Source organism: Pseudomonas sp., from assembly GCF_048265905.1.
Taxonomy (GTDB): Bacteria; Pseudomonadota; Gammaproteobacteria; order Pseudomonadales; family Pseudomonadaceae; genus Aquipseudomonas.
The window spans coordinates 170,266-227,474 of record NZ_JBLXAP010000001.1 but is presented as its reverse complement, the minus strand read 5'-3'; the positions used below and the strand labels follow the sequence as shown (position 1 = coordinate 227,474).

At 54.8% G+C, this 57,209-nt stretch carries 52 protein-coding genes (1 of these 52 running past the window's edge); 17 read left to right on the top strand and 35 right to left on the bottom strand.

All coding sequences use genetic code 11. The features are described 5' to 3' along the window. A protein-coding gene (locus tag ACN0UH_RS01070; protein WP_417660316.1) for an AAA family ATPase crosses the window boundary here: on the bottom strand, positions 1–566 show its 5' portion. Its footprint begins 415 nt before the window's first position; only the first 566 of its 981 coding nucleotides appear in the window; its start codon is at positions 564–566; its stop codon lies off the left edge, out of view. A 271-nt stretch (positions 567–837) separates the two neighbouring features. Between ACN0UH_RS01070 and ACN0UH_RS01065 the strand changes: the two genes are divergently transcribed. Continuing rightward, positions 838–1,080 (top strand): hypothetical protein, encoded by a 243-nt coding sequence (locus ACN0UH_RS01065; protein ID WP_417660315.1) that lies wholly within the window; start codon positions 838–840, stop codon positions 1,078–1,080. 7 nt (positions 1,081–1,087) lie between these two features. Here the strand turns inward: ACN0UH_RS01065 and ACN0UH_RS01060 are convergent, their stop codons facing one another. The 3 genes from ACN0UH_RS01060 to ACN0UH_RS01050 form a co-directional block, all read right to left on the bottom strand. Further along, positions 1,088–1,477, bottom strand: a complete 390-nt coding sequence (locus ACN0UH_RS01060; protein ID WP_417660314.1) for a DUF3461 family protein — start codon at positions 1,475–1,477, stop codon at positions 1,088–1,090. A gap of 380 nt (positions 1,478–1,857) precedes the next feature. Beyond that, positions 1,858–3,180, bottom strand: coding sequence for an MFS transporter (locus tag ACN0UH_RS01055; RefSeq protein ID WP_417660313.1), 1,323 nt, complete (start codon positions 3,178–3,180; stop codon positions 1,858–1,860). 84 nt (positions 3,181–3,264) lie between these two features. Further along, positions 3,265–4,929, bottom strand: coding sequence for a GMC family oxidoreductase (locus ACN0UH_RS01050; RefSeq protein ID WP_417660312.1), 1,665 nt, complete (start codon positions 4,927–4,929; stop codon positions 3,265–3,267). A gap of 179 nt (positions 4,930–5,108) precedes the next feature. Here ACN0UH_RS01050 and ACN0UH_RS01045 point away from each other — a divergent pair, with 179 nt between their 5' ends. Next, positions 5,109–5,930 (top strand): IclR family transcriptional regulator, encoded by an 822-nt coding sequence (locus tag ACN0UH_RS01045; protein ID WP_417660311.1) that lies wholly within the window; start codon positions 5,109–5,111, stop codon positions 5,928–5,930. Between the two features lie 47 nt (positions 5,931–5,977). Here the strand turns inward: ACN0UH_RS01045 and ACN0UH_RS01040 are convergent, their stop codons facing one another. Continuing rightward, positions 5,978–6,775, bottom strand: coding sequence for a thiazole synthase (locus ACN0UH_RS01040; RefSeq protein WP_417660310.1), 798 nt, complete (start codon positions 6,773–6,775; stop codon positions 5,978–5,980). A 35-nt stretch (positions 6,776–6,810) separates the two neighbouring features. Then, complete coding sequence (thiS, locus tag ACN0UH_RS01035) at positions 6,811–7,014, bottom strand: sulfur carrier protein ThiS (protein WP_417660309.1); 204 nt, start codon at positions 7,012–7,014, stop codon at positions 6,811–6,813. Positions 7,015–7,317: 303 nt separating this feature from the next. Here thiS and ACN0UH_RS01030 point away from each other — a divergent pair, with 303 nt between their 5' ends. From ACN0UH_RS01030 to ACN0UH_RS01005, 6 genes are all read left to right on the top strand, one after another. Continuing rightward, on the top strand, positions 7,318–8,697 hold the full coding sequence (locus tag ACN0UH_RS01030; protein ID WP_417660308.1) for an aspartate aminotransferase family protein: 1,380 nt from the start codon (positions 7,318–7,320) through the stop codon (positions 8,695–8,697). A gap of 253 nt (positions 8,698–8,950) precedes the next feature. Further along, entirely contained in the window at positions 8,951–10,444 is a 1,494-nt protein-coding gene (locus tag ACN0UH_RS01025) for a PLP-dependent aminotransferase family protein (RefSeq protein WP_417660307.1), read from the top strand. A gap of 326 nt (positions 10,445–10,770) precedes the next feature. Next, positions 10,771–10,941, top strand: coding sequence for a hypothetical protein (locus tag ACN0UH_RS01020; protein WP_417660306.1), 171 nt, complete (start codon positions 10,771–10,773; stop codon positions 10,939–10,941). Between the two features lie 57 nt (positions 10,942–10,998). After that, the gene (gene xsc / locus ACN0UH_RS01015) at positions 10,999–12,759 is read left to right on the top strand and encodes a sulfoacetaldehyde acetyltransferase (RefSeq protein ID WP_417660305.1); all 1,761 of its coding nucleotides are present in this window, start codon (positions 10,999–11,001) and stop codon (positions 12,757–12,759) included. Between the two features lie 131 nt (positions 12,760–12,890). Then, entirely contained in the window at positions 12,891–13,841 is a 951-nt protein-coding gene (locus ACN0UH_RS01010; RefSeq protein ID WP_417660304.1) for a bifunctional enoyl-CoA hydratase/phosphate acetyltransferase, read from the top strand. A gap of 23 nt (positions 13,842–13,864) precedes the next feature. Then, the gene (locus tag ACN0UH_RS01005; protein ID WP_087517869.1) at positions 13,865–14,164 is read left to right on the top strand and encodes a DUF6506 family protein; all 300 of its coding nucleotides are present in this window, start codon (positions 13,865–13,867) and stop codon (positions 14,162–14,164) included. 10 nt (positions 14,165–14,174) lie between these two features. Here ACN0UH_RS01005 and ACN0UH_RS01000 read toward each other — a convergent pair whose 3' ends face one another. Then, complete coding sequence (locus ACN0UH_RS01000) at positions 14,175–14,819, bottom strand: hypothetical protein (RefSeq protein ID WP_417660303.1); 645 nt, start codon at positions 14,817–14,819, stop codon at positions 14,175–14,177. A 231-nt stretch (positions 14,820–15,050) separates the two neighbouring features. Between ACN0UH_RS01000 and ACN0UH_RS00995 the strand changes: the two genes are divergently transcribed. Then, the gene (locus ACN0UH_RS00995; RefSeq protein ID WP_417660302.1) at positions 15,051–16,118 is read left to right on the top strand and encodes a YeiH family protein; all 1,068 of its coding nucleotides are present in this window, start codon (positions 15,051–15,053) and stop codon (positions 16,116–16,118) included. A 49-nt stretch (positions 16,119–16,167) separates the two neighbouring features. Continuing rightward, a complete protein-coding gene (locus ACN0UH_RS00990) occupies positions 16,168–16,947 on the top strand; it encodes a TSUP family transporter (protein WP_417660301.1) in 780 nt (259 codons plus the stop codon). Positions 16,948–16,998: 51 nt separating this feature from the next. Here ACN0UH_RS00990 and ACN0UH_RS00985 read toward each other — a convergent pair whose 3' ends face one another. Both ACN0UH_RS00985 and ACN0UH_RS00980 read right to left on the bottom strand, forming a co-directional pair. After that, positions 16,999–17,259, bottom strand: a complete 261-nt coding sequence (locus tag ACN0UH_RS00985; RefSeq protein ID WP_417660300.1) for a YebG family protein — start codon at positions 17,257–17,259, stop codon at positions 16,999–17,001. Positions 17,260–17,393: 134 nt separating this feature from the next. Further along, positions 17,394–18,395: an MBL fold metallo-hydrolase gene (locus ACN0UH_RS00980; RefSeq protein ID WP_417660299.1), complete on the bottom strand. Its 1,002-nt coding sequence runs from the start codon at positions 18,393–18,395 to the stop codon at positions 17,394–17,396. A 239-nt stretch (positions 18,396–18,634) separates the two neighbouring features. Between ACN0UH_RS00980 and ACN0UH_RS00975 the strand changes: the two genes are divergently transcribed. After that, a complete protein-coding gene (locus ACN0UH_RS00975; RefSeq protein ID WP_417660298.1) occupies positions 18,635–19,105 on the top strand; it encodes a phosphate-starvation-inducible protein PsiE in 471 nt (156 codons plus the stop codon). Between the two features lie 23 nt (positions 19,106–19,128). Here ACN0UH_RS00975 and ACN0UH_RS00970 read toward each other — a convergent pair whose 3' ends face one another. Continuing rightward, positions 19,129–21,762, bottom strand: a complete 2,634-nt coding sequence (locus tag ACN0UH_RS00970; RefSeq protein ID WP_417660297.1) for a DEAD/DEAH box helicase — start codon at positions 21,760–21,762, stop codon at positions 19,129–19,131. A gap of 228 nt (positions 21,763–21,990) precedes the next feature. Next, positions 21,991–22,866 (bottom strand): helix-turn-helix domain-containing protein, encoded by an 876-nt coding sequence (locus ACN0UH_RS00965; RefSeq protein ID WP_417660296.1) that lies wholly within the window; start codon positions 22,864–22,866, stop codon positions 21,991–21,993. 204 nt (positions 22,867–23,070) lie between these two features. Here ACN0UH_RS00965 and ACN0UH_RS00960 point away from each other — a divergent pair, with 204 nt between their 5' ends. Further along, positions 23,071–23,970, top strand: a complete 900-nt coding sequence (locus ACN0UH_RS00960) for a DMT family transporter (RefSeq protein WP_417660295.1) — start codon at positions 23,071–23,073, stop codon at positions 23,968–23,970. A gap of 64 nt (positions 23,971–24,034) precedes the next feature. Here the strand turns inward: ACN0UH_RS00960 and ACN0UH_RS00955 are convergent, their stop codons facing one another. The 16 genes from ACN0UH_RS00955 to yaaA all read right to left on the bottom strand — a co-directional run bounded on the left by ACN0UH_RS00955 (position 24,035) and on the right by yaaA (position 43,604). Continuing rightward, positions 24,035–24,400: a hypothetical protein gene (locus tag ACN0UH_RS00955; protein ID WP_417660294.1), complete on the bottom strand. Its 366-nt coding sequence runs from the start codon at positions 24,398–24,400 to the stop codon at positions 24,035–24,037. Further along, positions 24,400–25,233, bottom strand: a complete 834-nt coding sequence (locus tag ACN0UH_RS00950) for an SDR family oxidoreductase (RefSeq protein ID WP_417660293.1) — start codon at positions 25,231–25,233, stop codon at positions 24,400–24,402. Before ACN0UH_RS00950 ends, ACN0UH_RS00955 begins: the two co-directional genes overlap by 1 nt. Positions 25,234–25,366: 133 nt before the next feature. After that, positions 25,367–25,831 (bottom strand): multidrug transporter, encoded by a 465-nt coding sequence (locus ACN0UH_RS00945; protein WP_417660292.1) that lies wholly within the window; start codon positions 25,829–25,831, stop codon positions 25,367–25,369. 159 nt (positions 25,832–25,990) lie between these two features. Further along, a complete protein-coding gene (locus ACN0UH_RS00940) occupies positions 25,991–27,430 on the bottom strand; it encodes a mannose-1-phosphate guanylyltransferase/mannose-6-phosphate isomerase (RefSeq protein WP_417660291.1) in 1,440 nt (479 codons plus the stop codon). A gap of 164 nt (positions 27,431–27,594) precedes the next feature. Next, positions 27,595–28,242, bottom strand: a complete 648-nt coding sequence (locus ACN0UH_RS00935) for an alginate O-acetyltransferase AlgF (RefSeq protein WP_417660290.1) — start codon at positions 28,240–28,242, stop codon at positions 27,595–27,597. 116 nt (positions 28,243–28,358) lie between these two features. Next, positions 28,359–29,501 carry an alginate O-acetyltransferase gene (locus tag ACN0UH_RS00930; protein ID WP_417660289.1) on the bottom strand — a complete coding sequence of 381 codons (1,143 nt, stop codon included), beginning with the start codon at positions 29,499–29,501 and terminating at the stop codon, positions 28,359–28,361. 12 nt (positions 29,502–29,513) lie between these two features. Next, a complete protein-coding gene (locus tag ACN0UH_RS00925) occupies positions 29,514–31,013 on the bottom strand; it encodes an MBOAT family O-acyltransferase (RefSeq protein ID WP_417660288.1) in 1,500 nt (499 codons plus the stop codon). Between the two features lie 94 nt (positions 31,014–31,107). Next, positions 31,108–32,205 (bottom strand): mannuronate-specific alginate lyase, encoded by a 1,098-nt coding sequence (locus tag ACN0UH_RS00920; RefSeq protein WP_417660287.1) that lies wholly within the window; start codon positions 32,203–32,205, stop codon positions 31,108–31,110. Positions 32,206–32,219: 14 nt separating this feature from the next. Further along, positions 32,220–33,644: an alginate O-acetyltransferase gene (locus ACN0UH_RS00915; RefSeq protein ID WP_417660286.1), complete on the bottom strand. Its 1,425-nt coding sequence runs from the start codon at positions 33,642–33,644 to the stop codon at positions 32,220–32,222. Positions 33,645–33,655: 11 nt separating this feature from the next. Next, positions 33,656–35,266, bottom strand: a complete 1,611-nt coding sequence (gene algG, locus ACN0UH_RS00910) for a mannuronan 5-epimerase AlgG (RefSeq protein ID WP_417660285.1) — start codon at positions 35,264–35,266, stop codon at positions 33,656–33,658. 9 nt (positions 35,267–35,275) lie between these two features. Continuing rightward, a complete protein-coding gene (locus ACN0UH_RS00905) occupies positions 35,276–36,751 on the bottom strand; it encodes an alginate export family protein (RefSeq protein WP_417660284.1) in 1,476 nt (491 codons plus the stop codon). Continuing rightward, positions 36,748–38,091, bottom strand: a complete 1,344-nt coding sequence (gene algK / locus ACN0UH_RS00900) for an alginate biosynthesis TPR repeat lipoprotein AlgK (protein WP_417660693.1) — start codon at positions 38,089–38,091, stop codon at positions 36,748–36,750. The genes ACN0UH_RS00905 and algK overlap by 4 nt, the downstream gene beginning before the upstream one ends. 40 nt (positions 38,092–38,131) lie before the next feature. Next, complete coding sequence (locus tag ACN0UH_RS00895) at positions 38,132–39,295, bottom strand: PilZ domain-containing protein (RefSeq protein WP_417660283.1); 1,164 nt, start codon at positions 39,293–39,295, stop codon at positions 38,132–38,134. A gap of 26 nt (positions 39,296–39,321) precedes the next feature. Continuing rightward, complete coding sequence (alg8, locus tag ACN0UH_RS00890) at positions 39,322–40,803, bottom strand: mannuronan synthase (RefSeq protein ID WP_417660282.1); 1,482 nt, start codon at positions 40,801–40,803, stop codon at positions 39,322–39,324. A gap of 87 nt (positions 40,804–40,890) precedes the next feature. Then, positions 40,891–42,201 (bottom strand): GDP-mannose 6-dehydrogenase, encoded by a 1,311-nt coding sequence (gene algD, locus ACN0UH_RS00885; protein ID WP_417660281.1) that lies wholly within the window; start codon positions 42,199–42,201, stop codon positions 40,891–40,893. Positions 42,202–42,824: 623 nt separating this feature from the next. After that, positions 42,825–43,604 (bottom strand): peroxide stress protein YaaA, encoded by a 780-nt coding sequence (gene yaaA, locus ACN0UH_RS00880; RefSeq protein WP_417660280.1) that lies wholly within the window; start codon positions 43,602–43,604, stop codon positions 42,825–42,827. Between the two features lie 550 nt (positions 43,605–44,154). On the opposite strand from yaaA, the gene ACN0UH_RS00875 reads away from it, so the two are divergent. The 4 genes from ACN0UH_RS00875 to moaE all read left to right on the top strand — a co-directional run bounded on the left by ACN0UH_RS00875 (position 44,155) and on the right by moaE (position 46,882). Beyond that, on the top strand, positions 44,155–45,546 hold the full coding sequence (locus ACN0UH_RS00875; RefSeq protein WP_339510901.1) for a PhoH family protein: 1,392 nt from the start codon (positions 44,155–44,157) through the stop codon (positions 45,544–45,546). Between the two features lie 141 nt (positions 45,547–45,687). Beyond that, positions 45,688–46,179: a cyclic pyranopterin monophosphate synthase MoaC gene (moaC, locus tag ACN0UH_RS00870; protein ID WP_417660279.1), complete on the top strand. Its 492-nt coding sequence runs from the start codon at positions 45,688–45,690 to the stop codon at positions 46,177–46,179. Then, complete coding sequence (locus ACN0UH_RS00865; RefSeq protein WP_417660278.1) at positions 46,176–46,424, top strand: MoaD/ThiS family protein; 249 nt, start codon at positions 46,176–46,178, stop codon at positions 46,422–46,424. The genes moaC and ACN0UH_RS00865 overlap by 4 nt, the downstream gene beginning before the upstream one ends. Positions 46,425–46,426: 2 nt before the next feature. Next, the gene (gene moaE, locus ACN0UH_RS00860; protein WP_417660277.1) at positions 46,427–46,882 is read left to right on the top strand and encodes a molybdopterin synthase catalytic subunit MoaE; all 456 of its coding nucleotides are present in this window, start codon (positions 46,427–46,429) and stop codon (positions 46,880–46,882) included. A 224-nt stretch (positions 46,883–47,106) separates the two neighbouring features. Here the strand turns inward: moaE and ACN0UH_RS00855 are convergent, their stop codons facing one another. From ACN0UH_RS00855 to ACN0UH_RS00845, 3 genes are read right to left on the bottom strand one after another with little or no spacing between them, the layout of a single operon-like run. Then, complete coding sequence (locus ACN0UH_RS00855) at positions 47,107–47,799, bottom strand: GNAT family N-acetyltransferase (protein WP_417660276.1); 693 nt, start codon at positions 47,797–47,799, stop codon at positions 47,107–47,109. A gap of 13 nt (positions 47,800–47,812) precedes the next feature. Further along, positions 47,813–48,256, bottom strand: a complete 444-nt coding sequence (locus tag ACN0UH_RS00850; RefSeq protein WP_417660275.1) for a GNAT family N-acetyltransferase — start codon at positions 48,254–48,256, stop codon at positions 47,813–47,815. Between the two features lie 16 nt (positions 48,257–48,272). Then, complete coding sequence (locus ACN0UH_RS00845) at positions 48,273–48,905, bottom strand: FMN-binding negative transcriptional regulator (protein WP_417660274.1); 633 nt, start codon at positions 48,903–48,905, stop codon at positions 48,273–48,275. A gap of 100 nt (positions 48,906–49,005) precedes the next feature. On the opposite strand from ACN0UH_RS00845, the gene ACN0UH_RS00840 reads away from it, so the two are divergent. Continuing rightward, positions 49,006–50,472 (top strand): PLP-dependent aminotransferase family protein, encoded by a 1,467-nt coding sequence (locus tag ACN0UH_RS00840; RefSeq protein ID WP_417660273.1) that lies wholly within the window; start codon positions 49,006–49,008, stop codon positions 50,470–50,472. Positions 50,473–50,557: 85 nt separating this feature from the next. On the opposite strand, the gene ppnN is transcribed toward ACN0UH_RS00840, so the two are convergent. From ppnN to ACN0UH_RS00815, 5 genes are all read right to left on the bottom strand, one after another. Further along, positions 50,558–51,931, bottom strand: coding sequence for a nucleotide 5'-monophosphate nucleosidase PpnN (gene ppnN, locus ACN0UH_RS00835; protein WP_417660272.1), 1,374 nt, complete (start codon positions 51,929–51,931; stop codon positions 50,558–50,560). Positions 51,932–52,214: 283 nt separating this feature from the next. Next, positions 52,215–53,255: a DUF2157 domain-containing protein gene (locus ACN0UH_RS00830; protein ID WP_417660271.1), complete on the bottom strand. Its 1,041-nt coding sequence runs from the start codon at positions 53,253–53,255 to the stop codon at positions 52,215–52,217. Between the two features lie 153 nt (positions 53,256–53,408). Then, positions 53,409–54,863, bottom strand: coding sequence for an ATP-dependent RNA helicase RhlB (gene rhlB / locus ACN0UH_RS00825; RefSeq protein ID WP_417660270.1), 1,455 nt, complete (start codon positions 54,861–54,863; stop codon positions 53,409–53,411). A gap of 130 nt (positions 54,864–54,993) precedes the next feature. Beyond that, entirely contained in the window at positions 54,994–55,932 is a 939-nt protein-coding gene (locus ACN0UH_RS00820; protein WP_417660269.1) for a GGDEF domain-containing protein, read from the bottom strand. 360 nt (positions 55,933–56,292) lie between these two features. After that, positions 56,293–56,952: an alpha/beta hydrolase gene (locus ACN0UH_RS00815; protein ID WP_417660268.1), complete on the bottom strand. Its 660-nt coding sequence runs from the start codon at positions 56,950–56,952 to the stop codon at positions 56,293–56,295. Between the last annotated feature and the right edge of the window lie 257 nt (positions 56,953–57,209).

Sequence of the window (57,209 nt, the reverse complement as noted above, 5' to 3'; positions counted from 1 at the left end):
TTGCCCAAGCCAACGGTGTTGGATGTGGCAAACAGACGGAACTGTGGATGTGGCGTGATCAGTCGATTTTGATCGAGCAGGTTGAGTTTGCCGTCGCGTTCAAGGATTCGCTGAATAACGAACATCACGTCAGGGCGTCCGGCATCGTATTCATCGAAAATCAGCGCCGCAGGACGGCGCAGCGTCCACGGTAATATGCCTTCCTGAAATTCGGTGACCTGTTTGCCCTCACGCAGCACGATTGCGTCTTTGCCAATCAGGTCGAGGCGACTGATGTGACCATCCAGGTTGACCCGCACACAGGGCCAGTTGAGTCGTGCGGCGATCTGCTCAATGTGGGTGGATTTCCCCGTGCCGTGCAAGCCTTGCAGCATCACACGACGGTTGCGGGTGAAACCGGCAAGCACCGCTTGGGTTACTTCTGGGTTAAAGCGGTAAGCGCTATCGATCTCTGGTACTTGATCATCCTGCTTGAGCAACACTGGGACGCGCATGTTGCTGTCGATACCAAATAGTTCGCGGGCTGACACCAGGCGGCTGGCAGATTCAAGAGTCAGGTCAGTCATGCGTGGTGCCTCGATAACAGGAGAATTACCTGATTCTAGGGGCGCGGAAGTTGCAGCGAAGGGGCCAGTTCGCGATGGGTTATGCGGCCAATGTTTGACCAACAAACTTGCCAGATAAGGTATAGGCCAATCATGACGCGGGCATTGGTCGCTATTACCTGGAGCCAATACTGGCTATGAACTGGCTCTATTGTCCGAGGCCGAACCCGCTAAGGATGGGGCCAAGCGGGTGCAATGGCTTTTACCCGACGACTCTAAAGAGGTTTATCCGATGTCCACAGATACTCTGACGCTGCCAATCAACAGCCAACTGCTCGACCTGTTTAAGCGCTATGAGGCGCATACCCAGGTCACTCCAGAGCAGTACATCGAGGCGCTACTCAGCAAAACGCAGCCGACATTGCAGGCGGTGGTTGAGGCTTTGGATGAGTCGGGTGGCGACTCAGATGCGTTGGCTCAGCTCTTTGCCAGCAAAATGGCGCAGATGGCTAAAGCTGAGCCAGTCCAGGCTTGAAGTAGCTTCAGGCCAAGTATTCGATTTTCTGGCGAATCTCAGCGAGCTTGCCTTCCATAACATTCTCCAGGTGTTGCAAGTCTTGCAGCACTTCTTCTTTCGGCGACAGCTGCGGCACTTCGACGGCCGTAAGCTGTTTGAGCTCAGCCAGTGCGCTGCGCAACACCGGGCTGCTTGCAGCTAATTCAGCGAAGGCTTGACTGTGTCGACTCTGGCCAGGAATGGCCCGGCGTGGATGAGCGAAGGTGAACTTCTGGCTGTGCGAGCGCAGAGAGTTGGCTGGGCGATGGAAGTAGATTTTCAATACATCGCGGTCGCGTTCGTGACGCAAACTAAAGCGCTTGATCATTCCAGCAGCGTCAATGCCCATCTCTTTCAGGGTCGGATAGTCGTTCATGGCAGTTGCTCTCAAGTTGTCTGTAAGGTTCGGCTCCATATAAAGCGCACAGCAAACAATCCAACTGGCTTATTCAGCAGTTGAACGGTTTTGGCGCATTGTTATTGTTTTCAGCGATTCCCGGGCAGCAGGCTTGGCGCAAGGTGCAGAGTAACGTCGGGAAGGGAGGCCACTCTCGTTGGGAGAGTTGTATACAGTTTAGTTGGCGGCTGCTGTTAGCCAAGAGCCAGGATTGCAGCGTTAATGGTGCCAGTGTGCAGATTTGTCAGGCGCTGGGGAGTTGAATCTTGCGCGCTGCGCACAATCAGTTACCACAAATCAAAGCCCCGCAAACGGTAAGCCGGATGCGGGGCAGACAGCAATGGTTCTACGTTAGCCCTTTAGCGGCTGGTTGCGGGCTCTGCTGCCATCACAGGCTCAGTCGATGCCTGTTTCTTGCGGTTGCCAATCCACCACGCGGAGTAAGCACTTACCGCTCCGGCGAACAGTACATACAGGCATGTCGTCCAGGGTTGTCCGTCGCTGCTGCGCATCAGCGCGGTGGCGATCATCGGGGTCAAGCCACTGGCGAAGATCCCGGAGAATTGATAGACGAACGAGATTCCGGTGTAGCGCACCTTGGCGTCAAACAGCTCACAGAACAGAGCCGCTTCTGGCCCGTAAACCGCTGCGTAGAAAATGCCCAGTGGCACCACAATGGCCAACCAGATGATGAACATATTGCCGTCGCTGGTCATCATCAACCAAAACGCTGGAAAGGCTGAAATCGCGGTGATCAGTGAGCCCCAGAAATAGACTCGCGTGCGGCCGATTCGGTCGGACAATGCGCCAAACATGGGGATGCTAAAACACATCACGACGGCGGCTACCATGACTCCAATCAACGCCTCAGAGCGTGGTAGGTTTAGCGTTTGCGTGAGGTAACTGAGCGAGAACACCCCGAATACGTTGAAGAATACGCCGTCGATATAGCGTGCGCCCATGCCAGCCAGCACGTTTTTCGGGTAGCGCTTCATCATGTCGACAAATGGAATGGCCGCTTCGGCGTTTGCAGCCTTGACCTTGGCGAACTCCGGGCTCTCCATGACATTGAGACGAATCCAGGTGCCGACAAATACCAGGCCTGCGCTAAGCAAGAAGGCAATTCTCCAGCCCCATTCAAGGAATTGCGTTTCCGTCAGGAAATACGACAGCAGCCCGACGACACCCGAGGCCAGGCACAGGCCGATGGCCAGGCCAATTTGCGGCAAACTGGCGTAGAAGCCGCGTTTGTTCTTGGGGGCATATTCAAAGGCCATCAACACTGCACCGCCCCATTCGCCACCCAGGCCGATGCCCTGGAAGATGCGCAACAGCAGCAAGGTGAGCGGTGCCCAAATGCCAATGCTGTCGTAGGTGGGTACCAGACCGATCAGAAAGGTGGCTACGCCCATGATCATCATGGTCATGACCAGCATGCTTTTCCGACCGATCTTGTCACCGAAGTGACCGAAAATCACGCCGCCAATTGGCCGGCTCAAAAAGCCAACAGCAAAGGTGCCGTAGGCCAGCATGGTTGAAATAAGCGGATCATCGCTGGGGAAGTACAGATGGTTGAACACGATGCCGGCAACGACGCCGTAGAGAAAGAAGTCGTACCACTCAATGGTGGCGCCGATGACACTTGCGATTACGACTTTGCGCACGGGATTGGGCGTGGACATGTCAGTATTCCTATGTGTTTGGCTGGGCAATAAAGCCTGCTTGCGGTGACCTGACGCAGCGCTAGCTTCACTGCTGTAGGTTGCTCAGAGCGCGGGGGAAAGCGCTTCCGAGGGCTGCGTTGCAAGAACATTGGGTTCAACAAGCGTGGGCTTGACGGCATCTTCGAGAATCATCGTCGAGGCTTTCTCGGCGATCATCACCACCGGCACATTGGTGTTACCGGAAACCAGGGTCGGCATGATCGAGCAATCGACCACCCGCAAGCCCTTGATGCCATGAACACGCAAACGTGAGTCAACCACTGCTAAGGAGTCTGAACCCATTTTGCAAGTGCCTGACGGGTGAAAGATGGTGGCGCCGTACTGGCGACAGAACTGCAGAATCTGTTCGTCACTCTGTTGCTCGACACCCGGCAGGTGCTCACGCTTGATCAGGTCTTTGAGTGGCCCTGTTGCCGCCAGCTTGCGTGTGTAGCGCACACCGGCAATTGCTGTTTGCCGGTCCAGCTCCGTGGACAGGTAATTGGGCTGCATTGAAGGTGGCTGGTTCGGGTCGTTGGAGACGATCCGCACGTAACCACGGCTCTCTGGCCTTAACTGGCAAACCGACATGGTGAACCCCGAAAACGGGTGCACCTTGCCGCCTGCGGAATCGGCGCTGAGCGTGCCAAAATGGTACTGGATGTCGGGCGTTTTACTTTGTTCGAGCACCTTGGTGAATAAGCCGCCCTGATTGATACCAATGGCCAGCGGCCCGCTGCGAGTTAGCAGCCATTGCAAGCCCATGCGCAATTTGCGCCAAGGCGAGCGCAGCTCATCGTTGGTGGTGATGGGCCGGGTGCATTGGTAGATCATGCGGATCTGCAAATGATCCTGCAGGTTTTCACCGACCCCAGGCAACTCGTGAACCAAGGGGATCGAAAACTTCTTCAGCAACTCGCCTGGACCCACGCCTGAAAGCTGCAACAACTGCGGCGACTGCAACGCACCAGCGCTGAGTATCACTTCGCGCTTGGCGTTGAGGGTTTGCAACTGTCCGTCTTTCTCGAACACCACACCTGTTGCTCGCTTACCGTCGAATACTATTCTCTGCGCCTTGGCCAGCGAGATGATCGTCAGGTTGCTGCGCTTTCGCGCTGGGTGCAGATAGGCTACGGCGGTGCTGCAACGCAGGCCGTTGCGGGTAGTCAGTTGGTAATAACCGACACCTTCTTGATCGCCTGTATTAAAGTCATTAGTGCGCGGTACGCCCAGCTCTTTGGCGGCTTCAATGAAACCTTCGGTGAGAGGATGACGCGCCTTGATGCTTGAGGCAGATAACGGTCCTTCGGTGCCATGAGTTGCCCCTGGGCCGAGGTCGTTGTTTTCAGCGCGGCGGAAGTAGGGCAGTACATCCTTCCAGCTCCAGCCTTCGTTACCGGATTCGGCCCATGCATCGTAATCAGCCTGCTGGCCGCGAATGTAGATGAGTCCGTTGATTGAGCTGCAACCGCCCCATACTCGCCCGCGTGGCCAGTAAATGCGGCGGTTGTTCATGCCCGGGTCTGGGTCGGTGTAGAAGCCCCAGTTATAGACAGGGTGGAACATGGTCTTGGCGTAGCCAATGGGAATGTGGATCCACGGATAGCGATCCGGTGGGCCCGCTTCCAGCAAGCAGACGCTGTAGCGCCCGTTCTCGCTGAGCCGGTTCGCTAGCACGCAGCCAGCAGAGCCAGCACCCACTACGACGAAGTCATAGGTGAGCGACATTCGAAATCCTCTTTGTTTTTATTAGTGTGAAACCGAACTTCAAAATTAAATTAGAACAAAATGGTTCATTATTGTTGGGCCAGAAATATGTTTCGGTTGAGTCCAATGCCTTGATTTGACTGGTCTATGGCGTAATTTGTTTTATAATCATGTAGTTAATTTAGGGATGAAATTTTCAGATGGTTAATAAATTGGAACAAAACGTATCGAAATCAAATGTTCTCTTGGCCGATATTGATCCAGCTGCAAATCCAGACCGGAGCTTGCGAGCATTGTTACTGCTGGAAACCATTGCCTTGGCTGACGCGCCCATGTCATTGGCGCAGTTAAGTCACCGTCTGGCCACGCCCAAAGCTACTTTGCTGCGCATGGTTCAAGCATTGGAGCGGTTGGGTTTTCTATTGCGTGAGGTGGATGAAAAGACCTACTTGCTCGGCCCGCGCTCGACGCAGATGGGCCTGCGCTTGTTGCGTAATGATGTGGTCATGCAGCGTCATCGGCTGATCCTGGAATCGCTGGTCAGAACCTTGGGCGAGACCTGCAACCTCACGGCGCTGGACGGAACCCAGGTGATCTATATAGATCGGGTTGAAACTCAGGAGCCGTTGCGTCTGCATGTTGAGCCCGGCACGCATGTGCCCTTGCATTGCACGGCGAGCGGTAAGTTGTTTCTGGCTGAAATGCCAGTCGATGCGCGCCAACAGCTACTGCAGCGCTTGCCGTTAACTGCGCAAACCCCGCGTACCATCACGGATATGGGTTTATTGCAGGCGGAACTTGAGCGTATTAACAGCCGAGGCGTGGGTATCGACAGCGAGGAGTTTGTCGCGGGGATGGTGGCGGTGGCAGTACCGATCCGTGACCGCGATGGTCGCTGTGTGGCTGCCCTGGCGTGTCATGCGCCAACTGCACGCAAGAGCCTGAATGACTTGATTGAAGGCATCGTGCACATGCAGATGGCCGCCGAGCAGTTGGCGGTCATGTTCAACACCGACGCCTAAATACTGTTTAGCACAAGGCCAGTGGGGGTTAGCAAAAGGCCTGCGGGTTAAATAAACAACCCGCTCAACGGGGAAGAGGCATTGCCGTCCAGCCGGCGCGGCATGCGGCCAGCTCGATAAGCCTCGCGTCCGGCGCAAACCGCTTGGCGCATGGCTGAAGCCATACGGATCGGTTCTCGTGCGTGAGCAATAGCGGTATTCATCAACACCCCGTCGCAGCCTAGCTCCATGGCAATCGCAGCATCTGAGGCGGTACCGACACCGGCATCGACAATCACTGGTACCTTGGCGTTTTCGACGATCAGGCGAATGTTATATGGGTTGCGAATGCCCAGGCCCGAGCCGATAGGCGCACCCAGTGGCATGACTGCCACGCAACCGAGTTCCTCTAACCGTCGGGCTATCAGCGGGTCATCACTGGTGTAAACCATCACTTTGAAACCCAGCTCAACCAGTTGCCGTGCAGCCGCCAGCGTTTCAGTAATGTCGGGGTAGAGTGTCTGGCTATCGCCGAGCACTTCTAGCTTGACCAGATCATGTCCGTCGAGCAGTTCACGCGCCAGCAGGCAGGTGCGCACTGCATCCTTGGCGGTGTAACAACCGGCGGTATTGGGTAGCAAGGTGAACCGCTCCGGAGCAATTGTATCGAGCAGATTGGGCTCTTGTGCATTCTGGCCGATGTTGCTGCGGCGCACGGCAAAAGTGACGATCTGCGCGGAGCTTGCGGTCACCGCTGCGTGAGTCTCTGCGAGGTCAGCATAATGGCCAGTGCCGACCAGTAAGCGCGATTTGAATGGTTGCCCGGCGATGATTAGTGGATCATCCAATGGCATAGCAAGCGTCATATCAACTCCCAAACACAGTAATAAATAGCGCCTGATCAGCCGCCACCGATGGCATGCACGATTTCCAGGCGATCCCCGCTTTGCAGGTGCAGCTGCGAAAACTGACTGCGTGGAATCACCTGCATGTTGAGCTCAATCGCTAAGCGCCTGTTTTCCAGACCTCGGCGCGCAAGCAACTCGCTTAGGTTCAAGTCGGTAGGCAGTTGCTGGGTCTCACCGTTAATCGTGACTTCAATCATTAGAGCTCCAAAGCGGATAAATAAGCTCGGGGTAGCCGTATGTTTGCCCTGTTCTACATGCGCCTGAAGAGCCAATGGGGCCAGCCATATTGGTCCAGTCTGTACGGTGGAAGTGCCCTGTAGTCGGGCTGGCACCTCAGTTGGGTAATAACTGGTTCTATCTGCGCTGACGCCATGCTCTTAGTTTCGTCATCAGAGGCTGACTCAGGTCTTTGCTCACCACAGCCTATTGTTGGATGACTGCGGCGCCTGCATCTCCAGGCCGACCGCTCACAATTACAAAGTTCCACGCAGGAGGTTGGCATGAACAACATGACGAACGAATTTGATGCAGCTGAAGTGCTTGCCAGTGACCGCAGTCACGTCTGGCATCACCTCACCCAGCACAAGCCACTGGAACAGAATGATCCGATGGTGATTGTCGAAGGCAAAGGCATGCGCGTTTGGGACATCAAGGGCAACGAATACCTGGATGCAGTGTCCGGTGGTGTATGGACAGTTAACGTCGGGTATGGCCGTGAAAGCATTGCCGATGCGGTGCGAGATCAGTTGGTCAAGCTCAACTACTTTGCCGGTACTGCCGGTAGTGTTCCCGGCGCTCTGTTCGCCAAAAAACTGATCGAGAAAATGCCCGGCCTAAGCCGTGTCTATTATTCCAACTCCGGCTCTGAGGCTAACGAAAAGGCCTATAAAATCGTTCGTCAGATTGCCCACAAGAAATACGGTGGCAAGAAGCACAAGATTCTCTTCCGCGAGCGTGATTATCACGGCACCACCATTACCGCCCTGAGCTCTACCGGCCAGTTTGAGCGTAAAAACCAATATGGTCCGTTCACTCCGGGGTTTGTGGAGTTTGCTCACTGCTGCGAATACCGTTCGCAATTTGGTGATGTGGCGGACTACGGCGTGCGTGCCGCGCTGGAGATGGAGAAAGTCATTCTGGCAGAGGGACCAGATACCGTCGGCGCGGTAGTCCTTGAACCGATCACGGCAGGTGGCGGGGTGATTACGCCACCCGTTGGTTACTGGGAAACCATTCAGGCGATCTGCAAAAAGTACGACATTCTTCTGCACATTGACGAGGTTGTTTGTGGTCTTGGCCGCACAGGCAAATGGTTTGGTTATCAGCATTACGGCATCCAGCCCGATATCGTGACTATGGCCAAGGGGGTTGCCAGTGGTTACGCCGCAATCTCTTGCACCGTGACCACTGAAGCAGTCTTTGATGCGTTCAAGGACGATGCTCAGGATCGCATGGGTTATTTCCGCGATATCAGCACCTTCGGTGGCTGCACCGCGGGGCCCGCAGCGGCTCTGGCCAATATGCAGATTATCGAAGATGAAGGTCTGCTCGAAAACGTCACGCAAATGGGCGAGTACTTCATGGCTCGCCTGCGTGAGCTGCAAGACAAGTACCCGTTGATCGGTGATGTACGCGGCAAGGGTTTGTTCTGCGGCTTGGAGCTGGTCAAAGACCGTGAGACCAAAGAACCGGTTGCTGAAAGCGTTGCCATGGCCATCGCTGCGGACTGCATGCGTCAAGGGGTGATTATTGGCCGCACCAACCGCAGCTTTGAGCAGTTCAATAACACCCTGTGTTTCAGCCCTGCGTTGATCGCAACTCAGGCAGATCTGGATCAGATTATTAACGCACTGGATAACGCGTTTGGGCGAGTTGCCTAAGCGTCAAACTGGCGGGTATCAAGCCGATCTGATCTGCTGTTGCAGGTCGGATCGGCTTTGGCGTTTTGTCCAAAAAACTATTTCAAGCTCTACTTGGCGCATTGGTTTTCATGGGGTTCCTGGCCGGATAGTCTTGGATGACTGTTGGTGCTAGTCTGCCCCGCAGTCATCGCACTTTGGTGCTGGGCAAAGTGGAGTTGCTGGGTCGCAAGTGGATTCCAGCATGTGCAGTTACTACAACTGAGGCCGCGATATGTTTCATCTTTTTCATTTGTCCGCTGATAAGCCAACTGGCTTGCAACAGCAGTTACGTGAACAGATTGCTCAGGTCATTCTCAACGGCAATATCCCCCTCGACAGCCCACTGCCGTCCAGTCGAAAACTCGCTAAACAACTGAATATTGCGCGTAATACGGTCGTACTGGCGTACGAGCATTTGCTCGATGACGGTTATCTTGTCGCTCGCGAGCGCAGCGGTTATTACGTTAACCCGGATATTCTTGCGCGCAAGGTCGAGCCCGCTAAAGCGCCAGTTGATTCGTCGTTCGATCATACCCCGGACTGGTCAAGCCGGTTGGTGGTCAAGCCGACCGAGCAACGCAATATGAGCAAGCCACGTGACTGGCAGAAATATCAGTACCCGTTTATTTACGGCCAGTTCGATCCAGTGTTATTTCCTACGGCGAACTGGCGAGAATGCTGTCGCGACGCGGTGAGTATTCCAGCGATTCGCGACTGGGCTTCTGATCGCTTTGATAATGATGATCCGTTGTTGATGGAGCAAATTCGCACGCGCTTGTTGCCACGTCGTGGTGTCTGGGCATCGCCCGACCAGATACTGGTGACGGTTGGCGCTCAGCATGGGCTGTATATGCTTGCCCGTTTATTATTGCGTCCCGATAGCCTGATGGGGATCGAAGATCCGGGTTATATGGACATCCGCAATATCGCCATGCTCAATCCTTCGCGGGTGCAACCGCTGGCGGTTGATGCGCAAGGGTTGGTACTCAGTGATCAACTCAATGCCTGCGACTTGGTCTACACCACACCGAGCCATCAGTGTCCGACCACTGTGACCATGCCGCTGGAAAGGCGCTATGAATTGCTGCGTCGCGCGAATGAGCACAATTTCCTGATTATTGAAGACGACTACGAAAGCGAAACCAACTTCAAGGCCAACCCGATTCCCGCGCTCAAGAGCCTGGATAAAAACGATCGGGTGCTCTACGTCGGCAGTCTTTCAAAAACCCTCGCGCCAGGTTTGCGTGTAGGTTATCTGGTCGGCCCTGAACCACTGATTCGCGAGGCGCGAGCCTTACGCCGCTTGATGGTGCGTCATCCTGCGGCGAACAATCAGCGCTCGGTTGCGCTGTTTCTTGAGCGCGGTTATCACGATGCTCTGATCATGAGTTTGATGCGTGCCTATCAGGATCGTCATCAGCAAATGGGTGATGCCTTGCGCGAATTTCTTCCTGACTCATCGCGTGAGCCGAGTTTTGGCGGGTCTTGTTATTGGGTCAAAGGTCCAGATGGGCTGGATGCTCGCGAACTGCATAAACAGGCCGCAAAACACGGCATTCTGATTGAACCGGGTGATATTCATTTTTACGGAGATAAACCGCCGTTGAATTATTTCCGCCTAGGCTATTCGTCGATCGCCGCAGAGCGCATTCGCCCCGGTATCAAGCTACTGGCTGAGTTGATTGAGCAGCTCAGCGAAGGCCCACCGGAAAAACTGCTTCACTAGTCGTGGCAGGGTGTCGGCGGTATCGGGCGCTATTGATTGTTCTCCATGGCGCTTTTGTTCGCCCACGTTTCCAATGGCACGCTAAGCGCCACTAACTACTTTCGAGGTACCAGACACCGCTGCTCCAAGGTGCGGTGTGTAGTCCTGCGCGCGCAGAAAACGCTGGATTAGCACTGGCGCAACAACTGGCCCGCAACTGGTTCTATCGGGTTGATCTCTCACGCTCCTACTCTAGGTCCAGCCAAGCCGAACATGCATTTGCAACGCAATGCAGGGTTTAGCAGGGCTGGCAGTGCTTCATCACAAGAATAAGAGGAGAGATCAACATGAATAATCGAATTTCGAATGTGATCAATCATCCACAACAGCATCTTTTAATGGTGCCAGTTGCGACTCTCGTGATGCAGCGCCTGAACATTAAAGCAGGGCAGATCAGCTGTTCTGAAGGTGCCGAGTTTCTCGGCTATTCCTGTGCGCCGATGCCGCTGTGCGGCTAAGCCCCGATTAACCGGCGGCTCGGCCGTCGTACACCAAGTACTGAGAGGAAAGTCGATATGGCACGCATGACACCCAGCGAAGCTCTTGTTGAAACGATGGTCGCCAATGGCGTAACCGATATTTTCGGGATCATGGGCTCGGCCTTCATGGATGCGATGGACATTTTTGCCCCAGCGGGCATCCGTTTTATCCCGGTTGTGCATGAGCAAGGCGCCGGTCACATGGCTGATGGTTACTCGAGAGTGAGTGGCCGTCATGGTGTATGTATCGCGCAGAATGGCCCAGGCATCACCAACTTTGTAACCGCTATCGCCGCTGCCTACTGGGCGCACAGTCCTGTGGTTGTAATCACCCCTGAAACCGGCTCAATGAGTCAGGGGCTTGGTGGTTTTCAGGAGGCACAGCAGTTGCCGTTCTTTGAAACCATCACCAAGTATCAAGGGCATGTCGCAAACCCGGCGCGGATGGCTGAACTGACAGCGCGTTGCTTTGATCGCGCCATGCAGGAAAACGGCCCGACACAACTGAACATTCCGCGCGATTTCTTCTACGGCGATATCAACGTTGATATTCCTGCGCCGATGCGTATCGAGCGCAGCGCTGGCGGTGAGAACAGCCTCAGCGAGGCCGCGCAACTCTTGGCTGGGGCCAAGAACCCGGTGATTATCTCCGGTGGCGGCGTGGTGATGGGCGATGCAGTCGACGCCTGTAAGGCGCTGGCTGAATACCTTGGCGCGCCGGTTGTGAACAGCTATCTGCACAACGATTCATTCCCGGCCAGTCACCAACTGTGGTGTGGCCCGCTGGGTTATCAAGGCTCGAAAGCGGGCATGAAGTTGCTGTCGCGCGCTGACGTGGTTTTGGCTTTGGGTACGCGTCTTGGCCCGTTCGGGACGTTGCCGCAGCACGGTATGGATTACTGGCCAAAGCAGGCCAAGGTTATTCAGATCGATTGCGATCCGAAGATGCTTGGTCTGGTTAAAAAAATCTCGGTAGGTATTTGTGGTGATGCCAAAGCGGCGGCCGTGAACTTGCTCGCTCGCCTGCAAGATCTTGATGTGCTGTGCCTCGAAAACAAGGGCGCTCGCGCTGAAGAAATCGCCATGGAGAAAGCCAACTGGGAAGCTGAGCTGAGCGGGTGGATTCATGAGAAGGATGAATACTCGTTGGACATGATCAACGAGCAGAAAGGTGAGGACGGCAACTACCTGCACCCGCGTCAGGTACTGCGTGAGCTGGAAAAAGCCATGCCTGCTGATGCCATGGTTTCGACGGATATCGGCAATATCAACTCGGTTTCCAACAGCTACCTGCGTTTTGAACAGCCGCGTTCGTTCTTCGCCGCCATGAGCTTTGGTAACTGCGGCTATGCCTTGCCAACCATTATCGGTGCCAAAGTTGCAGCGCCGCATCGCACTGCGATTTCCTACGCCGGCGATGGCGCCTGGGGTATGTCGATGATGGAGGTTATGACCTGCGTTCGCGAGAACATTCCGGTCACTTCAATTGTTTTCCACAACCGTCAGTGGGGCGCAGAGAAGAAGAATCAGGTCGACTTCTACAACCGTCGCTTCGTTGCCGGTGATCTTGAGAACCAGAGCTTTGCGGGTATCGCGCGTTCGATGGGCGCCGAGGGTGTCACGGTTGATCGCCTTGAAGATGTCGGTCCGGCGTTGATCGCTGCGTGTGAAGCGCAAAAAGCAGGTAAGACCACGGTTATTGAAATCATGTGTACCCGTGAGCTGGGCGATCCGTTCCGCCGGGATGCGTTGTCCAAGCCTGTACGTTTCCTGGATAAGTACAAAGACTACGTATAAGCCGCGTCAGCAAAATGGTCTGCGCATTAAGCGTTGACCACTGTTTGTGAAGTCTCTGCAGCGGCGCCTTTGGGCGCCGCTGCAGTATTGCCAAACGGCTATCGCCAGTAAAATCAGTTGGAGATAAATTTATGTTGAGCACCATTGCGCATGAGTGCCCAGCGTTTCTGCTCAATCGGGCCAAGGCCTTGCCGCGGGTCGTCACCGCGGTGGCCAATCCGGTCAACTTGTTGACATTGAGCAGTGCCAAGCAGGCCTGTGATGAAGGGTTGATCGAGCCGATTCTGGTCGGTGATATCCGTCAGATACAGACGCTGGCAGAAGAGCTGGATTGGGACCTGCATGACCTGCGTTTGCTACAAGCAGGTGATGAGGCAGAAAGCGCCGCGATCAGTTGTGCGCAAGCGGGCAAGGGTGAAGCAGGGGCTTTGATGAAGGGCCATTTGCATACTGATACCTTGCTCCGCGCAGTGCTGAAACGTGATGCCGGACTGCGCACGGCAAGCCGGCTCAGCCACGTATTCCACATGACCTTGCCTGGCAGTGATAAGGCCCTGTCAATTACCGATGCAGTGATCAATGTGCAGCCTTCGATCATCGACAAAGTGCATATTGCGCGTAATGCCATTCAGTTGATGCACGCATTGGGGTACGAGTCGCCGCGCATGGCCATCCTTTCTGGCACTGAAGAGGTGAGCAGTAGTATGCCGTCGAGTCAGGATGCTGCAGAGTTAACCAAACTCGCGGCAATTGGCGCAATTACTGGTGCGCGAATTGAAGGGCCGCTGGGTTTTGACAACGCCATTTCGACAGAGGCGGCACGCATCAAAGGCATCAGCGGTCAGGTTAGCGGCAATGCAGATATTCTGCTGGTGCCGAACCTTGAATCGGGTAATTTCTTGTTCAAACAAATGGTTTATTTTATGAGTGCAACGGCTGCGGGTCTGGTTTTGGGGGCACGTGTACCGATTATTCTCACCTCAAGAGCTGACCCTCTGACGGCGCGGTTGGCCTCATGTGCGTTGTCGTCCATTTTCACAGATTACTCTACGCAAACCCTGAAACGGGCAGTCGCGGTTTAACCATTTAATGAGAGGCAATACCGATGGCTGTGCAACGCTACGGTTTTATTTTCAAAGCACCAGGTATGGATTTCCTGACCCATAATGGCCAGCTAGAATCCGACAGTTTTGCTGCGACGCTGTGTGGCGTTGCAGATGTCGATCAAGCCGTGATGGTGGCGCTTGAGCTGTTGACACGGCATGTGGAGTTAATTGAATTGTGCGGTGCGTTTAGCGCTGATGAAGTCGCGCAAATTCGTCTGGCGCTGCAAGATAAAATTCCGCTGGGTGTCGTGCAGTACAGCGCCGAAGATCGCCAGCGTTTGCAGCCGGCAGTCTCCTGATAGCTGGCCGCTAGGCGGGGCTCACTGCTCGCTCTGCCTGAGAGCGCCAGGCGCCCAACACTCGCCGTCGCCACCAGTCGCTGCCTTCAATTAACTGGCGAATCAAAGCCTGCTGCTGCGCATCGCCCGCAAATGTCAGAGGCCGAGGCAGAACGGGCAGGGTGTTGAGTTGCTCCTGACACGCCAAGGGCTGCTCGCTTACCAGCAGCGGTAATTGTGGGCACAGATAGAACAGTATCTGGCTGGTTTGCTTATGCATGCTCGGCGCTTCGAACAGGGCATGGCCGGCACTGTCGAGCAACTCTTGGGCCAACTCAAGCCCCTCACTGCCGTGACTCTGGCGAACAAGTTGCCAGCGCGGCATGAGTTCGCGGCGAATAAAACTGTCTAGCCGCGCAGCTAACTCATCCGTGCTTAAACCCTGCATATCCATGTCGGTGCAGAGGCCAAGAATGCGTAAGTAGGTCTTGTCTATCAACGTGCGGCCAGCGTTTTGCCAGTTGTATCCCGCAGCTTTATGCAGGTTGCCATAGAACAGCAAGAGCAACGAGTTTTCACTGCTGCGGTGATCATTACCGCCCGCAAACAGAGGATTGGGGTGTTGCCAGTGAGTGCATAAGTTGTCACTGATATGGATCAGGTCGCGATTATCCATCAGCATTTTGCTCTCGGCATTTTGGTTCTTTCTAGCAAGCTTGATTGTGCTGATGTCACGCACACCAATCTTAGGCTACAGCGCTGGAAAACCTTCAGCTAGCGCCAGCTTTGCACTTCTATTGGGCCAGTTGGGTTGGCCCCTAACAAGGGGCTGCAGTGGCCCTAATGTGTGGGGCCCGCTTTCACTAGCATCGGTGGTCAGTTATGAACCACAGGTGTAGGTGAAAAGATGACAACAAAACAACACCACACGATTCCTCCGGTGGCGATACACACAGATGGAGAGGATGCTGGGTCTGAATCCTGGTTAAGTCGACGTACTCAAAAATGCAAACTCATATTGCCTGGTTTGATTACCTCGGCGGTGGTCGGGGTGAGTGCCTCATTCCTTTCTGAACATTATGGTGCGCCCGTAATGTTGATGGCGCTGCTGTTAGGGATGGCTTTGGGTTTTCTGTCTGAAGAGGGGCGGGCAGTTGCCGGGATTCGTTTCACCTCAAGCACCATTCTGCGTATTGGTGTCGCGCTGTTGGGGATGCGTATCACCCTTGAACAAATCATGTCGCTGGGTGGCACCTTGCTGGCGGTGGTGATTGGTGGGGTGTTTTTGACCATGGCCTTTGGCGTAGGGCTGGCGCGTATTCTTGGCCAATCGCGGGACTTCGGCATCTTGAGTGGTGGCAGCGTCGGTATCTGTGGTGCCTCAGCGGCACTGGCGATTTCAGCGGTATTGCCGCAGGACAAAAACAGCGAACGCAATATCATCTTCACGGTCATCAGCGTTACCGCGCTAAGTACCATTGCAATGATTATTTACCCGCCCATTGCCCAGTGGCTTGGGCTTGATGCTCGCCAAGCTGGGGTTTTTCTCGGTGCGACAATCCATGATGTGGCGCAGGTAGTGGGCGCGGGTTACAGCATGTCTGATGAAACCGGTGACACTGCAACCGTGGTCAAGTTGCTGCGAGTAGCGATGCTGGTGCCTATTGTGTTTAGCTTGTCGCTGTTGTTGCGCAAACGTAGTAATGGGCCACGTACAGCGCTGCCATTGCCGCTGTTTATCATTTTCTTTGTGGTTTTCGTGGCTATTAATAGCAGCGGCATTACCACGCCAGCTATCCGTGAGTTTGCCGTGAGCGTATCCAGCTGGTGTCTGGTTACCGCGATTGCCGCGCTTGGGATGAAGACCTCGCTCAAATCATTACTCGAAGTGGGCTGGCGCCCGGCAACCTTACTGGTCAGTGAGACGCTGTTTCTCGCGACCCTGATTCTGCTCGCCGTACACTGGATGGGATAAGCACTGTGGATGGGATGAGCTCAGCGGATGGGATAGGCTCAATGGATTCATGACCCTGCAACTACACCTGATGTTCTTGGGCTGTGTGCTGCTTGCCACTTTGGCCCAGAACCTCACAGGATTTGCCTTTGGCTTGATCCTGCTGGGCATGGTTGCCTCCTTGAATTTGATCCCGCTGGGTGAAGTGGCAATTATTATCAGCATCCTGACTGTTGGTAATGCGCTGGTCAGCTTAGGTGGCCCTAAGCCTGAGTTGGACCGTGGTGTATTGATGCCCGTACTGCTCAGCAGCTTGCTCGGCGTGAGCCTGGGGATGTGGGGGCTAGGCGCACTCAACGATGCGCAAATGGCTTGGCTGCGGCTCTTGCTTGGTTGTGTGATCGTGTTGGGTAGCCTGTTGCTGGTGGTGCAAAGTAAGCCACAGGAACATCTTTCGCGGCTGCCAGCATTCTGGGTTTCTGGTGGGCTGTGCGGACTGCTTAATGGGTTGTTCTCCAGCGGCGGGCCTCCTCTGGTTTATCACCTTTATCGTCAACCGCTGGCGTACGAGGTGATCCGCAACACATTGATTACCGTATTTGCGGCAAATTCAGCTGCCCGCCTGGGATTGGTCATCGCACAAGGGCAAATGACCTTGCACATTGCCTGGTTAAGCCTGGAAGCGTTCCCGCTGGTATTTGTGGTGACTATCTTGATGCGCCGTTATCCACCCAAACTATCGCTGCGCACAGTGCGTTGGCTGGTGTTCTGCTTGTTGTTGCTGGCAGGTGGTGGTTTGATTTGGGATGCCTTACCGAGCGTATTGGTGGCTTTTGCTGGATCCCAATAGGCCAGCCCATGGCGTCATGTCATGGACTGGACAGCGTGCAAATCAACCCGCTTACTCTGCAGGCTCTTGGCCTAGGTCATTCAGTGCGTCGGGTTGGTTTTTAAAGGCCTTGGCAAAAATATCGCGGTTCTTAGCCATATAAATACCCAGTTCTTCGCCTTGAGCCTCATTGAGGCTCGGCACCGCTTTTTGCAACACATCGGTGAGCAGCTCTGCCAGCTCAAGCATTTTGTCATGACGGTCAGCTTCGGCTTTATCCATGAACAAGCGCTCCAAATCTCGACTGCTGCGGTACACCACTTCGACGGCCATTCATCACCTCTACGCCTTCACGCTAATTAATATGACTGGTTGTTTATACAGTGCTGCAAGCATAAAGAACTTGCGGCTGTTTGAACAGCAGCAATGCGTGCGCCAATCGCCAGTCGCGAGTTTATTTGGTCTGGCTAGCGATCATTGCGGATCGGGCCAAACTCAGTTGGCACCCATGCATAGGCATTGCCTTCATTGCGCACGTGACCAATGCCGGGGAATGGTAAGTGTGCGCCTGCGACCCAAAGCTTATCTTTAGCCGCTTCAGCAAACAGTTTTTTGCGCGTTTGCAGTGCTTGGGCGCTGTCGCTATCGAACTCGATTACCACTTCTGGTTTGCTGAATTGCACTGAATGGCTGTGCACGATGTCGCCCCAGACCAACAGTTTTTTCCCTTTGGAGCTAAACATATACGAGGTATGGCCCGGTGTATGGCCGTTGCTTGGCACCACGGTTACGCCTTCAGGCAATTTGCTGTCTGAGGTGAAATACTCAACGCGTTTAGCTGCTACATAAGGCGCGACCACTTTCTTGCTCAAGTCGAACCTGCCGCGTATAGCTTCTGGCGCTTTGGCCTGTTCAGCACTGCTCAGCCAATAGTCGGAGTCGCCTTTGGGCACATAGAGGGTTGCGTTCGGGTAAGTGGGTTTGTCATCGGCGGTGAGCAAACCGCATGCATGGTCTGGGTGCATGTGGGTCAGCAGCACGCTATCAACTTGCTCAGGTGAGTAGCCAGCAGCTTTGAGGTTGTCTGGAATATTACCCAATGCCGGGCTAAAGCATTTGGCTGCACCGGTATCGACCAGAATCAGGTTCTCTCCAGTGTTGATCAAGAAGGCGTTAACTGCCGTTTGTACACCATTACTCGACTCCAGAAACATCTTGGCCAGCAGGCTTTGAATGTCCTCGGCGCTGGCGCCTTTGAGCAGTTGCGTGCCGATATCGACATAGCCGTCATACAGCGCGGTGATTTCAAGATCACCCAGCACCATGCGGTAGTAGCCGGGAACCTGACTGAGTTGTTTTGCGACGGGGGCTGCGCTAGCGCTGGCGGGTAGCAGGCTGCCAATCAAGGCGCTGCTGGCAACTGTTGCAGCCAGCGCCGCATTGCGGGCGAACGATTGTAGTGTAGTCATTGCAATGAGTCCTTTTCGGGCGAGTGCATCAAGTGTTAGACGCTATTAGTGCGGTTTGTCCAGTGCCATTGCGTCTCGTTGTTCGAATTGCTCACGCTGTACCGACTTGGACTGTGCTTTGCTTGTGCCAAGGAGCGTCATTTGCTCTTGATTCTGCATACTTTTGTTCATGCAGAGGCTGTGGCATCTTTGTCACAGTCGTTAAGCACACTATCTGTAAGTGTTTTAGGGAGTTCTGGATGAAATGGGTCGATAGAAGCCGTGCGCAAATGCACAGAAGTGCCAATTCGGTTGGCAACTTTCTGGTCGAAGGCTTTCACTACCTGGGCCTGTTCGCAATTGGTGCCGTCACCGCTTGGGCGTCGATCATGGCGTTTATGGCGATGCTTGATAAAGGCCAGGCGAGTATTGATGACATCCTGCTGCTGTTTATCTATCTAGAACTGGGGGCGATGGTTGGCATCTACTTCAAGACCAATCACTTGCCAATCCGCTTTCTGTTGTACGTGGCGATCACCGCTTTAACCCGATACCTGATTGGTGATGTTTCGCACCACCGGCCGCCTGACATTGGGCTGGTGTATTCCTGCGCGGGGATTTTCCTGCTGGCGCTGTCGGTCGTTGCAGTCAGGTTTGCCTCGTACAAGTTTCCTTCAAGCAAGCCGATTGACTCAACGGGTGAGGTCATCACGAAAAGCACCAGCCAATAAGGTTCGACTAAGGTGTTGGTGGCTTAAGGTGTTAGAGGCTCAAGCAGCATCTGCAGGTCATCTTCAGTAAGCCGCCACTTCTCCTGACTGCCGCCGTCAAGGACTCCGCGAGCCAGGTTGGCTTTGGCTTGCTGCATGTGTTGGATTTTCTCCTCCACGCTGCCTCGGGTGATCATTTTGTAAACAAACACCGGCTTGTCCTGGCCAATGCGATAGGCGCGGTCGCTGGCTTGGGCTTCGCTTGCCGGGTTCCACCAAGGGTCGAAGTGGATCACCGTATCGGCGGCGGTCAGGTTCAGGCCGGCGCCCCCGGCTTTCAGGCTGATTAAGAAAATCGAGTGTTCACCGGCTTGAAACTGCTCGACCGGAGTGCGCCGATCTTGGGTGCTGCCGGTCAGTTTTACGTAGCTCACATCGCGTGCAATCAGTTCTGCTTCGATCAACGCCAGCATTGAGGTGAACTGCGAGAACAGCAGTACTTTGCGCCCTTCGGCAAATAGTTCTTCAAGCATGTCGAGCAGTGCGCTGAGTTTGCCCGAGTCGCTGCTTTTCAGTGATGTGTCGTTGTCATCAAGCAAGCGCAGGTCACAACAGGCCTGACGCAAGCGCAGCAGGGCTTCAAGGATTACAATCTGACTGCGGGCCAAGCCTTGGCGCGCGATTTCGGCACGTACTTTTTTATCCATCGCCAAGCGCAAGGTTTCATAGCGATCACGTTGTGCAGCGCTAAGATCAACCCAATGGGTAATTTCGGTTTTTGGCGGTAACTCACGGGCGACATCTTGTTTTTTACGGCGCAGTACAAACGGCTTGATACGCCCATGCAGGTGCGCCAGACGTTGCTCGTTGCCTTGCTTTTCAATGGGTGTGCGGTAGTCGCGACTAAAGCTTTTACTGTCGCCGAGCCAACCGGGCATCAAGAAATTGAACAGTGACCACAACTCACCCAGGTGGTTTTCCAGCGGTGTTCCGGTTAGACACAGGCGCTGGCGCGCAGCGATTTGTCCGGCGGCGAGGGCGGTTTTACTGCGCGGGTTTTTGATATTTTGTGCTTCATCAAGAATCAGCAGGTGAAACGTATGCGCGCTCAGGTTTTTTAAATCTCTGGACAGCAGTGCATAAGTGGTCAGCACTACATCGTGCTGATCAATCAGTGCGAACAGGCTGCGTCGCTTGCTGCCATGCAGCGCAAGCACATTAAGCGTCGGGGCGAAGCGGGCGGCTTCATCTTGCCAGTTCGGTATCAGGGTTGTCGGCATTACAATCAATGCGGGTTGCTGTAGGCGCCCAGCCTGTTTTTCGCTGAGAATATGGGCAAGGGTTTGCAGGGTTTTACCCAGGCCCATGTCGTCAGCCAGCAGGCCGCCCATTTCCAATTCACTCAGCGCTTGCATCCATGCTAGCCCTTGCACCTGATAGGGGCGCAGTTGGGCGTGCAGTTCGCTCGGTATTGTTGCCTCGAACTCAGGCAAGGCGTGTAAGCGGTGGGCGAAGCCACGCAGTTGCTCGCCGCCGTGCCACTCAAGTGCGGGGCCGTTGGCGAGCTGGGTGAGACGTGGTGCGTCGGCGCGCGGCAGACGAATCTGGGAGCCAATCTCGCCGGGTTCGCGAAAGAACAGCTCACCAAGGGTTGCCAGCATTGGTTTCAGTCGGGAGAAAGGCAGCGCCACGCGTTGATCAGTTTGCGTCAGGCTGACCAGCAGCATGTCTTCATCCTGACGCTGAGCGACGGCCTCGCCGTTAAGTAACCAAGGCGTGCGGCGAATAGCTTGCAGCAATACCGGTAACAGACTGATGCGTTGACCATCGACCTTGATGCCCAGCTCAAGGTCGAACCAGTCATGTTCGACCGATTCTTCGATCTCGGCATACCAATCGTCAATCTGCGCCAGATTGTAGTGAAAACCTGGTTGCATCTCGATTTTCCAGCCCTGTGCACTTAGCGCGGGCAAATGCTTTTCGACAAACCGCAGCCAACTGGCTTCGTTTGGCAGCTCAAAGTGTTCGCCCGGATGTTCACCCAGCGCTTCGCTCTGGCGCAAGGCAATGCTCAAGCCGAGGTCGGTCAGGCGCTTACGCAGCAGGGCTTCGGCCGTGGCATCACGGACCACACGCAGGTTTAAATCCGCTTGCTGGCGGACTATTAAGTCTTTGTCTTGGCGGCCGTAAGCCAGATGTCCTTGATAGTCGAATGCAAGTGCTGCGCGGTGTTGAGTCTGCTCCAACATACGGCCTTTGCGCGCGTCAAAATGTACCCGAGCGTGGCTACCCAGGCTCAATATGGGTTGCGGGGCTATGCCTTCTAGCCGCTGTTCGGCGATTTTCTGGCTTGGGGTTATCAGCGTGCTGTGGTCCACGGCAGATTTTTGTTGATGCTCAAGGGTCAGTAAGGCGGCTGCTACATGCTTGCAGTTATAGCTCACCGGGCAGGTGCAGTGACCATTAATGCTCCAGCCATGCGTGGTTGGAAACAGGTTGATGCGTTGTTGATAAGTTTGCCCAGAAGAACCTTTGCAGCTGGCGCGCAAGCTGTTGTCCGTTAGGTTTAGCAGTGTGCTGCGCATTTCCTCGGCATAGCCAAGCCCCCGGCGGAAATGCCCGGCATCGAAGGTAGAGCGCCAGTTATCCTGACTTAGATGCAGGATATTCAATGGCATTGCTGTAAGCCTGTTGGATGGTGCATCACCGCGCCATGAAATTAAGCAAAGCCGATGATTCTTGCACAGTTAACCGGGGTAATGCAGACCGTTGGGTCAAATAGTTTGCGCTAGAGGCATTCTGCAACCAGATATCGACAGCGGCACGCCCGCCGCAGTAATGCTCAGGGTTGGTGAGGTCGTGGGTTAAGAGTGATTTTGGGCGAAAAACCTTGTATTGCCGCGCAATTATCGGGCAAATACAGCACGGTACTGGCTGGGTGTTGCGTTAAACGCCTGGCGGAAGCGGTTACTAAAGTGACTGGCACTGGCAAAGCCACAGTTAAGCGCGACTTCTATCAGTGGCAGTTTGTTGTTGCGCAGCAACTGTGCGGCTAAATGCAGGCGTTGCTTGAGCACGTAGCGGTGCGGAGGTAAGCCAAAGCTCTGAGTAAACATGCGGGCGAAGTGGTATTCCGATAGCGCGCACATTCCGGCCAATAGGCCAAGACTCAGCGGCTGATCGAGGTGGCTGTCGATAAAATCGCGCAAACGCCTGCGCTGGGCTGGAGCCAGGCCACCACTGATTTTAATGCCTTCACGCTTACCCACTTGTGAGAGCAAGGCATGATCGAGCACTTGGTGAGCAATGCTGTTGATCAGCAGGCGTTCACCCGGTTCGTGCCAGTTCATCAGGCTGAGTTGGCGAAAGCGCTGCGCTTGCTCTGCATCATCGAGGAATGTGCCTTCGCGTAATTGCAGTTCTCGGGGTTCGCGGTCGAGCAAACGCACTGCCGACAGGGCAAAGTGTTCCTCGCTTATATACAGGTGAGCCAGATTGATTTCACCGTTTATCACCCAGTTTGAGTGGTGCCCGGCTGGCATTACGCAGAGTTTGTCTGGCGCACCTTTGCTGTCTGGTCGGTCGCGGCGAAAAGTGCCCGTGCCGCCAGCGAGATAGCACGACAAGGTATGGTGAGTTGGCGCTTCGTAGTTGCGTGCATCATGGCTGTTGCTCCACAAAGCAGCGGCCAAGCCATCGCCCAGCTCGGCACTGTGGTGCAAGCGCGCGTTGGGCGATTGCCCCATTGCGTGGAATACCTGACTTTCTTCGAGTTGCGCCATACACCTGTCCTCTAGCTCGAACATGCTACCCCTACACATGTCCTTTTCCAGCCCCCTAAGGTGAAAAAAGCGCAAGATTATGCAAGTCGCAATCGCCAGAGGTTGCTGCTGGGTCAGTTGGGTGCGCGCGATCAAAAGCGCAACTTTGTGCAAGCGATCGCGCTAGATCGAGCACACACTCGACTCATCTATTGGGAGTATGTGATGAACCTGTCGCTGTATTTGATGACTGTGCTGATCTGGGGCACCACTTGGATTGCCCTGAAAATGCAACTGGGTGTGGTGGCGATCCCGCTATCAATTGCCTATCGATTTGGCCTGGCGGCTGCAGTGTTGTTTGCGATTCTGCTGATTAGCGGGCGCTTGCAGAAAATGGATCGGCGTGGGCAATTGATCTGCCTGGTTCAGGGGCTCTGCCTGTTCTGCGTCAACTTTATGTGTTTTTACACAGCTAGCCAGTGGATTCCAAGCGGCTTGGTTGCGGTTATTTTTTCAACAGCCACGCTGTGGAATGCACTGAATGCACGGCTGTTCTTCAAGCAAAAAATTGCAGCCAACGTATTGGCCGGCGGTGCGTTGGGTTTGTGCGGCCTGGGCTTGTTGTTCTGGCCGGAACTGGCTGGGCATGAGGCGAGTCGTGAGACCTTGCTGGGTATTGGCTTGGCTGTGATCGGTACGCTGTGCTTCTCCGCTGGAAACATGCTCTCAAGCCTGCAACAAAAAGCCGGTTTGAAACCGCTTACGACCAATGCCTGGGGTATGCTTTATGGGGCAATGATGTTGTTGGTCATCTGCGTTGTCACAGGTACGCCGTTCACCTTTGAGGCCAACAGCCGCTATATAGGCACGCTGTTGTACTTGGCAATTCCGGGGTCGGTGATTGGCTTTACCGCATACCTGACGCTGGTTGGGCGCATGGGGCCGGAACGGGCCGCTTACTGCACTGTTTTGTTCCCAGTGGTGGCATTGAATATCTCGGTTTTTGCCGAAGGCTACCAATGGACCACACCTGCGTTACTTGGCTTGGTGTTGGTAATGCTGGGTAACGTTCTGGTATTCCGTAAGCCCAAGGCGCCCGTAACCGCAGTGGCTGTTGCGCGCTAGCTCATGGTGTTGCCAGGCACCTGCAATGCAGGTGCCTGGGTGAATGTAGAGCCAGGAAACCAAGCTACTGTGGATTAGCGCTTTGGCGCGGAATCAGGCAAGCCGCGAGCAGCACCGGGTAGCACAGGTAATGTAACCAAAACAGGATGTGGCCTACGTTTCCGGGCTCATCTTTAAGGTGCATCATGCCCAGCAGGCCCAAATAGAGCAGGCCGAGCACTGCCGCATAAATACCGACGATCGCCCAGTATTCGCGTGGCTCGGGCAGACGTTGATTGCGCCACTGAAATACCGTTCGCAGGATCAGCCCAACGGCCACGGCAATCAGCAAAGTGGCGGGCAGGCCGCCGAGTTTGAGTAGGGCGCGCACCGCCACGTTGAGTATGGCGACGGCTGCAACGGCACCGAAGGCGTAGTTGCGTAGATTCATCAGAGTGTCCGGTTGAGGCCAAAGCGCTTCATCAGACCCTTTTCGAGTAGTGCTTTAGGCAGTATGTTCGCCAGCAACGGTAACATATGACTGCCGTTACCCAGCCGTATAAGACGTGGACGCTTGGCGCTCTGCACGGCAGCCAGCACGTTGCGGGCAAAGTGGGTGGCGGGCGTTGGATTGTCTTGCGAGGCGTTGGCCCGAGCGCGGATACCTTCACGTAAAGGCCACCAAGGCGAGGCTTCAGTAATGAGTTGCTCCGCTTGTTGGCTGGCATTCGCGCCAAAGCTTGAAGCAATCGCCCCGGGTTGAACTTCCATCACCTCAATAGAGAAGGGTGCAAGCTCCAGACGCAACGCATCGGTTAGCGCGTGCACCGCTGCTTTCGAGGCGCAATAAGCGCCTGCGAATGGAGTGACAAGTACACCCGAGACACTGCCGATGTTGACCACCAGACCTTTGTTGCGGCGCAACAAGGGGAAGAGTGCGCGGGTGACGCTGACAATTGAGAAAACGTTGGTTTCAAATTGCTGGCGCATTGCTTCAGCTCCGCCATCTAACAGCGGGCCCATCGCGCCGTAACCGGCATTGTTGATCAGCACATCGAGGCCGCCAATCTGTTCGCCGAGACGTACACCAAGCTGCTCAACGGCCACTGCATCATTGACATCAAGTTGCACCGCGATAAACCCGGCAGCGCTGAGCGCCTCCAGGTCAGACTCTTTGCGTGCGGTCGCCCAGACTTTGTAGCCATTTGCTTGGAAAGCGTCGGCCAAGGCGCGCCCAATACCGCTGGAGCATCCTGTGATTAATGCAGTGAACTGGGTCGTCATAGCGCTATCCTGAGCTGAGTTAACGATTGGCTCAGAATAAGCCAATGTCGGTTCACAAACCTATGGAGTCTCTCAAAAACCACTGCGTTTTTCAGGGAATCCCTCGCGTGAATACCTGATCATGCCCGCCCAGTCAGTTAGCGAAACTGCCCTGTATCCGCTCGGCACGAAATTCAAGGCTGCTGGCTCGATAGCCACTGCGTATGGCGGGTAGCGGCAGGCAGCTTTTCCAGCTCGCACCAGGCTGCAAATCACCAGGACCGTTGTAACGGGGCGAGTCGTAGGTGTTTTCGACCAGGTTGACGCTGTCGCCCGGGCGGTAGGCTGCAAGTTCCCATTGCAGGCTGAGCATGGGGTTCTGGCTGGCGTTTTTCAGAGTGACCGCGAGTGGTTGGTCGGCTGGGCAGTTTTGCGGATCATAGATAAAGCGCAGTTCGAGCTCTGCCAACTGGTTTTTTTCGCGGTTCTCTTGCCATATCACCGCTGAGGCGACAATAAACAGGCCGATTACCGCGGCCAAAGTCACGGGCAGGGCTTTGTTTGGATAGCGAATCAGCAAGATAAACCAGCTGAGAATCAGGATTGCACCGAATAACATGGTGGTGGCCTTGGTCGGTGAACATTTGTTCATCCTACACAAGCTGATGCGGCGGGGAAGGCTAGCCGGTTAAAAAATGTAACCGCTGCCGGGCGATCAACACGAAAAAAGCGCGGGTTCTGAGTAAGAACCCGCGCTCGGTTTAACGTTTAGCTAGAGTCAGCGTACTTCTATACGTGCGGCTTCATCATGGCTGCGACCGTAAACATCTTCAAAGCGCTCGATGTCGTCTTCACCCAAGTATGTTCCTGATTGCACTTCAATCAGCTCAAGAGGGATTTTGCCCGGGTTGCTCAGTCGGTGTACTGAGGTCATCGGAATGTAGGTTGACTGGTTTTCAGTCAGCAGAAAGGTGCGGTCATCACAGGTGACCTCAGCGGTGCCAGCAACCACAATCCAGTGCTCAGCACGGTGATGATGCATTTGCAGCGACAACTGCGCACCTGGCTTAACGGTGATGTGCTTAACCTGGAAACGCCCACCCATGTCGACGGAGTCGTACGAGCCCCACGGACGATAAACTTCGCAGTGATTCTGCGCTTCGCTGCGGTTCTTGGCGTTGAGCTCATTAACCACGTGTTTAACGTCTTGCACGCTGTTACGGTGGGAAATCATGGTCGCATCTTTGGTCTCGACGACAACGATGTTGTCCAAGCCAATGATCGAAACCAGCTTACCGTTACCCTGCACCAAGCAGTTGCGGCTGTCGTGAACCATCACATCGCCTTTGATGACGTTGCCATGCACATCTTTTTCGTGCACATCCCAGATTGACGACCAACTGCCGACATCATTCCAGCCCGCATCAAGTGGTACGACGCAGGCGCGGGTGGTTTTTTCCATGACGGTATAGTCAATCGAGTTGTCAGGACAGCAAGCGAATGTGGCTTCGTCGATGTTGACCACCATGTCGACTTCCTTGCTGCGCTCAAGCGCCAGCAGACAGGTGTCGTAGATGTCGGCGTCATAGCGCTTGAGTTCTTCAAGGTAACGGCTGGCGCGGAACATGAACATTCCGCTGTTCCAGAAGTAATCGCCGGAGGCAACAAACTCACAGGCGCGAGCTGCATCCGGTTTCTCGACGAAACTTTGCACCCGCACCACGCCTTGCGGCAGGCTGTCATCGGCGACTGAACGGATGTAACCGTAACCCGTTTCTGGGCTGTTGGCCGGTACGCCAAACAGCACCATCTCACCTTTTTCTGCTGCGGATCGGGCAACTGTAAGAGCTGATTCAAAGGATGACTGGTCGTCCAATACGTGATCAGCGGGCAATACCAGCAGTAGCTCGTCGCGACCTTCTGCAACCAGCTTCATCGCCGCAATTGCAACGGCAGGCGCGGTGTTGCGGCCAAAAGGCTCAAGCAGGATGGACTGCGCGCTGAGGCCCTGAGTACTGAGTTGCTCTTGAATAATAAAACGGTGTTCTTTATTGCACACCAATACGGGTGCTTCCATGCCCGCAAATGACAGACGCTTGATGGTCTGCTGAAACATGCTATCGCTGCCTGTCAGGGCCAGAAACTGTTTTGGGTACTGTTTGCGCGAAAGAGGCCAGAGTCGCGAACCGCTGCCACCGGAAAGAATTACTGGGATCATGTGATCAACTCCTGAAACGTTCATAGATTTGGCTGGTATCACGCGTTATTGCGAGAACCCGTTAGCAAGCTCATATGAGCCGTAGAGGACTTCTCCGTAGCGCCTGCCGTAGCGGCGCTATCTTTTTAGCGACCTGATTTTCGGCCTTTGTATTATTGGTTCTATCAATCAGTTTTGGCAGGGCGCTTTACCCAGTTAGGTGAAAGTTTTTCGCCACTGCCGGTGACGTACAGGCTGACGACTTCGCCGCGGGCGAGGGCAACAGGCTTCAGGTCGCTGATTTTGCTGTCGCCTTTAAACAGTGCCAGCTTGATTTTGACCGGGTTGACTTCGCGCTCGCCGTGACTGGAAGGCGCAACGCTGTCGACAACTTTGGTTTTGCCGTCGGCGGTCTTCAGCGTGACGTTGCTGTCAGAAAGGTTCTGCACGCGCAGCAAGGCTTTCTGTTTGTTCTTGAACACTGGGTCTTCAACCAGTTTTGGGGCAACGCCTGGCTGGCTGACCAAGGTGTAGTAATGATCGGCGTCGAGTTTGACTGGGATCGTCGCACTGCCGACTTGGGCGCTGTAGCTGCCTGCGGGCATAAAGCTGAAGTCACTTGAGCCCAGTGGTGAGACGTCATGCAGCGAGGTGTTACCGACGCTGACGCTCAGCTCGGTATTGCCAGCGTTGTAGGCACGTACGAAGGTTGACCCTTTAGGGGCGATAGGTGCATACAAACCACCTTCTCCGGCACTCGCATGGAAGCTGCCAATGCTCAGCGCAATTGCACAAGCGAATGAGGTCAAGTTGCGATTGGTCAGTAGGGTCATCAGTATTTCTCCATCTTCGTTTCACACAGCGGCGTTGTAGCCGTTTGATTAAGCGAGGTGTCTAGCCTCTCTTTACCGTTGCGCGTCGGCACCATGCCAACGTGAGTACTGGTGCGTCAGCGGTTGCCGGTTAGCGCCAGATTTTGTTTGTTGTTTAAATTTTTTAAGTTTGCGATCCATTTTGAGTCGAACTCACTGAGGTCATTGGCCATTGGTAAATAGCGCTCAGGAAACTCCCAGATCACCACCTGCGGTGGCGTGTTCTTGAAGTCATCACTCTGTAGATACTTGAGCATTGGCAGAATCGGACCACGGCCGTCTTCGGCGTAGTTGCCTACGTCATGCTGCAGGTGCTCGCGCAGTGCGCCCTCGAAGTTCCAGTTGGGATTGGCGCTGTAGCTGGTGCCAACCAACGCAACCGGTATGTCTGTTTCGGCAAACAGGGCATCGGCGCCTTCAGCCTTTGCGGCTGCTTCAGTACTGCGTTTTTGCAGATCATCCGGGCGCGGCATAAGGGTTTTGAATAGCGGGTCGAGTGGGATAAAGCGCGTCAGGTCGCCATGGTACGGCTCAGTTTTCGTTGCCGAAGTGATGTATTGCTGCGGCTCGCCTGGCAGGACAAAGTTGTGTTGTACGGCTGCACTTAAACGTTTCGCGGCGATATCAGCGCCCATAGGCGTCCAGTGGGTATCCGTGCGCAGAAACATCTGGCCTTGTTGCTTGGCCGATTCAAGCGGCGCAAGCAGGTCTGGCGCAGCGATACCCGCCTTGCGCACCGCCCTGTGGAATTGTTGGTACAGGTCCGCATGGATTGGGCTGGCGTGATTGTCACCGATGTATTCCGGGTACAAGCGAGCCTTGGCTGGAATAATTGCCATCACTAGTTTGATGTCTTGCTTGTCCAGCTGATTGCGTACGGCTTCAACCATGACCAAGTTGTCAGTCAGGTTTTGCTGGCCGTTAGCCTCGGGCTTGAACTCTTCATCGGAATACAACCAGCCGTCCGCACCGATTTTCACGCCTTGGCGACCTTCGTTGAACAGCACGTAATCCAGCGCTGCCCAGACATTGGTACCGATGCTTTTGATCGGCAGTTCTTTGTCGTAATGACTTTCAAAACTTTTCGCCAAGTTGCCATCAAGCACGCTGTAGGTCTTGGGTTGCTTGTAGTCGAGTACGCCGCTCATTGATGTGATGAAACCCAGGCCCAACACACCAATAAATGAGGCGATATAGATTTTTTCTACGGTTTTAGTCATGGTCGGCCTCACTCAGAACTGGAAGTAAAGGAAGGGCGAGTAGCTCTGCGCCGAGAGTTTTAATAGCGATGCGCAAAACAGCAGCAACAACGCAACACGAACCAAGGTTTGCGCCATTGCTGGGTTTTGCTGTGCCATTACTGTTGCGGCCGCGGTATTGCCGGAGTTGATGACCGGATCGCTGCCCAGAGTTGCATCCTTGGCTGGTCGTTTGCTTGAGCGATGACGGTTGAACTCACGCACGCCACAGACCGCGAGCACGACGTAGGCGATGCCCAGCGTTGCGATTTGCAAATCGTTGATATTGGCGCGGTTCAACTCGCTGAGCTGCCAGCCGTTGAAGCTGAACATTGCGCTATACATGCGCCAGGCGATGTCGAGATTTTCAGCGCGGAAAATCACCCAGCCGAGCATGACCAGGAAGAAGGTGAAGGCCCACTTGATCGGGTTGAGCACTGCTGGAGCTGCATTGACGCCAAGTGCACGCTCAATGGCGAGCCAAGTGCCGTGCCACGCGCCCCAGATCAGAAACGTCCAGTTAGCGCCGTGCCAGAAACCACCCAGCAGCATGGTCAGGAACAGGTTGCGGTAGGTGTTGAATGTGCCTTGCCGATTGCCACCTAACGGCACGTATAAATAGTCACGCAGCCAGGTCGACAGGCTGATGTGCCAGCGGCGCCAGAACTCGGTGATTGATTGGCTGATATACGGCTGGTTGAAGTTTTCCATAAAGCGAAAACCCATCATCAAACCCAAGCCAATCGCCATGTCGCTGTAACCAGAGAAATCGAAATACAGCTGTGCGGTGTAGGCCAGCATCCCCAGCCAGGCATCACCGGTACTCGGGTTGCTCAGGGCGAAACAGTGGTCAACCAACGGCGCCAGGGTGTCGGCGATAAACACCTTCTTGACGAAGCCCTGCATAAAGCGCGTAGCGCCCTCGGAAAACTTGTCAATGCTGTGCGTGCGGTCGGTGAACTGGTCCGCAAGGTCTTTGTAGCGCAGCACCGGGCCAGCAATCAGTTGCGGAAACAGGGCGATAAACGCTGCGAAATTAATCAGGTTTTCAGTGGGCTCGGTATCCCCGCGGTAAACGTCGATCAAGTAGCTCAGCGACTGGAAAATGTAGAACGAAATACCAATCGGCAATATCACGTGGGTCAGCACAAACGGCTCGAAGCCAGCTGCATCCATCATCTTGTTGATGTTGGCGACACCAAAGTTGGCGTACTTGAAGTAGCCTAAAGTTGCCAAGTTACCAACCACACCCCACAGCACCCAGCGTTGTGCGGCCTTGGTGCGTACCCCGGCACGATGAATGCGCAGGCCAAAGCCGTAGTTCCACAGCGTCACCACGACAAACAGCAGCAGAAAGTCGACCCGCCACCAGGCATAGAAGGCATAGCTGCCGACCAGAATCAGCAAGTTGCGGTAGCGTGCGCCACTGAGGTAGTACAAGCCGAGGAATATCGGCAAGAACAAAAACAGGAACACGTTGGATGAAAAGACCATCCGTGCTTCTCCATTAACAGGTCAAAACAGGGCTCAACAGCCCGTCATATAAGTCCCGCCAAACTGCTTGGCGGGGGTGTTTTTAAAGCGTTGTTCAGCCACCCTGATGCTTGGGGTTGAATACGCTGCTGACATCACCGCCCAGGCGGAATGTCTTGAACGGGCCAAACTTTTCAATACCTTTCTCGAAGTCCGCCGAGCAGCTGTAAAGCGTGCAATAGGGCGCAAGCCAGGAAAACTTGGCGCGCTTCTTCAGGTCGGTCATGTCTTGCTTGTCGCCGGTTTTTTCCTTGAATTCATCGGGGTCGGAAACACCCTCCATAACCCGCTCGGCAAGGCGCTTGAGCGCTTGCTGGTTTTCCGGGCGAACGTCGACGCCATTGGCTTCGGCAAATGCAGCAATCATGGTCAAAGGCGGCAGGCTGTAGTTGTGGTACGCCAGCGCGCGCTGCTTGCGCCTTAGCTCGTTGGGCAGATAACCCTCGGCATCGACTTGGTTGGCGGCCACCTGAAACTGCTTGATCGACCAGTCGAACAAGTCGCGCCTATTGGTTGCGACCGCTGTGGCCATCACTGACCAGGCCGCCCAATAACTGTGGTTGTTGATCTTGCGTTGCGGCAGGTCGCTCCAGTCGTGGACGGTCATCTCGGCGAGCTTGACGAACCACTGCTCGATTTCCTGCGCCTGTTGTGGGTAAGCCTTCAGCGGCTGGCTCTCGGAGAATTTCAAACGCAAGTAGGCTGAGGACATGCTGCCCAGGGCCCACTTGCGCATTGATTTACCGGTGTGGTTGTAGTCAGGGCTGAGCAGGGCACCGGCTTGCGCCCAGCTGTCCATCCATTGCAGCGCGCACTCCAGTTGCTTGGGGTCGCCGTTTTGCATGTAGCGCATGACGTAACGGTTGCTGCCACGTTCCATGGTGGTGATGTCGGCGGTGCTGTCGCGAAAGGCTTTCTCGGCGGTTTTATTGAGTGTCGAGCGGGCCTTGTCCGAACCTTCGTATTTGCTGCGAAACACCAGGCTGCCGGTATAGGGCTTTGGTGCTGGGTCACAGGACTGCGACTTTTTCGCGGTGCTGTTCACCGGCGCGAAGTAGCCAGCCGGAGGAACCAGATCACTGGCAAAGCTGGCTTGGGCAAATATCGCGCTGGCCAGTAAGCAGGGGGTGAGTAGCCATTTTTTCGCTTGCATAGTTGACTCCATCCTCAGTCAGCTTTCGCTGTGAGGTTTTTGCCGGTGCTGGATGGCCGCTTGCACAGTGTCGCTTCGACGCTGAGTCCTTCGGGCATCTGTTCCGGGCTTTGGATTTCAAGGGCGAGCAGGTTGAGATCACGCCAGTCAGGGTCGTTTCTCAGTTCGAAGGCATAGCGCCCGCCGGTGTCGACGCGATCGCTTTGCTCAATTTTGAATTTTTCACGGCGGCCGTTGAGGTACCACAAAGTGGCTTTGGACTCATGCACGCTGGGGTCGCTGAACCTCAGGTCTACTTGATAGTCGCCGCCGCGCAAATCGCGCAGCGCGGTGTTTTCACCGTTGACCAGAAGTTGGTTGTTGCCGGGTTTCATCTTGATTTTGTTATGCATGACCGCCGGGCGACCTTCGCAGCCGTTGTCGACCATTGGCAGGGCCTGGCGATAGAAACTGTCTTGCGCCAGATCGTAGTGGGTGGCGAATTCCCAGATCAGGATCTTCGGCGGATTGGTGTGAAACTCCTCGCTGCTCATGTATTGCAGCAGCGCGCTGTCGAAACCACCGCCACTGACGGCCATGTTCAGCACTTCAGCACTGCTGTACTGCTGCAAGAAACCCGGAAAGTTGTACGCCGGACCGCTGTTACTGGTGCCGACAATGGTGATTTGCGGAACCGATTCATCGCCAAACAAACTGTCGGCGTCGGCAGCGCCAACTGGCTCAGTTTCATAGCGAGGCACATATTGGGTGGCGTAGCTGACGCCGCAGAATTCGGCTGCGGTTTTGTGCAAGGTGCCCGCCTTGGGAAGGAGGCCAACGACGTTGCTTTCAAATTCCTTCTTTGGAATGTCATCAAAGCCGGGTATTTGCTTGAGCGTCTCGGCGACAAGTTTGGCAGTACGCGAGGCACCCGCTGGCGTCCAGTGGTGGTCTGCCTCAAAGTAGTAGGGGGTCTTTACGTCTTGCTCATCAAACAACGGCGAAAGATCGGTCACCCAGATACCGGTTTTGCGCAGATCTGCAACTGCTTGCTGATAGTTCTTTTTCGCCAGCGCGTAGTTGAAACGCGACTTCTCAGCATCAGTCAGTTGCTCACGATTGACCAAGCCTCGGGTTGGCTGATAGACAATCATCAACTCGATGCCTTTGCGCTTTAACGCATCACGCAGGCGCTTGAATTGCTGGTAACCGTGCGGCGTGGTACCAAAATCGGTACGCAGGTCATTGCGGCTACGAAATAGCCAGTCGCCCTTGCCCTGAACCAGCGCGGTAAAAAAGCTCAGGTACTTGGTGTTGTAGTTCGCCGGGTTTTGCGCGGCCGGGCACAATGGCCCGACACGCTGCACGCTATAGCTGGGTTCAGCCATGGCTGCGCTGGCGGTGCCGAGTAAGACACCGGCTACAGCAAGTTGGCGCAGTTTAAAAATCTTCTTACTCACGTTATTTGCCCTCAATTCTGCAGTTCTGCCTGGCTTTCGACGGGGTCGATGAGTACCGCCAACTTGCGGCGTACCAAGAGGTCGAGAATCTCTTCCTGGCGCTTGCCGAGCACACCCGAGAAACTGATACCGGTACTTTTCGTTGGTGCAATCATGTTCACGCGATAAAGCTCAAGGCTTAGCGGTGAGTCGATGGACAGTGGTCCCGAGCCATTTGCCGCCAGCGTGCCGCCGACCAGAATCATCGACACCTTGGTGTCGAAGGGGTCGAGGTCAATGTCGCGGTCGGTGTCGGACAGGTCTTTGATGTGGCCGTAGAGGCCGGTCAGCTTGTTGCCCGCAGAGAGGTTTTCGTAAAGACGAATGTTGACGCTATTACGCACCCGAATACCGTGGCGGGAGTTGTTCATAACCTTGTTGCCCCACAGCAGGTTGTTGCTGCTTTCGTACAGGGTGATGCCGTCTGACTGGTTCTGATAAACCTCGTTGTAGGCAATCAGGTTGTTGATGCTGTTACGGTCGATAACGATGCCGGAAAGCTTGTTGTCGTAGCTTTTGTTGTTGATGATCCAGCTGTCATCAACCTCACGGGAGATGATGATTCCGTGTTTCTTCTTGGTGCCGTGGACGGTGTTTTCAGCAATGATCAAGCGGCGCGAGCGGTCGTGCGGGTCAATTCCGTAGACGATGTTGTCGCGGTAGGTGTTGCCCTTTATCACCACGTCATCCGCCTCGTAGCAATAAAAGCCGTACCAGTGATCAACAAAGGTCGAGTTGATCAGCCAGCCAGTCGGGCGAGGGCGCTTGAGGCGCTTATCAACACCGGGTGAGTACTGGGTGATACTGACGCCGTAAGACTTACTCTGGTTGTAACCGAGGCTGGTTATCTCGCTGTTGGAGATATACAGCTCACTGCCGCCCCAGGACACTAAAAACGGGCGAAATTCATTCGGTGTGCGGAAGGTTGCAGGCCCATTATCAGCCTCACGCCAAGCGGTCAGTCTGGAGTCGGTAATAAACAGCATGCCGTCATTGACCATGAATGAGCCGCGCTCTTGCGACAGGCGCAGGTCTTTGGTGTTTTTGCCAACCTGCAGGGTTGCACCTTGGGCCACGACTATTGGCAAACGGGCCAGATAGACGCCGGGTGAGGTCTCGGCAAACTGGTTATCAGGCAGTGCTTTGGCGATATCTTCTGGAGTGACATAACCCCCTTCGATAAAGATTGCCAGAGGCATGCCTTTTTGGCGCTTTACCCATTCGCGCAGCCGTTCATCACCACCGATAAAGTCTTTCAGTTCCACTTGTTGGAGCATGCGCCGTACCACTACCTTGCCGCCGGGCGTGTGCTTGACCTTGGCGGCGACCGCCTCAGCGGTGTAGCCGGAGAGATCGGGCAGCTTGGGCTTGTCCATCCTCAGGGGTTCGATCGGCGCACTGCTGACGGTGTAGTTGTCGGTCTCGTTAAGCACCTTCGCCGAGCCAGGAGCCAGTACCTCAGCCGTTTCCGGAATATCTGGGGTGTCGACTGCCAAGGCCGGCGGCGCGCTGAGCAACAAGGCGCTCAAGAGCAGCACGCTGACGCCTGTTGCAGTTCTGAGTGAGTCAGGTTGTGGGTTCATGAGCAGTCCTCAGAAGCGCCAGATGACGTCGACAAATGCACGGTGCATGACCGAATCGGTGCCTTTGGCGTAGGCATCGCCTGGCAAGAAGACACCACCGCGCAAACGCACCAACGCGGCACCTTCATCGACTTGTTCAGCTAAAGCAGCGGGCAACAAACCCTGTTTGAAATAGCGCGTGACGACCAGATCGACCTCTTGGCCTACGTCTTTTTCGCCATTTTCGAGATTGGCGATAATTCCGCTGTCGCCAATGTCTTGCTTGTCATCAACCCGCCAGAACTTGTGGTAAACCAAGCTGGCGTCGTACTCGTCCTGTAATTGCCATGAGCCGAACAGGGTTGCGGCGTGCAAGTTGCTCAACTCACCACGAAAGGCTTCACCGAAGCGGTGCAGGCGGGCGTTAGTGCCGGTGAAGTTGGAGCGGTTACTTTCCATACCGGTCTGACGAAACTGTTCCGAACTGTCGTCATCGCCGCCGCCACTGCCGCGGGCGTATGCGCCACCGACCTTCCAGTTCTGGTCGATGTTCCAGCGTAGGCCGAGGTCCACGGCCCAGGCATTGACATCAACACTGCGCGAACCATTGGCGAACTTTTGGTCGCCTGCGTTGGCGACCTCCAGTTCGTCGATATCACCGTTCAGCCAGGTGGCTTGTGCCCAGTAGTTGAGCGGTTGGGTCGAGCGCCGATTGTAAAAATCACCATCGGCGCTGATGCCCAACCACGTCAGGTCACCGGTGTAGCGCTTACTCAGCTCATCAATTTCTTCACCGGCATTTGCCAGGCTGCCATTGTCGCGGCTGTGGTGCGCTTTGAGGCCAACCCAGTGGCCGGGCTTCCATTGTGCAGAAACACCGCCGAAGTAATGCTGGCGGTCTTCGTCTTCCGGGGCCAGGTCATCAAGGTCGGTTCGGTAGTCGGAGAAGCGCTCAGCCATGCCCACGTTGGCGCGCAGCAGTGTGGAGTCGAGCTCCCAGTTCAGCGCTTCGATATTGGTGTCCCACCAGGTGCCTTCATCGCTTCGCACACGCTGGCGCCCGAGGCGCAGGTGTTCGCCGGGATAGGCAGTCAAGCCTGAGTAATCGACCCAGAATTCGCGCATGGCCAGGTAACTTTTGTCTGGCTCGCGACCGTCATTGCTATTGGCGCTGTTGCTACTGTCGCTGTCGTCCGAGTTGCTTTGCAGGGTGTCGGTTTCAATGATGTCCGTGGCGGTCACCGCCTGACCCATGGCAAACGCACTCCAAGCGCCGCGTTCGCCGTACAACCAGGGGCGCAGGTCAAGACCGATACCGCTGACGTCGCCGCCACTGCGGGTGCCAAGGTCGCGATCATCTTCCGATTGCGCGGTGATCTTGGCGGTCAGGCCGAAGTTCTGATCCGGGCTGTTCGCTGCAAATGCGCTGGCGCTGGATAAAAGGGTCAGCCCCAAGCCCAGGCTTGTAGCGATGTTGTTGAGTTTTATCGTCGGATTCTTATTCATTGAAGCTGTGCCTGTAACTGAGTTTGGTTTTGCAAAGCGGTGCCACGCAGTTCGCGTTCTTCGCGGAGCTTCTGCTCGGCTTCACTGCGTTGAGTTGGCGTTAGCTGTTGCGCAACCTCGTTGGCCAGGTCGGTACTTGCCTGTGTGTTCTTCGGTAGTGCCAGTTGGCTGAAGACATAGGCGTTGCTGAGGTTTGGCACGATGCCTTTACCTTGTGAGTACATTTGCGCCAAGGCGTAGTCGGCATTGATCTGGCCGCTACGTGCTGCGCTTAACAAGTGATCAAGGGCTTGCTGTGGATAGATATCGCCCAAGTAGCCGCGCAGATAGATCTGCCCCAGCAAGTAATTGGCTGTCGGTTCACTTGGAGCGGCCTTGCGCAAGTGCTCCTCAGCTTTTTTCGGGTCTTGAGGGACCATCTTGCCTTCGTAATACAGGCGTCCCAGCAGCAGCTCGGCACGCGGCAGCGAAGCCTCCCGACCGTTGTCGAGGTAAGTCATCATGGTTTCGCTGTCGCCCAACGCGGGGTAGTCGTAAAGCAGTCGCGCAAGGCTGACCCAGGCAGCCGGGTAAGTCGGGGCGATGGCTTCGAGCAATTCTTTTGCCTGCGTTTCGTTAGGCTTACCTAACTCAGCGTCGGCGAGTACTTGGGCGACGGCTTCAACTCTGCGCGGTGGTAATGCACGGCTGTGGTATTCGTTCATCATGTTGGCGATCAGCGCTTCTTGTCGCTCGCTGTTGCCTTGTATTTGGTACACGGTGGCCAGTTCGACGTAGCAGGCGTCGGATTCGCTGATCAGCTTTTGGCAGATGTCTTCGATCTCAGTCAGGTGCTGGTCGTAGGTGCCCTGAGTGCGGTAATACAGAATTTGCGCCAGCTCGGCCTGTTGAAAGCCCTGTTGGCGCCAGCTAGAAATTTGCTGCTGCACGTTCATAGCGGGAAAGTCCTGTGGGTATTGCAGATAGAGCATCGTCAGCGGCAGCAAGCTGTTGGGTTCGCCTGCGCTAAATGCTTCATTGAGCAATGTCGCAGCTTCCTTGCGTTCGGCATGGCTGCTGTCCGGCTTGCGCGCTAGCAACCGCCCTAGACGGCCCTTGGCGCGGGGGGATTGGTCCATTGCCAAGCGGTAGGTACGTTCTGCTTCCTTGAGGTCTTCCTCAGTGCCACTGGCGACTTTCATATCCGCCAGCCCCACCTGCGCGTTGACATAACCCAGCTCAGCCAGTTGCTGGAAGTTGCGTTCAGCCGTGGCGGTGTCGCCACGCTTCAGCGCTTCGCTTGCCAGACGCTGGTCTGGCAAGCCTGCGCAACCGGCCAGAGTGACGGCGGCTGCGAGCATAAGTAGTTGAGGATGAGCAGTAGCCACGAGTGAGTCCTCCTTAGTAGCCAGCTGCTGTTGCTTTGTTGATCAACCAATCGAGCGATGGGCCACGATCAATTTCGACTTCAACAGGCTGGCCAGCCAAGGTGCTTGGCAAGGTGCTATCCGGCTCGATCGTGGCACGGATATCCGATGACAAGCCGCCATCGTGCAAGTTGGTGCTGATGATCTTGCCACTGCGTGCCTGATCATCACCCGCGACCCAGAACTTGATCCGCGTGCCAGGGCGGGCCTCGGCAAATTTGCGGTACGGGAAGCTGGCCAATACCGTTGCTTTGCTGTCCTGCGGAACCATTTCAAAGATCACGTCGCCTTTGCTGGCGAACTGACCATCGGCCACCAGTTGACGTGCGATCTTGCAGTTGCACGGGCTGGTCAAGGTGCCTTTCATCTGCTTGCTGAACAACTGCTCGATGTTGGCTGGGGTCAGCTGTTCATCGCTGAGTTGGCCTTTGAGCATTTCCAGCATGCTCGCGGAGAATGTCGCAACGGGTGCGCCCTTGTTGATAATGCCGTCGGCACCGACCAGGCTTTGTACCGTGCCTTCACGTGGCATGGTGATGTTCAAGCTGGGAACGTTGACCATGCCGGAAGAGGCGTGGGTGACGAAGTACAAGCCATAAATGGATTTGAAAATGTAGCCAAAGGCAGCCACGCCAACGGCAAAGATGGCGATGCTGAATGTCACTGCTTTAATTCGCCCGAACACACTCATGCCACCGCCATTGCCTTGCTTGCGTGGCTTGGTGAAGTTCTCACGTTGCAGGGTGTTCAGCAGGTCGCCAGTCGAGACGATTTCACCGCTCAGGTGCGCGCTGATCAGGTAACGCAAGGTGGCGATTTCACGAGGTTTGAGGTTGTGGAACTGGCAACCCACACGATTGTTGACCGGGTCGGTCGAGCACACCTGAAACTCGATATCGAGGCTCAGGTTGAGGCTGTCCAGTTGGAACTGCATGCGTGCTTTGTGGAAGTCACCGACATTGGCTTGGGTTTTTTCACTGGAAAAGCTGAAACCACCGGCCGACATATCGAGCACGCGCACCTCAACTTGCTCGCGCGCTTTGGTGATGTAGCGCAAGGTTGCTGGGATTTTGACCCGGGCGTGCTGGCGTTGAGCTTCCGATTCATGGACCACATTGACGTTGACGGCTGTGTTCATGGGTTAGGTTTCCTATTCAGTTCTGATCACACCAACGCAAGAAGCGCGGCGATGAATACGCTGGTGGCAGTAAAAGTCATGGCTCGCGAAGACCAGCTGTTGAACAGTCGCGAAAAGCTGGCCAGGTCGCGGTTGAGCTTGGTTGGCTGACGTGTCCAGGATTGTTGGTCGAGGCGGAAGAACACGTAGATCTTCACCATCGCGCCGACGATCTGGTTGTAATAAAGAATTGCTGGATAAACAGGGCCGATACGGTGGCCGCTAAGGCTGAGCAGTAGCGTCAATATCAGGCGTGTAATACCGATCCACAGCAGGTAAATGATGATGAATGACGGGCTGTACTTGATGCTTGCAATCACCGCGACAGCCAAGCCCAGCAAGCTTGTCCACATCGATACCCGCTGGTCGAACAAGACCACGCTGGTGAAGGCGCCCAGGCGATTTATTCCCAGGCGCAAGGCCCGTGAGTTCTGCCGTAGATTGTTGCCGTACCAGCGGAACATCAGCTTGCGGCTGGCTTTGATGAAACTCTTTTCCGGTGGGTGCTCCACGGTATTGATTGCGGCATCAGGCACGTAAAACGTGTCGTAGCCGAGGCGCATCAGGCTGAACCAGCTGGACTTGTCATCACCGGTTAGAAATTGAAAGCGACCCAGACGCCAGTGCTCAAGGTGATCACTTTCGACATCGGCAATAAATTCAGGATTGGTTACCACCTGAGCGCGAAATACCGACATCCGCCCGGTCATGGTCAGAACCCGTTTTGATAAGGCCATGGAGCACATGTTCAGGTGACGTTGAGCGAAGCGCAGCTTGTGCCATTCACTCATGATGTAGCTGCCGCGAACCTCGCAAAACTCATTGGTGGTCAGGCCGCCAACATTGGGGAACAGCTGAAACCACGGCACGGTTTTACGCACCACGCCGACATCCAGCACGGTGTCGCCATCAATCACTGCTACCACTGCTTTGTTGTCTGGCAGTTGTCGAGAGATTGCACGGAAGCCATAAGCCAAACCATCGCGCTTGCCGGTGCCGGGAATACGTACAAAGTTGAGTTTGACGTGGGCGGGAGGATTCATTTTCTCCCACATGCTTTTCACCAACAGCTCATCGGAGAGCTCAACGATTGAGCAAACCATGGTTGTCGGGTAACCGCACTCGATGGCTTCGCGAATGACCGAGCGATAGACCATCGCAGTGGTAAGCGCATCGATACGGAAGCTGGTGACCATCAAAAATACATGTGATGGGTCTGCAGCTGCGCCGAGCTTACGAACCTTGCGCTTGTAATAGGGGTAAACCAAATAAAGGAACAGGCAGCCACGCACAAAATGTATGGCACCCATGGAATAACGCCAGATACCAACGGCGCCAATCAGCAGCAGATAGTGCTTCGATTCAGGGTCGAAGGTACTGGTCGGCAATGCCAAGGCGAGCAACATCAGTAATGACAGGTAAAACAGCCAGCCAGCAGCCTCCAGGAGGCCTGTCTTGAGCTTATCCATATGCGTTTCCATCGTATCTACTGAACTCACCCTGGACATGCGCGATATGGCACATGCCCAAGGTGGGTTCATGACTAAAAGCGCGACTTACCAGCAGATGCCTTCGGCGCCGCTGCGGGTTGCTGTGGTCATGAAACCAACCAGGTCGATAACTTGCTTGCCTTCGAATTTCTCGTCAGCCAAAGGTGCAAAGTCCTTGTCGCCATTGCCTAGTACGATCACTTCGGCATCGGCGACCACTTTCTCGAAGTCGCTGTTGAGCAGAGAGGAAACGTGGGGGATTTTCGACTCGATGTAGTCTTTGTTCGCCCCGTAAACACGGGCGTACTCGACGTTACGGTCGAAAATGCTCAGGTCGTAACCTTTACCAATGAGCATTTCAGCCAGTTCAACCAACGGGCTTTCACGCAGGTCATCGGTGCCGGCCTTGAAGCTCAGGCCGAGCAATGCAACTTTGCGTTTGTTGCAGCGCGAGATGATGTCGAAGGCTTTTTGCACCTGAACCACGTTGCTGCGCATCAGGGAGCTGATTAGCGGTGCTTCGACGTCCAGGGAAGTGGCGCGGTAGGACAGGGCGCGCACGTCTTTTGGCAAGCAGGAGCCGCCGAACGCAAAACCTGGGCGCATATAGTATTTAGACAGGTTGAGCTTGTTGTCCTGGCAGATCACGTCCATCACTTCGCGACCGTCGACGCCGACCGCTTTGGCGATGTTGCCGATCTCGTTAGCGAAGGTCACCTTGGCAGCGTGCCAAACGTTGCAGGTGTACTTGATCATTTCGGCGGTATCGATGGTCTTGCGAATGATTGGTGCATCCAGCTCGCTGTAGATACTTTCCAGCAGGTCGCCAGAGGTGGTGTCCGACTCACCAATTACCGTCATCGGAGGGAAGTCGTAATCTTTGATCGCCGTGCTTTCACGCAAGAACTCAGGGTTCACTGCAACACCGAAATCAACACCGGCTTTCTTACCAGAACAGTCTTCAAGGATCGGAATTACTACGTTGCGAACAGTGCCAGGCAAGACGGTGCTGCGTACAACTACAGTGTGTCGGGCGCTCTTGTCGCGCATTGCCATGCCAATCTCGCGGCATACGCCTTCAATATAGTTAAGTTCAAGATCGCCATTCTTTTTGCTTGGGGTGCCGACACAGATAAATGACACTTCGCTATCAGCCACTGCGCTGGCTACATCAGTCGTTCCGCGTAGTTTTCCGGCGGCTAAACCCTGTTGCAGAAGTGCTTCAAGGCCGGGTTCAACGATAGGCGATTTGCCATTATTAATCAGGTCGATCTTATTGGCGGAGATATCAACGCCAATAACTTCATGGCCCCGAGCGGACAAGCAACCGGCACATACGGCACCGACATAACCTAAACCAAAAATACTAATGCGCATGGTCTTGACCTCATTCATCTATTACAGAATTAATAAAGTTTCGGGAATATTAAGTTGCTGTTCCCTATCTAATTTGTTATTTCGCCTACTTATTACAGTCGTATGAATGCCCGCTCGCATAATGGGGCGTGATCAGGCATCTACTGTTAATTCCTCAGTTTCTGAGTTGTGCGCTTACGATCTGCAAAACTCTTTAAAAAGAGGGGGTTAGGTGCAAACTGCCACTAGGCATCTATTTTTAATTGTGTGTCTAGCATTGCTCAGGTGAACCGTTACCTCGAGTATTAGTTCAAGAGTTAATGGCAGTTTGGTTCGCGTTGAAAGTTACGCGAAGAAGTGTGTTACGCCGAATATGAGTGTAGGAAAATTCTGTAAGTTCATACCGTTCGTCAACTTTTTGCGAAGATTAATCTTTAGCTGTGGTTGCACGATAGTTGCACTTTGATAGCAGTGGATAGTGGCTATTTGTAATTGCCGAACTGCTAGGTCGAGAGGGATTTAGTGTGGTGTTTTGCTTGTTTAAATATCCACTGAACTATTCGTTAGTTAAGTGATACATCCAGTATTACTGGGCGAGGAGGCGCAGCGAGTTGAATATTCAACCCGCTGGAAGAGGGGGAGAGTCAGGCGTTTTGTTGCTCGCGGAGGAATACCAGATTGTCAGGTTTCGAACGATCTGGCGCATAGCGATAGCCTTGATCGTTAAAATCTTTCAAACCCTGCGGGTCAGAAATTTTTTCTTTGATCACATACCGAGCCATCAGCCCACGTGCTTTTTTTGCATAAAAACTGATGATTTTATACTCACCATTTTTCTCATCGCGAAATTCGGTGTTGATCACGCGGGCATTGAGCGCTTTACGCTTAACCGCTGAGAAGTATTCATTTGAAGCCAGATTGAGTAAGACATCATCGCCTTGCTCGGCCAGCGCTTCATTCAACCAACCGCTGATGCGTTCGCCCCAGAAGGCGTACAAATCTTTACCTCTTGGGTTTTGCAGCTTGGTGCCCATTTCCAGCCGGTAAGGCTGCATCAGATCCAGCGGGCGCAGCAAGCCATAAAGCCCCGAGAGCATGCGCAGATGCTGCTGAGCAAAGTCAAAGTCGCTATCTGTGAAGTCTTCTGCGGCTAAACCGGTGTAGACGTCACCTTTGAACGCCAACAATGCTTGTTTGGCGTTTTCTGGGGTGAACTTCACTGACCAACTGCCGAAGCGAGCAGCATTCAGGCCCGCGAGCTTGTCCGAAAGATGCATCAGTTCAGCGATTTGCTGCGGTGAGTAATCGCGTAACAGGTTGATCAAATCACTGGCGTGGTCGAGGTGTTGAGGCAAGGTGAAGCGTTCAGTCACAGGCAAAGTCTCGTAATCGAGGGTTTTTGCCGGAGAAATCACCATCAGCATAAAGTCTGCTCCTTAAAGTCTGCGGGGATTTTAGGCCAGCGAGTATCTGGACTCTAGCTATTAAGCCAATACGCAAAGCTTATTAAGTGTTTTCAGGCCAGCGGCAGAGTCATAGCCGATGACTATGAGCTGCAATTGGCGCAGATAAAGACGTGGGTGCAAAAGGTCAATCAAAGCGGGATTTTACTGGCCTGACGCATTTGAAAGACGGGTGCAAGGCTGTGACAGAGTGCAGAGAAATGCCTGGAAAACGAAATTTTTACAGGCAAAAGCAGCGATGGGACTTCTGACTTTAACGGCACAATGCCAGCTCGCCAAGCGCTATTCGTCTATCCGACAAATAAACATAAAAAAACTGAAATCTTCGTTTAACTGTCATGTTTTTTGGAGTATCAAAGAAGACAGACGCCGAACCCTGCAGTCAGGTGGCGATATTGCTCTTCACCTTGTTTGCAGCTTCTCAGCCGCCCCTGAGAAGTCGGCGGTCCTCTGCAGCGGAGCGCTGACTCTGGCATTCCGTTGCTTGGCTTCTACTAGAAGGTAAACGAGTATGGATGACCACGGACGCTGTAAGCCCACCGCTCCAACCCTCTACGCCCTCGATACCAATGTGTTGATCCACGATCCTAATGCGTTGCTCAATTTCGAGGAGCATCACGTTGCCATCCCGATGACAGTTTTGGAGGAGTTGGACAAGCTCAAAACAGGTAAGCAAGGTGTAGCTGCTGAATGCCGTCAGGCGATCAGATTGATCGACAAGATTCTGGGGAGCGCATTACCTGAAGAAGTGGAGCACGGCGTACCGATTCAGCGTGAGAAGAGCGGCGCATGCGGCTTTTTGTCAATTCTGATGAGCAAAAGTGCAGCTCCTGTCACCTGGCTGCCTGAAGACCTCAACGACAACAAAATCATCAACCAACTGGTTGAGTTAAAGTCACGACGACCGGGATTGTCAGTGGTGCTGGTCACCAAAGACATCAATATGCGCTTGAAGGCGCGGGCCTGTGGCATCGACTCTGAGGATTATCACACTGACCAACTGGTTGATGATGTTTCCCTGCTGTCGCAGGGCTATCACAACATGTCAGGTGGTTTCTGGGACCGGGTGAGTAAAGTAGAAACCCGCCAGGACCATGGCAGAACCTGGCATCGTGTGCAGCTCACCGACAACCTACCGTCAGTTCATGTCAACGAGTTCATCATCGATGAACAAGGCTTTGTCGGCTGGATCAAGGAGATCGATGAAGGTGAGATCCTTATTCTGGATCTGCATCAGGAGCCATTGATGCACCAGGAAGCGTGGGGGCTCAAGCCGCGCGATATCTATCAGGCGCTGGCGCTCTATGCCTTGCTGGATCCTGATATCCACTTGGTCAACCTGTCGGGCGCGGCTGGCTCGGGTAAAACCATTCTTGCCTTGGCAGCAGCCATCGAACAAACCATGGTCAGCAAGCGTTACCGGCGCATCATCGCGACGCGTAGCGTGCAAGGGCTCGATCAGGAGATTGGTTTCTTGCCGGGCACCGAAGCCGAGAAAATGGAGCCATGGCTCGGCGCGATTACCGACAACCTTGAAGCGCTGCATATGGATGATGAAAACACTCATGGCAGCGTTGACTACATTCTGCAGAAGGTGCCACTGCAGTTTAAATCCCTCAACTATATTCGCGGACGCAGCTTCCAGCAGAGCCTGATCCTGATTGATGAGTGCCAGAACCTGACACCGCACCAGATGAAAACCATCATCACCCGTGCGGGAACCGGGTCCAAGGTGATTTGCCTGGGTAACCTGGCGCAAATCGATACGCCTTATTTGTCGGCTCCGAGTTCTGGCCTGACTTACCTGACGGAGCGATTCAAAGATTTCTCCCACGGTGTGCACATCACCTTACAGGGCGTACCGCGCTCAATTCTGGCTGAGTACGCAGAAACCCACATGTAATCGCCGTAAACCATAAAGCCCTGCAAGCTTGAGCTCGCAGGGCTTTTTTATGCGGTTGAGATTGCCATTTATTGATATTGGCGGGTGCCGAAACCTGACTCTGAGGTTTACAATCGAGCCAACCTAGATCGGAGTAACGCTGTGCTCACTCATCTTGATTCACAAGGCCGGGCCAATATGGTCGATGTCAGCGACAAGTCATCGACTGTGCGCGAGGCTGTGGCCGAGGCGCTGGTGCGCATGCGTCCACAGACCCTGCAAATGATTGTCGAAGGTGATCACCCCAAGGGTGATGTCTTTGCGGTCGCCCGGATTGCAGGAATTCAGGCGGCGAAAAAAACCTCGGACCTGATCCCGCTGTGTCATCCACTGATGCTAACCAGCGTCAAAGTTGAACTAAGCGCCGAAGGCTCGGATGCCGTGCGTATCCGGGCACGCTGCAAGCTGGCCGGGCAAACCGGGGTTGAGATGGAGGCGCTGACCGCCGCCAGTGTTGCTGCACTGACTATTTATGACATGTGCAAAGCGGTTGATCGTGGCATGACCATTGAAAGTGTGCGCTTGCTGGAAAAAATTGGCGGCAAGAGTGGGCATTTCAAACACGATGCGGCTCAAGTGGAAGGTGAACAATGATTCGTGTGCAGTACTTTGCCCGTTACCGTGAAGCCTTGGGCCTTGATGGTGAGCAACTGAGCAACAGTGCCAACTTCGCCACGCTTAACGATGTGCGTGAGTTTCTAGTCGCTCGTGACGGTGTCTGGCAGGTGCTGGCTGAGCAAAACTTGATGTGTGCGCGCAATCAAGAGCTGTGCAGCCTCGATGAAGCCGTGGCTGAAGGTGACGAAGTGGCGTTTTTCCCAACGGTCACCGGAGGCTAGCGATGAGCATTCGGGTTCAGCTTGATGCGTTCGATCCTGGCGTCGAACTCAACACATTGCACGCGCAAAACCTCGGTGTCGGCGCCGTAGTGACCTTTGTTGGTTATGTACGCGACTTCAACGATGGGCGTGACGTCGGCGGCATGTTCCTTGAACATTTTCCCGGCATGACCGAAAAGGCGTTGGGCAAGATTGTTGATGAGGCCGCGCAGCGCTGGCCGTTGCTCAAGGTCGAGTTGATCCACCGCATTGGCCGACTGGAACCCGGTGAACCGATTGTTTTTGTCGGCACCAGCAGTGCCCATCGTGAGGCAGCCTTCGAGGCCTGTGCCTTCATCATGGATTACCTGAAAACCCGTGCGCCATTCTGGAAAAAAGAAGACACCGCAGACGGCCCGCGCTGGGTCGAGGGCCGTTGCAGCGACCAACAAGCGGCGCAACGCTGGAAACAGAATTAAACCCAGTCAACAGTAGGGCGGACAACGCTCTTCTGTCCGCCATCAGCAGGGCAGAGCTTGGCTATTTGTCGAGATTTGGTGGACAAGCTTCGCGTTGTCACACCCTACGCAACGATATTTTTCCTGTAGGGCGCACAGCGCTTTTCTGTCCGCCATTTGCGACGCGGGGCTTGGTTGTTTGACGGTTTTTGGTGGACAAGCTTCGCGTTGTCACACCCTACCTTTTATTGCTTGCGCAGCGCCTCAAGGCTGTTGACCTGCTGGCCGTTCGTATCGAAGTTAGCGTCATCCAGCCAGACCTTGAAGGCGTCACGGCACCGTGGCCATTCACTGTCAATTATCGAGAACCATGCGGTGTCCCGGTTGCAACCTTTGACCACCATGTGTTGGCGGAATATACCTTCCTGAACAAAGCCAAGGCGTTCGGCGGCGCGCATTGAGCGAGCGTTTTGCGCATTGCACTTCCACTCTAGTCGGCGGTAACCCAGTTCACTCATTGCATAATTGGCCAGTAGCCAAAGAGTTTCAGTTGAGCCCGGTGAGCGCTGCATGACGCGGCCAAAGGAGATGTGGCCAATCTCAATGGTGCCGTCTTTAGGGGTAATTCGCAGATAGCTGAGCAAGCCGACTGCCCGCTGACTGACGTTATCGATCACGCTAAAGAACAACGGATCTGCACTGGCCTGATTGGCTTGGAGCCAGGCATCGAACGTTGTGCGTTCAAGAAAGGGCCCAACCGCCAAGTAATCCCACAGCTTGGGGTCTGAGTCCGGGCCTTGCAGTGCGTGCCACAGGTCATCGCCATGGCGACGGGCGTCTAGTGGTTCCAACTGTACAAATTTGCCTTGCAACACGGCTCGCTCAGGCAAGGCCACTGCTTGCCAATCGAGCGGGCGATCATTGAGTTGGTAGGTCATTTGGCTGCCTCGATCAAAATAGTTTGCGGTATTGGATAAAGCCCGGGCGGTCGGCAATCCGGTCGTATAGCTGCATCGCATCGGTATTGCTTTCATGGGTCAACCAATGCACCCGCGAGGCGCCTGCTGCTGTCGCCTGGGCATAGACATGCTCAATCAACTTTCGACCGACACCTGCACCGCGCAGCTGTTGCTCAACGAATAAGTCCTGCAGGTAACAGTAATCGCCGACAGTCCAGCACGAGCGATGAAATATCCAATGCACAACGCCAACCGGCTTGCCGTCGAGCCAGGCGATGGCCGCATGCATCGGCTCCATTGGGTCGAGAAAGCGCTGCCAGGTTGTGGCGCTGGTTTGGGCGCTGATTTCAGTTCCATAGAACTGCTGATAACCCTGCCAAAGTGGCAGCCAGGCGGCTTGATCGGCAGGGCTTACTGGGCGAATTTCGAGAGACATGGCTTAATCCTATGGCTTAATCGGCGCAGGGCATACGCGCGGCAAGCAACTGGTCGCGCGGATCTGCGCTGCTTTGCAGCGCCGCGTGAACACCGTTCTGGTCGGCTGAGTCGCGGTTTTGGCTGAGCTTGTATTTGCCTTCTAAATGCTCAATGGGCAGGGCAAAGCCGACAATGGCCCGCAGCATCTTGTCGATATAGTCAGCGGGCGCATCATCGACGGACCAAGGTGTTGCGCGGTTGGCTTCGTGTTTGTCGCTTAGGCGGCTGACCAGTTGCAGTAAACGCTGCGGATCATCAAACAACTCTATCGGGCCGCGTGCGTGAACGCTGATGTAGTTCCAGGTCGGCACCACTTTGCCGTGCTCAGCTTTGGCCGGGTACCACGCCGGGCTGATGTAGCCATCTGCAAGGTTAAACATCACCAATGCCTCGCTGCTGTCTTGCCAATCGCGCCAATGCGGGTTGGCCCGCGCAAGGTGGCCATACAGCGTGCCGTATTGACCTTCTTCACGCACTAGCAGCAGAGGTAAGTGAGTGGCTTGTAAACCGTTGGCGCCATGGCTAACCACCGTTGCCAAGCGAGCTTTATCGATTTCGTCATGCAGCACCCCGAAATCATCCTGTCCAAACGCTGAAGGTATATACATGTGGGCCTTCTGATTGATGGCTGTAGATTGATAGCTGCATGCTAGGCAGAATATTGGCCTGATGTAAGATCCATTTATGATCAGGTTGAAGGGGCCAATTATGGCGATAAATACGCCGCTGCCAGTTGATTTGTCTGGTATGCAGCTTGAGCCCGAGCGCGGTTTGGCTCGGCAGCTGTATCAACGCTTGCGCGAGAGAATCCTTGATGGCCGCTTGCCCGGCGGTGCACGGCTCCCTGCCAGCCGTGATCTCGCCAGCCTGTTCAATGTTTCACGCAATACGGTGATGCGAGCGTTCGATCAGCTATATGCCGAGGGTTACATTGAAGGGCGTATCGGTGACGGCACTTACGTTGCCCAGCTTGCAAGCGTTGCGCCTGAGGTTGCCGTGCAAACCGCCAGCCCTGCGCCAAGCGATGCCTTGCGCCTGCTTGACAGTCACCATTTACCGATGCCGCCAGAAGGCGCACCGAGAGCGTTTCGGGTTGGGGTTCCGGCATTCGACCTGTTCCCGTTTGAAACCTGGGCCAGGCTGTCGGCGCGCTTTTGGCGTAAGCCGTCGCCTGCACGGCTCGGCTACGGCGACCCAGCAGGTGATCGGCAATTGCGCGAGCTGATTGTCGCTTACCTGCGCAACAGTCGCGGCTTGCAGTGTGATCCGGCACAAGTGGTGATCACCAGTGGCGCGCAACAAGCCATCAGCCTGTGCGCGCAGTTGTTGTTGCAGCCGGGCGATCGGGTGGCGGTTGAGAATCCGGGTTACCGCGCGGCCGGGCATGCATTTGCCATTGCCGGTGCCCAGTTGCAGGGGGTTGCAGTTGATGAGGCTGGCATCGATACGGCTGCGCTTGAGCGGCTTGGCTCTTGTCGTTTGGCTTATGTGACGCCATCGCATCAATACCCGACCGGGGTGACTTTATCGTTACAACGCAGGCTGGAGTTGCTCGATTGGGCTGAGCGACACGACAGTTGGATTATCGAAGACGATTATGACGGCGAGTACCGTTACAGTGGTACACCTCTGGCCCCGTTGGCTGCGCTCGACCGTCAAGGACGCGTGTTGTATGTTGGCACTTTTTGCAAAATTACCTTTCCGGCATTGCGCCTTGGTTATCTGATTTTACCTGCGGACCTGGCTGAGTCGTTCTCGCGGCGGCGGGCTTTGGATATGCGCCATTCTGAGATTGGCACCCAAGCGGTGATGGCGGAGTTTATTGCGACTGGGCATTTTCAACGGCATATACGCCGGATGCGCAGTGCTGCGCGCAGCCGCCGTGATGCATTGCTGGCCGGTTGGCCTCGCGCAATTGCTGGCTGTGCGCCAATGCCTGCTGTCGATGCGGGGCTGCATCTTTGCGTCCGGGTCGATAGCGTCGCCCGTGAGCAAGAGTTGATCGAGGCGGCAGAGGCCGTCGGTGTTGAAATCAATGCACTGAGTAATTATTGGTTGCCAGACAGCGAACAGCTGCCAGACCAACGTGCGGGTTTGGTGCTCGGTTTTGCGGCTGTTAATGAGTCAGATATTGAGGCTGCATTGCGCGCCTTGCGTGCTGCCTGGGGTGTCTGAGTTGCCCGTTCGATAAAGCTTTTAGCGCTGCGCCGCACGTGAGTGGGCCATCGAGCATTAACCGCTCGACAGCCCATGCGCAGCCTTACTTAACGAGTTGGTAACACGGCACATAGTCCGCGCCACCCGGCAGTTTCATGCGGTGTTGGTCGACAAAGGCTTGCAGCAATTCGTCCAGCGGCTGCATCACGGCCACATCGCCATGAATCTGATACGGGCCTTTTTCTTCGATCATGCGAATGCCCTTGTCTTTGACGTTACCCGCAACCACTCCGGAGAAGGCCCGGCGCAGGTTGGCGGCCAACTCATGGGCTGGCAGATCACGGCTTAATTGCAGGCTGGCCATGTTCTCGTGCGTCGGCTCGAACGGACGCTGCAAGCCTTCGTCAATTTTCAGCAGCCAGTTGAAGTGAAACGCATCATTTCGCTCACGACGGAACTGTTTAACGGCCTTTAAACCTGCCGTCATTTCACGGGCAACTTGCGCCGGATTGTCGATGATTATTTGGTAATGACGCTGCGCTTCTTCGCCCAAGGTTGCGCCGATAAAGGTGTGCAGTTGCTGGATAAAGGCTGCGGCGCTTTTCGGGCCGGTGAGAATAACCGGGAAGGGCAGTTCGCTGTTGTCTGGATGCATCAAGATGCCCAGCAGATAGAGAAACTCTTCCGCCGTACCCACGCCGCCCGGGAAGACGATGATGCCGTGGCCCACTCGTACAAAGGCCTCCAAGCGTTTCTCGATGTCCGGCATGATCACCAGTTCGTTAACGATTGGGTTCGGGGCTTCGGCAGCGATGATGCCTGGTTCGGTCAAGCCCAAGTAACGACTGTTGTTGATGCGTTGTTTGGCATGGGCAATGGTTGCGCCCTTCATCGGGCCTTTCATCACCCCGGGGCCGCAGCCGGTGCAAATATCCAGATTGCGCAGGCCGAGCTCGTGACCGACTTTTTTAGTGTATTTGTACTCGTCTGTATTGATCGAGTGACCGCCCCAGCAAACGACCATCTTCGGCTCTAAACCCGGGCGTAGGGTGCGGGCGTTGCGCAGCAGGTGGAACACGTAGTCAGTAATGCCTTCCGAACTGCTCAGGTCGATGCGCTGACTGCCAAGCTCGTTCTCGGTATAGACGATATCGCGCAGGGCGCTGAATAACATTTCGCGGGTGCTGGCGATCATCTCGCCATCAACAAAGGCATCCGCTGGGGCGTTGAGCAGTTCCAGGCGAACGCCGCGATCTTGCTGGTGAATACGGACTTCGAAGTCTTTGTAGGCATCGAGAATGGTTTTCGCATTGTCGATCTGCGCGCCAGTGTTGAGGATTGCCAGCGCGCACTGGCGGAAGAGTTTGTAGATGCTGGCTGAACCCGCTTCACTGAGCTGCTGAACTTCACGCTGGGAAAGGGTTTCGAGGCTGCCCTTTGGGCTCACAGAGGCATTTATTACGTTTCGTTGGGCCATTCTTGGCTCCTTTAATACGACCCTGTGGATTCACAGCTGCCACAGGCGTCTAAAAATTGAACGCCAACTCCGGGCGCTAATCCAGGCTTGCCCAGCGGTTAAGCAGGACTCAAAGCAAAACTGGCTGGTGAGAATGTGCAAGGCATAGTCTTTTCTACAACTCTGCGCGACTAAACGAAAGCCCTAGCGTAAAAAATATTCGGTTGATCAAACGTTTAGCGTGTTTTTTGTACAGTTGGTTCGCCTGCAGCTATGCCTTTACGGGCATAGCCGCAAGCGTCATTCAACGACGCAGCGCAGGTAGAAAACTCTGCCAACTTGACGGTATTTTGCTGCGTAGCTTTGCGCTGAAGGCGTCCCGGTGCCTTTGATAAACAATGCCCAAGCCAATAACCGCCAGGCCCAGCAGGCTAACGATGACCGGGAATAGCAGCGAATCGGCAAACACTTCATAGGATAGGTATCCCAGATACGATGCGACGCCGAGTGCACCAAAGACCATGAACATAGCGCGGCGCAGCAGCACCGCGACCGCTATAAGTCCAAGGTTGATCAGACAGTACAATGCTTTGCCCAGCTCACTGCCGCTGTCCATCAGGGTCAGGCCGCCCCAGAAGGCTAACAACCCTGCCAGATATCCCCAGAATGCATAGTCGCGTTGGCTGCGGCCATCGACCCACAGGCTGCAGAGCAGCACCAGCAAGCCGAACCATAGCGAGATCCAGCGGCGTTGTTCCCAGTCAAAGGCGCTGCCAAACAACAGCTCGGTCAAATCCATCGACATAAACCACAGGGCAATGGCCATCGGCATGACGATAAAAGGGAAGGGCAGCAGGCGTAGCATCAACAGGCCAACAAGCACAGTGCCAAGCTCCATCGCCAGCCAGCCGCTTTGCACGTATTTGTAGTAGTCGTTATAGCTGCCCAAGCCGTCATCCAGCGGCCACCAGCCCATCAGGCGTTGTACGGCAAATATCAGCAGTGGCGTCATGCTCACGGCCACCGCAGCCAATAAGCCGCCGGGAATCTGTTGGCCACGTTGCCACAAACTACGGCCGCACAGGGTAAACAACAGCATATAGACAGCACTGATTATCAGCAGCGCGCCTTCACCAATGTTCATCCAGGCCTCGGTCAGCAGCCAGCCCATGGCGCCGATGATCAGCATGGCGCCAAAGTAATACGCGATATGCGCCAGTTGAAAACTCGCTCGTTCAGGGTTTTGTTGCTGCAAAAAACTGAGTAATGCGGTGTCTTGGCCGGGAGCAAGCACCCCAGCTGCGACGGCTTTGTCTAAGTCAGCCGGTTGGATGGTCAGGCGCATTATGGGACTCCATTTCCGCAAGTTAACTGCTCTAAGGCTAGCGCTTAAGGTGGTCAACGCGAAGCTTGCCCACCATTTGTATGACAACGCCTGGTTTATTACAGGCACAAAAAAGGCGAAGCTTTTGGGCTTCGCCTGTTCTAGTGCGCTTGCTTAACCTTTGCGGGGCACAGGTTTGAGCAGTTCATCCGGCGGCATCTCGCAGGAGATTTTGCGACCAAGCAGCGCCTCGATGGGCGGCAATGCGTAGGCGTCATCTTCGCCGGCAAAACTGATCGAGGTGCCATTGGTGCCCGCACGCCCCGTTCGACCAATACGGTGAACGTAATCGTCCGGGTCTTCCGGCAGGGTGAAGTTGATCACGTGGCTGATGGCGTCAACGTGAATGCCTCGGCCTGCAACATCAGTCGCGACCAGCACGCGAATTTTACCTTCACGGAATCCTTCAAGCACCTTGATCCGCTTGTGTTGCGGTACATCACCCGACATTTGTGCGGCGCTGATGCCGTCACGCGTCAGGCGCTCTTCAATGCGCCGTACTTCGTCTTTACGGTTGGCGAAGACCATCACCCGAATCCAGTCGTTCTGCGCAATCAGGTTGTACAGCAACTTGTATTTGTCGCTACCCGCCACCGCGTAAACGTGTTGTTCAACGGTGTCACTGGCGACGTTTTCTGGCTCAATCTCAACAATCGCCGGGTCAGTGGTCCATTGTTTGGCCAGATTCATTACATCTTCGGTGAATGTTGCAGAGAACAGCAGGGTTTGTCGCTCACCTTTCATTGGCGTCTGGCGAATGATTTGCCGAACCTGCGGGATGAAACCCATGTCGAGCATGCGGTCGGCTTCGTCGAGCACCATGACTTCAACCATGTCGAGGTGTACTTCGCCGCGCTGGTTGAAATCAAGTAAGCGACCCGGCGTTGCAACAAGAATGTCGCAGTAGCGCGATTCCAGCAGTTTTAACTGCTTGTCGAAATCCATGCCGCCAACAAAACTCATGACATTAAGGTCAGAGTATTTAGTCAGGTCTTGTGCATCTTTAGCAATCTGCACCACTAATTCGCGGGTCGGCGCGATAATCAGTGCTCGCGGCTCACCCATATAGCGCTCTTTCGGCGGTGGGGTTTGCTGCAACTGGGTGATGATCGAGATAAGAAATGCGGCGGTTTTACCCGTACCCGTCTGGGCACGACCGATAGCATCCTGGCCGCTCAGGGTGTAACCCAGAACACCCGCTTGGATTGGCGTGCAATACGGAAACCCAAGGTCATGAATGGCGTGCATTAACTCAGGGCTGAGCTTGAAGTCGTGAAAACGTGTTTTACCTTCAGCCGGTTCGACCGCGAAATCGCTGAGTTTCCAGTTATCAACCGGTTTGGCTACGCGCTCGCGGCGTGGTTTTGCCGTTTTGGGCGCGTCATTACGGGCAGGCTTCGCGCCTTCAGCCTTTGCTTTGCTCGACTCACGGCTCTTATCGCGTGCACGGCTGTTGCGGCTGGTGTTGGCTGGTGCGCTATCAAGGTTGGCTGGCGCAGCGGGCCTGCTTACTGAGGCTGGCTGCTCGCCGTCGGCTTTGCCGAATATTTTCTTTAGTGCTTTGAGCACGGTCATCTCGTCAATTGGTTAAGGAGTGAACTGCGCCAGTGTAAAGCAAGAACACGGCGCGGCGAAGTGCCACAGCCGCTTGCAACACACTGCTAGCGTATTGATTGACGATTCATCCGTGTCTGCAGCTTTAGTGGCGCAGGCAATTGCGCCCTTGTTGTTTGGCTCTGTACAACGCTTTATCGGCCCGGACAAGCATGCTTTGCAGGGTGTCCTGGCTGCGCATGGATGATAAGCCAATCGACACCGTAACCCCTGGCAAAGGCCCTGTCGGTGAGTAAAAGGTCGCGACGGCTTGCAGGCTCAAGCGTAAGCGTTCACCGATGCTCAGTGCAGCATCGGTGTCCATTTCAGGCAGTAAAATGACGAACTCCTCACCGCCGTAGCGCGCCAGACTGTCTTTATTCCGCAATTGGTCAGTCAATGTCTGCGCGACCATGCAAAGTGCATAGTCGCCCGCTAAGTGGCCGTGTTTGTCGTTGTAGGCCTTGAAGTGATCGACATCGAGCATCAGCAAGCTGAAGGGCTGCCCATTGAAGGCGCAGCGTGTGGTTTCGCGCTCAAAAATATGTTCCAGCCAGCGCCGGTTGAAGGTGCCGGTAAGGGTGTCGATATTGGCGTGTTGCTCGCTGTTGAGGATAATTCGGTTGCCTTGGCGAACCCGATGGCAGAGCAACTCAAGCAGGTTCTGCATGAGCTGCGGTGAATGTTGAAACAAATTGACCAGTGAGGCGCGGTGCAGCCGCAATACTCGACTGGGCTGAGTGGCAACGACGAATGCGCAAGGGTGGTCATTGTCTATGAAGCTAATTTCCCCTGCGCAATCGCCTACACATAATGTGCTGACCGGCTGGTTGTCGAGCGAACCCAGGTAAACGTTGAGTTGGCCGGCGACCAAAACGTACAAATATTGGTTGCGCGTAGTCGGCGACAGCAAGATTTCTCCGGCATCGATGTCGTAAGCCAAAAACTCGTTAAGCAACTGCTCAATGTTGCTTAATGCGACCTTATCGAACAGGCGCAGTTTATGAAGATGCTGCGTCTCGGCTTGCCAGTGAGCTGGTTTCACTGTCGCCACCTGTAGACGCAGGCACGTATCACCCAACACATCCCTAGCGCTCCCCGCGTGATGAGTTTGATCTCGTCTTTTCTATATAGACAGATTAGATAAGAACAAGCATTGCAATCTGTCGAGCGACCAGCGGCTTGGCGTATTAGTGAAGGGCAGAGTGGGGCGGGCCTGAGCCGGCAAGCCGCCTACGCAGAACCTGGCACCGATGGCCGATGCTTGAGCGGTTTCAGTGTCGGTGCAAACGGCCTGATCCGGCTCAAGCGTGAGTTCGCTATAAGCCGGGCGTCACGGGAGTTGTAGACCAGCGGTCGTTTAGTGTCCGCAAGAAAAGCACTGCACAACCCGGCTCAGGGTTCCTTAGTTGCTCAATTGGGTGAGAAGCCAGTCGCCAATATCGCGAACTTGTTGTGGGAGTACCTCATGGGCCATCGGATATTCCTGCCATTTTGGGTCACATCCTCTGCTTTTCAGCCACTCGTAGGCTGTGCGGCCCATGCTGGGCAATACAACATCATCGTGGCTGCCGTGCTGGCAGTAGACCGGTAACTGCTGTTTTTCTGGCGCAAGGCTGATGTCTTCAGCAAAGGTTGGAGCGTAGGTTGATAGCGCCAACACTCCGCCGAGTGGCCCGGCCCAACGCATGAACGCTGCGTGATAAACCACTGCGCCACCTTGTGAAAAGCCCGCCAGGAATATCCGCTGAGGATCAATTCCGCTGTCCCGTGCCGTTTCTATCAAGGTAATCACTTGTTGCGCCGAGGTTTCGAGTTGCTCGCGATTGATAGCGCGTGCCGGGCTCATCGCCAAGATGTCATACCAACTGGGCATTTCGAAGCCGCCATTGACGGTTACTGGCTGGGTCGGCGCTTGTGGAAGTACAAAACGGGTGGAGGGTAAAACCTGTTGCAGTGCTTCGGCGACAGGCAAAAAGTCGTAACGGTCTGCGCCGAGTCCGTGCAACCAGATTACGCACGAATCCGGTGCGTGTGTGGGCTGAAGGATCAATGGTTCGCTCATGTTTGGCTCCGGGTTGGTGCTTAGGCTCTAAATTGGTGCGCGCTAAACTTTTGATAGTGGCTATTCTGTGAATTAGATGTCGCACGCTTGCAAGTTTTGCTATTGACCCGCCTTTATCTGGCTAGTGGCACGTTGCTGGTACGAGGTTTGCTACATCTAACAAGACTGGTGATGTTGTCTGGTAGCAGTAACACTTTATTTATTGTTGCCGGATGCATAGCAGACGGGAAGCCAATTTGATGGGGTTTCCAAAAAAT

Coding starts and splice junctions, on each gene's coding strand:
- ACN0UH_RS01065 (WP_417660315.1), top strand. CDS start 838: ATGTCCACAGATACTCTGACGCTGCCAATCAACAGCCAACTGCTCGAC.
- ACN0UH_RS01060 (WP_417660314.1), bottom strand. CDS start 1,477: ATGAACGACTATCCGACCCTGAAAGAGATGGGCATTGACGCTGCTGGA.
- ACN0UH_RS01055 (WP_417660313.1), bottom strand. CDS start 3,180: ATGTCCACGCCCAATCCCGTGCGCAAAGTCGTAATCGCAAGTGTCATC.
- ACN0UH_RS01050 (WP_417660312.1), bottom strand. CDS start 4,929: ATGTCGCTCACCTATGACTTCGTCGTAGTGGGTGCTGGCTCTGCTGGC.
- ACN0UH_RS01045 (WP_417660311.1), top strand. CDS start 5,109: ATGGTTAATAAATTGGAACAAAACGTATCGAAATCAAATGTTCTCTTG.
- ACN0UH_RS01040 (WP_417660310.1), bottom strand. CDS start 6,775: ATGACGCTTGCTATGCCATTGGATGATCCACTAATCATCGCCGGGCAA.
- thiS (WP_417660309.1), bottom strand. CDS start 7,014: ATGATTGAAGTCACGATTAACGGTGAGACCCAGCAACTGCCTACCGAC.
- ACN0UH_RS01030 (WP_417660308.1), top strand. CDS start 7,318: ATGAACAACATGACGAACGAATTTGATGCAGCTGAAGTGCTTGCCAGT.
- ACN0UH_RS01025 (WP_417660307.1), top strand. CDS start 8,951: ATGTTTCATCTTTTTCATTTGTCCGCTGATAAGCCAACTGGCTTGCAA.
- ACN0UH_RS01020 (WP_417660306.1), top strand. CDS start 10,771: ATGAATAATCGAATTTCGAATGTGATCAATCATCCACAACAGCATCTT.
- xsc (WP_417660305.1), top strand. CDS start 10,999: ATGGCACGCATGACACCCAGCGAAGCTCTTGTTGAAACGATGGTCGCC.
- ACN0UH_RS01010 (WP_417660304.1), top strand. CDS start 12,891: ATGTTGAGCACCATTGCGCATGAGTGCCCAGCGTTTCTGCTCAATCGG.
- ACN0UH_RS01005 (WP_087517869.1), top strand. CDS start 13,865: ATGGCTGTGCAACGCTACGGTTTTATTTTCAAAGCACCAGGTATGGAT.
- ACN0UH_RS01000 (WP_417660303.1), bottom strand. CDS start 14,819: ATGGATAATCGCGACCTGATCCATATCAGTGACAACTTATGCACTCAC.
- ACN0UH_RS00995 (WP_417660302.1), top strand. CDS start 15,051: ATGACAACAAAACAACACCACACGATTCCTCCGGTGGCGATACACACA.
- ACN0UH_RS00990 (WP_417660301.1), top strand. CDS start 16,168: ATGACCCTGCAACTACACCTGATGTTCTTGGGCTGTGTGCTGCTTGCC.
- ACN0UH_RS00985 (WP_417660300.1), bottom strand. CDS start 17,259: ATGGCCGTCGAAGTGGTGTACCGCAGCAGTCGAGATTTGGAGCGCTTG.
- ACN0UH_RS00980 (WP_417660299.1), bottom strand. CDS start 18,395: ATGACTACACTACAATCGTTCGCCCGCAATGCGGCGCTGGCTGCAACA.
- ACN0UH_RS00975 (WP_417660298.1), top strand. CDS start 18,635: ATGAAATGGGTCGATAGAAGCCGTGCGCAAATGCACAGAAGTGCCAAT.
- ACN0UH_RS00970 (WP_417660297.1), bottom strand. CDS start 21,762: ATGCCATTGAATATCCTGCATCTAAGTCAGGATAACTGGCGCTCTACC.
- ACN0UH_RS00965 (WP_417660296.1), bottom strand. CDS start 22,866: ATGGCGCAACTCGAAGAAAGTCAGGTATTCCACGCAATGGGGCAATCG.
- ACN0UH_RS00960 (WP_417660295.1), top strand. CDS start 23,071: ATGAACCTGTCGCTGTATTTGATGACTGTGCTGATCTGGGGCACCACT.
- ACN0UH_RS00955 (WP_417660294.1), bottom strand. CDS start 24,400: ATGAATCTACGCAACTACGCCTTCGGTGCCGTTGCAGCCGTCGCCATA.
- ACN0UH_RS00950 (WP_417660293.1), bottom strand. CDS start 25,233: ATGACGACCCAGTTCACTGCATTAATCACAGGATGCTCCAGCGGTATT.
- ACN0UH_RS00945 (WP_417660292.1), bottom strand. CDS start 25,831: ATGTTATTCGGTGCAATCCTGATTCTCAGCTGGTTTATCTTGCTGATT.
- ACN0UH_RS00940 (WP_417660291.1), bottom strand. CDS start 27,430: ATGATCCCAGTAATTCTTTCCGGTGGCAGCGGTTCGCGACTCTGGCCT.
- ACN0UH_RS00935 (WP_417660290.1), bottom strand. CDS start 28,242: ATGACCCTACTGACCAATCGCAACTTGACCTCATTCGCTTGTGCAATT.
- ACN0UH_RS00930 (WP_417660289.1), bottom strand. CDS start 29,501: ATGACTAAAACCGTAGAAAAAATCTATATCGCCTCATTTATTGGTGTG.
- ACN0UH_RS00925 (WP_417660288.1), bottom strand. CDS start 31,013: ATGGTCTTTTCATCCAACGTGTTCCTGTTTTTGTTCTTGCCGATATTC.
- ACN0UH_RS00920 (WP_417660287.1), bottom strand. CDS start 32,205: ATGCAAGCGAAAAAATGGCTACTCACCCCCTGCTTACTGGCCAGCGCG.
- algG (WP_417660285.1), bottom strand. CDS start 35,266: ATGAACCCACAACCTGACTCACTCAGAACTGCAACAGGCGTCAGCGTG.
- ACN0UH_RS00905 (WP_417660284.1), bottom strand. CDS start 36,751: ATGAATAAGAATCCGACGATAAAACTCAACAACATCGCTACAAGCCTG.
- algK (WP_417660693.1), bottom strand. CDS start 38,091: ATGCTCGCAGCCGCCGTCACTCTGGCCGGTTGCGCAGGCTTGCCAGAC.
- ACN0UH_RS00895 (WP_417660283.1), bottom strand. CDS start 39,295: ATGAACACAGCCGTCAACGTCAATGTGGTCCATGAATCGGAAGCTCAA.
- alg8 (WP_417660282.1), bottom strand. CDS start 40,803: ATGGATAAGCTCAAGACAGGCCTCCTGGAGGCTGCTGGCTGGCTGTTT.
- algD (WP_417660281.1), bottom strand. CDS start 42,201: ATGCGCATTAGTATTTTTGGTTTAGGTTATGTCGGTGCCGTATGTGCC.
- yaaA (WP_417660280.1), bottom strand. CDS start 43,604: ATGCTGATGGTGATTTCTCCGGCAAAAACCCTCGATTACGAGACTTTG.
- ACN0UH_RS00875 (WP_339510901.1), top strand. CDS start 44,155: ATGGATGACCACGGACGCTGTAAGCCCACCGCTCCAACCCTCTACGCC.
- ACN0UH_RS00865 (WP_417660278.1), top strand. CDS start 46,176: ATGATTCGTGTGCAGTACTTTGCCCGTTACCGTGAAGCCTTGGGCCTT.
- moaE (WP_417660277.1), top strand. CDS start 46,427: ATGAGCATTCGGGTTCAGCTTGATGCGTTCGATCCTGGCGTCGAACTC.
- ACN0UH_RS00855 (WP_417660276.1), bottom strand. CDS start 47,799: ATGACCTACCAACTCAATGATCGCCCGCTCGATTGGCAAGCAGTGGCC.
- ACN0UH_RS00850 (WP_417660275.1), bottom strand. CDS start 48,256: ATGTCTCTCGAAATTCGCCCAGTAAGCCCTGCCGATCAAGCCGCCTGG.
- ACN0UH_RS00845 (WP_417660274.1), bottom strand. CDS start 48,905: ATGTATATACCTTCAGCGTTTGGACAGGATGATTTCGGGGTGCTGCAT.
- ACN0UH_RS00840 (WP_417660273.1), top strand. CDS start 49,006: ATGGCGATAAATACGCCGCTGCCAGTTGATTTGTCTGGTATGCAGCTT.
- ppnN (WP_417660272.1), bottom strand. CDS start 51,931: ATGGCCCAACGAAACGTAATAAATGCCTCTGTGAGCCCAAAGGGCAGC.
- ACN0UH_RS00830 (WP_417660271.1), bottom strand. CDS start 53,255: ATGCGCCTGACCATCCAACCGGCTGACTTAGACAAAGCCGTCGCAGCT.
- ACN0UH_RS00815 (WP_417660268.1), bottom strand. CDS start 56,952: ATGAGCGAACCATTGATCCTTCAGCCCACACACGCACCGGATTCGTGC.